This is a genomic window from Lysinibacillus sp. NPDC096382, from assembly GCF_044762845.1.
Classification (GTDB): Bacteria; Bacillota; Bacilli; order Bacillales_A; family Planococcaceae; genus Lysinibacillus.
Genome location: NZ_JBIWFC010000014.1, coordinates 73605 through 129778, shown reverse-complemented (window position 1 = coordinate 129778; position 56174 = coordinate 73605). Strand labels below are relative to the sequence as shown.

68 protein-coding genes, 2 pseudogenes and 2 riboswitches are annotated in these 56174 nt (G+C 36.0%); of the genes and pseudogenes, 52 read left to right on the top strand and 18 right to left on the bottom strand.

Going from position 1 to position 56174, the window contains the following annotated elements:
- The first annotated feature begins 20 nt into the window (after positions 1–20).
- The 8 genes from ACIQZA_RS18280 to ACIQZA_RS18245 all read left to right on the top strand — a co-directional run bounded on the left by ACIQZA_RS18280 (position 21) and on the right by ACIQZA_RS18245 (position 9901).
- Positions 21–1265, top strand: a complete 1245-nt coding sequence (locus tag ACIQZA_RS18280) for a Zn-dependent hydrolase (RefSeq protein ID WP_400939467.1) — start codon at positions 21–23, stop codon at positions 1263–1265.
- A gap of 66 nt (positions 1266–1331) precedes the next feature.
- Complete coding sequence (hydA, locus tag ACIQZA_RS18275) at positions 1332–2735, top strand: dihydropyrimidinase (protein ID WP_400939465.1); 1404 nt, start codon at positions 1332–1334, stop codon at positions 2733–2735.
- A gap of 294 nt (positions 2736–3029) precedes the next feature.
- Positions 3030–4412 carry an NAD(P)-dependent oxidoreductase gene (locus tag ACIQZA_RS18270; protein ID WP_400939463.1) on the top strand — a complete coding sequence of 461 codons (1383 nt, stop codon included), beginning with the start codon at positions 3030–3032 and terminating at the stop codon, positions 4410–4412.
- Positions 4413–4666: 254 nt separating this feature from the next.
- Positions 4667–5929 carry an NAD-dependent dihydropyrimidine dehydrogenase subunit PreA gene (preA, locus tag ACIQZA_RS18265; RefSeq protein ID WP_400939461.1) on the top strand — a complete coding sequence of 421 codons (1263 nt, stop codon included), beginning with the start codon at positions 4667–4669 and terminating at the stop codon, positions 5927–5929.
- A 196-nt stretch (positions 5930–6125) separates the two neighbouring features.
- Positions 6126–7652, top strand: a complete 1527-nt coding sequence (locus ACIQZA_RS18260; protein ID WP_400939460.1) for an NCS1 family transporter — start codon at positions 6126–6128, stop codon at positions 7650–7652.
- Between the two features lie 37 nt (positions 7653–7689).
- Positions 7690–7899, top strand: a complete 210-nt coding sequence (locus tag ACIQZA_RS18255) for a hypothetical protein (RefSeq protein ID WP_132359178.1) — start codon at positions 7690–7692, stop codon at positions 7897–7899.
- Between the two features lie 113 nt (positions 7900–8012).
- A complete protein-coding gene (locus ACIQZA_RS18250) occupies positions 8013–8387 on the top strand; it encodes a hypothetical protein (RefSeq protein ID WP_402883161.1) in 375 nt (124 codons plus the stop codon).
- 149 nt (positions 8388–8536) lie between these two features.
- The gene (locus tag ACIQZA_RS18245) at positions 8537–9901 is read left to right on the top strand and encodes an amino acid permease (RefSeq protein ID WP_427495388.1); all 1365 of its coding nucleotides are present in this window, start codon (positions 8537–8539) and stop codon (positions 9899–9901) included.
- Between the two features lie 184 nt (positions 9902–10085).
- On the opposite strand, the gene pgeF is transcribed toward ACIQZA_RS18245, so the two are convergent.
- Complete coding sequence (gene pgeF / locus ACIQZA_RS18240; protein ID WP_400939455.1) at positions 10086–10850, bottom strand: peptidoglycan editing factor PgeF; 765 nt, start codon at positions 10848–10850, stop codon at positions 10086–10088.
- 166 nt (positions 10851–11016) lie between these two features.
- Between pgeF and ACIQZA_RS18235 the strand changes: the two genes are divergently transcribed.
- Complete coding sequence (locus ACIQZA_RS18235) at positions 11017–11640, top strand: transmembrane-type terpene cyclase (protein ID WP_400939452.1); 624 nt, start codon at positions 11017–11019, stop codon at positions 11638–11640.
- A 165-nt stretch (positions 11641–11805) separates the two neighbouring features.
- Entirely contained in the window at positions 11806–12792 is a 987-nt protein-coding gene (locus ACIQZA_RS18230) for a VanW family protein (RefSeq protein WP_400939450.1), read from the top strand.
- 549 nt (positions 12793–13341) lie between these two features.
- On the opposite strand, the gene ACIQZA_RS18225 is transcribed toward ACIQZA_RS18230, so the two are convergent.
- From ACIQZA_RS18225 to ACIQZA_RS18215, 3 genes are all read right to left on the bottom strand, one after another.
- Positions 13342–13959: an HAD hydrolase-like protein gene (locus tag ACIQZA_RS18225; protein WP_400939448.1), complete on the bottom strand. Its 618-nt coding sequence runs from the start codon at positions 13957–13959 to the stop codon at positions 13342–13344.
- Between the two features lie 314 nt (positions 13960–14273).
- On the bottom strand, positions 14274–15050 hold the full coding sequence (locus tag ACIQZA_RS18220; RefSeq protein ID WP_400939445.1) for a YibE/F family protein: 777 nt from the start codon (positions 15048–15050) through the stop codon (positions 14274–14276).
- Positions 15047–16174, bottom strand: coding sequence for a YibE/F family protein (locus ACIQZA_RS18215; RefSeq protein ID WP_402883165.1), 1128 nt, complete (start codon positions 16172–16174; stop codon positions 15047–15049). The genes ACIQZA_RS18220 and ACIQZA_RS18215 overlap by 4 nt, the downstream gene beginning before the upstream one ends.
- 365 nt (positions 16175–16539) lie before the next feature.
- Here ACIQZA_RS18215 and ACIQZA_RS18210 point away from each other — a divergent pair, with 365 nt between their 5' ends.
- The 8 genes and pseudogenes from ACIQZA_RS18210 to ACIQZA_RS18175 all read left to right on the top strand — a co-directional run bounded on the left by ACIQZA_RS18210 (position 16540) and on the right by ACIQZA_RS18175 (position 23920).
- Positions 16540–17118, top strand: coding sequence for an SDR family NAD(P)-dependent oxidoreductase (locus tag ACIQZA_RS18210; protein WP_400939440.1), 579 nt, complete (start codon positions 16540–16542; stop codon positions 17116–17118).
- Positions 17119–17316: 198 nt separating this feature from the next.
- Positions 17317–17442: riboswitch (FMN riboswitch) on the top strand.
- A gap of 125 nt (positions 17443–17567) precedes the next feature.
- Positions 17568–17693: riboswitch (FMN riboswitch) on the top strand.
- Between the two features lie 141 nt (positions 17694–17834).
- Positions 17835–18473 carry a riboflavin synthase gene (ribE, locus tag ACIQZA_RS18205; protein ID WP_400939438.1) on the top strand — a complete coding sequence of 213 codons (639 nt, stop codon included), beginning with the start codon at positions 17835–17837 and terminating at the stop codon, positions 18471–18473.
- A gap of 135 nt (positions 18474–18608) precedes the next feature.
- Positions 18609–19202, top strand: a pseudogene (ribB, locus tag ACIQZA_RS18200) (3,4-dihydroxy-2-butanone-4-phosphate synthase); the annotation flags it as partial.
- Between the two features lie 51 nt (positions 19203–19253).
- Positions 19254–19721, top strand: coding sequence for a 6,7-dimethyl-8-ribityllumazine synthase (gene ribH, locus ACIQZA_RS18195; protein WP_400939436.1), 468 nt, complete (start codon positions 19254–19256; stop codon positions 19719–19721).
- 183 nt (positions 19722–19904) lie between these two features.
- A complete protein-coding gene (locus ACIQZA_RS18190) occupies positions 19905–21350 on the top strand; it encodes a spore germination protein (RefSeq protein WP_400939434.1) in 1446 nt (481 codons plus the stop codon).
- Between the two features lie 369 nt (positions 21351–21719).
- Entirely contained in the window at positions 21720–21920 is a 201-nt protein-coding gene (locus ACIQZA_RS18185; RefSeq protein ID WP_400939488.1) for a carcinine hydrolase/isopenicillin-N N-acyltransferase family protein, read from the top strand.
- Complete coding sequence (locus ACIQZA_RS18180) at positions 21905–22150, top strand: hypothetical protein (protein ID WP_402883169.1); 246 nt, start codon at positions 21905–21907, stop codon at positions 22148–22150. Before ACIQZA_RS18185 ends, ACIQZA_RS18180 begins: the two co-directional genes overlap by 16 nt.
- Positions 22151–22615: 465 nt before the next feature.
- Positions 22616–23920 carry an ATP-binding protein gene (locus tag ACIQZA_RS18175; RefSeq protein ID WP_400939429.1) on the top strand — a complete coding sequence of 435 codons (1305 nt, stop codon included), beginning with the start codon at positions 22616–22618 and terminating at the stop codon, positions 23918–23920.
- A gap of 102 nt (positions 23921–24022) precedes the next feature.
- Here the strand turns inward: ACIQZA_RS18175 and ACIQZA_RS18170 are convergent, their stop codons facing one another.
- Entirely contained in the window at positions 24023–24160 is a 138-nt protein-coding gene (locus ACIQZA_RS18170; protein ID WP_400939426.1) for a hypothetical protein, read from the bottom strand.
- A gap of 159 nt (positions 24161–24319) precedes the next feature.
- Between ACIQZA_RS18170 and ACIQZA_RS18165 the strand changes: the two genes are divergently transcribed.
- From ACIQZA_RS18165 to ACIQZA_RS18140, 6 genes are all read left to right on the top strand, one after another.
- Positions 24320–24883: a histidine phosphatase family protein gene (locus ACIQZA_RS18165; RefSeq protein ID WP_400939424.1), complete on the top strand. Its 564-nt coding sequence runs from the start codon at positions 24320–24322 to the stop codon at positions 24881–24883.
- A 20-nt stretch (positions 24884–24903) separates the two neighbouring features.
- Positions 24904–25752: a GNAT family N-acetyltransferase gene (locus ACIQZA_RS18160; protein ID WP_400939422.1), complete on the top strand. Its 849-nt coding sequence runs from the start codon at positions 24904–24906 to the stop codon at positions 25750–25752.
- 349 nt (positions 25753–26101) lie between these two features.
- Positions 26102–26323, top strand: a complete 222-nt coding sequence (locus tag ACIQZA_RS18155; RefSeq protein ID WP_142508321.1) for a DUF2829 domain-containing protein — start codon at positions 26102–26104, stop codon at positions 26321–26323.
- 55 nt (positions 26324–26378) lie between these two features.
- Entirely contained in the window at positions 26379–27134 is a 756-nt protein-coding gene (locus ACIQZA_RS18150; RefSeq protein ID WP_400939419.1) for a 3-oxoacyl-ACP reductase, read from the top strand.
- Between the two features lie 152 nt (positions 27135–27286).
- Positions 27287–27796 carry a QueT transporter family protein gene (locus ACIQZA_RS18145; protein WP_400939416.1) on the top strand — a complete coding sequence of 170 codons (510 nt, stop codon included), beginning with the start codon at positions 27287–27289 and terminating at the stop codon, positions 27794–27796.
- 345 nt (positions 27797–28141) lie between these two features.
- Positions 28142–28369 carry a transcriptional regulator SplA domain-containing protein gene (locus ACIQZA_RS18140; protein WP_400939414.1) on the top strand — a complete coding sequence of 76 codons (228 nt, stop codon included), beginning with the start codon at positions 28142–28144 and terminating at the stop codon, positions 28367–28369.
- Between the two features lie 389 nt (positions 28370–28758).
- Here the strand turns inward: ACIQZA_RS18140 and ACIQZA_RS18135 are convergent, their stop codons facing one another.
- Complete coding sequence (locus ACIQZA_RS18135) at positions 28759–28848, bottom strand: NUDIX domain-containing protein (RefSeq protein ID WP_400939411.1); 90 nt, start codon at positions 28846–28848, stop codon at positions 28759–28761.
- 154 nt (positions 28849–29002) lie between these two features.
- On the opposite strand from ACIQZA_RS18135, the gene ACIQZA_RS18130 reads away from it, so the two are divergent.
- Together ACIQZA_RS18130 and ACIQZA_RS18125 are read left to right on the top strand one after the other, a co-directional pair.
- The gene (locus ACIQZA_RS18130) at positions 29003–29938 is read left to right on the top strand and encodes an arginine deiminase family protein (protein ID WP_400939409.1); all 936 of its coding nucleotides are present in this window, start codon (positions 29003–29005) and stop codon (positions 29936–29938) included.
- Positions 29939–29963: 25 nt separating this feature from the next.
- Positions 29964–31289 carry an amino acid permease gene (locus ACIQZA_RS18125; protein ID WP_142508316.1) on the top strand — a complete coding sequence of 442 codons (1326 nt, stop codon included), beginning with the start codon at positions 29964–29966 and terminating at the stop codon, positions 31287–31289.
- On the opposite strand, the gene ACIQZA_RS18120 is transcribed toward ACIQZA_RS18125, so the two are convergent.
- Positions 31286–32050, bottom strand: a complete 765-nt coding sequence (locus tag ACIQZA_RS18120) for a YqcI/YcgG family protein (RefSeq protein WP_142508315.1) — start codon at positions 32048–32050, stop codon at positions 31286–31288. The two genes, ACIQZA_RS18125 and ACIQZA_RS18120, sit on opposite strands and share 4 nt — an antisense overlap.
- 226 nt (positions 32051–32276) lie before the next feature.
- Here ACIQZA_RS18120 and ACIQZA_RS18115 point away from each other — a divergent pair, with 226 nt between their 5' ends.
- The 3 genes from ACIQZA_RS18115 to ACIQZA_RS18105 all read left to right on the top strand — a co-directional run bounded on the left by ACIQZA_RS18115 (position 32277) and on the right by ACIQZA_RS18105 (position 33736).
- Positions 32277–33140, top strand: a complete 864-nt coding sequence (locus ACIQZA_RS18115) for a GNAT family N-acetyltransferase (RefSeq protein ID WP_400939406.1) — start codon at positions 32277–32279, stop codon at positions 33138–33140.
- Positions 33141–33150: 10 nt separating this feature from the next.
- Complete coding sequence (locus tag ACIQZA_RS18110; RefSeq protein WP_400939404.1) at positions 33151–33378, top strand: hypothetical protein; 228 nt, start codon at positions 33151–33153, stop codon at positions 33376–33378.
- A gap of 148 nt (positions 33379–33526) precedes the next feature.
- Entirely contained in the window at positions 33527–33736 is a 210-nt protein-coding gene (locus ACIQZA_RS18105; protein ID WP_400939485.1) for a GNAT family N-acetyltransferase, read from the top strand.
- 47 nt (positions 33737–33783) lie between these two features.
- Here ACIQZA_RS18105 and ACIQZA_RS18100 read toward each other — a convergent pair whose 3' ends face one another.
- Positions 33784–34221 carry a MarR family winged helix-turn-helix transcriptional regulator gene (locus ACIQZA_RS18100; protein WP_142508307.1) on the bottom strand — a complete coding sequence of 146 codons (438 nt, stop codon included), beginning with the start codon at positions 34219–34221 and terminating at the stop codon, positions 33784–33786.
- A 121-nt stretch (positions 34222–34342) separates the two neighbouring features.
- Here ACIQZA_RS18100 and ACIQZA_RS18095 point away from each other — a divergent pair, with 121 nt between their 5' ends.
- Positions 34343–34930 carry an NAD(P)H-dependent oxidoreductase gene (locus ACIQZA_RS18095; RefSeq protein ID WP_142508474.1) on the top strand — a complete coding sequence of 196 codons (588 nt, stop codon included), beginning with the start codon at positions 34343–34345 and terminating at the stop codon, positions 34928–34930.
- Between the two features lie 42 nt (positions 34931–34972).
- On the opposite strand, the gene ACIQZA_RS18090 is transcribed toward ACIQZA_RS18095, so the two are convergent.
- Together ACIQZA_RS18090 and ACIQZA_RS18085 are read right to left on the bottom strand one after the other, a co-directional pair.
- On the bottom strand, positions 34973–36043 hold the full coding sequence (locus tag ACIQZA_RS18090) for a HAMP domain-containing sensor histidine kinase (protein ID WP_400939401.1): 1071 nt from the start codon (positions 36041–36043) through the stop codon (positions 34973–34975).
- A complete protein-coding gene (locus tag ACIQZA_RS18085; RefSeq protein ID WP_483869535.1) occupies positions 36040–36699 on the bottom strand; it encodes a response regulator transcription factor in 660 nt (219 codons plus the stop codon). Before ACIQZA_RS18085 ends, ACIQZA_RS18090 begins: the two co-directional genes overlap by 4 nt.
- Between ACIQZA_RS18085 and ACIQZA_RS18080 the strand changes: the two genes are divergently transcribed.
- From ACIQZA_RS18080 to ACIQZA_RS18025, 12 genes are all read left to right on the top strand, one after another.
- Positions 36616–37347: an XkdQ/YqbQ family protein gene (locus ACIQZA_RS18080; protein WP_483869536.1), complete on the top strand. Its 732-nt coding sequence runs from the start codon at positions 36616–36618 to the stop codon at positions 37345–37347. The genes ACIQZA_RS18085 and ACIQZA_RS18080 overlap by 84 nt on opposite strands.
- A 1-nt stretch (position 37348) precedes the next feature.
- Positions 37349–37612, top strand: coding sequence for a DUF2577 domain-containing protein (locus tag ACIQZA_RS18075; RefSeq protein ID WP_400939479.1), 264 nt, complete (start codon positions 37349–37351; stop codon positions 37610–37612).
- Entirely contained in the window at positions 37609–38013 is a 405-nt protein-coding gene (locus ACIQZA_RS18070) for a DUF2634 domain-containing protein (RefSeq protein ID WP_400939395.1), read from the top strand. The genes ACIQZA_RS18075 and ACIQZA_RS18070 overlap by 4 nt, the downstream gene beginning before the upstream one ends.
- The gene (locus ACIQZA_RS18065; protein WP_402883181.1) at positions 38013–39104 is read left to right on the top strand and encodes a baseplate J/gp47 family protein; all 1092 of its coding nucleotides are present in this window, start codon (positions 38013–38015) and stop codon (positions 39102–39104) included. The genes ACIQZA_RS18070 and ACIQZA_RS18065 overlap by 1 nt, the downstream gene beginning before the upstream one ends.
- The gene (locus ACIQZA_RS18060) at positions 39097–39645 is read left to right on the top strand and encodes a putative phage tail protein (protein WP_402883183.1); all 549 of its coding nucleotides are present in this window, start codon (positions 39097–39099) and stop codon (positions 39643–39645) included. The genes ACIQZA_RS18065 and ACIQZA_RS18060 overlap by 8 nt, the downstream gene beginning before the upstream one ends.
- Positions 39645–40235: a hypothetical protein gene (locus ACIQZA_RS18055; RefSeq protein ID WP_402883184.1), complete on the top strand. Its 591-nt coding sequence runs from the start codon at positions 39645–39647 to the stop codon at positions 40233–40235. The genes ACIQZA_RS18060 and ACIQZA_RS18055 overlap by 1 nt, the downstream gene beginning before the upstream one ends.
- A gap of 18 nt (positions 40236–40253) precedes the next feature.
- A complete protein-coding gene (locus tag ACIQZA_RS18050; protein WP_400939383.1) occupies positions 40254–40520 on the top strand; it encodes a hypothetical protein in 267 nt (88 codons plus the stop codon).
- Between the two features lie 12 nt (positions 40521–40532).
- Entirely contained in the window at positions 40533–40712 is a 180-nt protein-coding gene (locus tag ACIQZA_RS18045; protein WP_400939381.1) for a hypothetical protein, read from the top strand.
- A 93-nt stretch (positions 40713–40805) separates the two neighbouring features.
- Entirely contained in the window at positions 40806–41156 is a 351-nt protein-coding gene (locus tag ACIQZA_RS18040; protein ID WP_400939378.1) for a hypothetical protein, read from the top strand.
- 78 nt (positions 41157–41234) lie between these two features.
- Entirely contained in the window at positions 41235–41522 is a 288-nt protein-coding gene (locus ACIQZA_RS18035) for a hypothetical protein (protein WP_387091448.1), read from the top strand.
- Positions 41512–41772 carry a phage holin gene (locus ACIQZA_RS18030; RefSeq protein ID WP_400939376.1) on the top strand — a complete coding sequence of 87 codons (261 nt, stop codon included), beginning with the start codon at positions 41512–41514 and terminating at the stop codon, positions 41770–41772. The genes ACIQZA_RS18035 and ACIQZA_RS18030 overlap by 11 nt, the downstream gene beginning before the upstream one ends.
- Complete coding sequence (locus ACIQZA_RS18025) at positions 41772–42521, top strand: N-acetylmuramoyl-L-alanine amidase (protein ID WP_402883189.1); 750 nt, start codon at positions 41772–41774, stop codon at positions 42519–42521. The genes ACIQZA_RS18030 and ACIQZA_RS18025 overlap by 1 nt, the downstream gene beginning before the upstream one ends.
- A 45-nt stretch (positions 42522–42566) precedes the next feature.
- On the opposite strand, the gene ACIQZA_RS18020 is transcribed toward ACIQZA_RS18025, so the two are convergent.
- Positions 42567–42818, bottom strand: coding sequence for a hypothetical protein (locus tag ACIQZA_RS18020; RefSeq protein ID WP_400939371.1), 252 nt, complete (start codon positions 42816–42818; stop codon positions 42567–42569).
- A gap of 193 nt (positions 42819–43011) precedes the next feature.
- On the opposite strand from ACIQZA_RS18020, the gene ACIQZA_RS18015 reads away from it, so the two are divergent.
- From ACIQZA_RS18015 to ACIQZA_RS18005, 3 genes are read left to right on the top strand one after another with little or no spacing between them, the layout of a single operon-like run.
- A complete protein-coding gene (locus ACIQZA_RS18015) occupies positions 43012–43350 on the top strand; it encodes a YolD-like family protein (RefSeq protein WP_402883192.1) in 339 nt (112 codons plus the stop codon).
- Positions 43343–43711 (top strand): YhjD family protein, encoded by a 369-nt coding sequence (locus tag ACIQZA_RS18010; protein WP_400939367.1) that lies wholly within the window; start codon positions 43343–43345, stop codon positions 43709–43711. The genes ACIQZA_RS18015 and ACIQZA_RS18010 overlap by 8 nt, the downstream gene beginning before the upstream one ends.
- The gene (locus tag ACIQZA_RS18005) at positions 43692–44000 is read left to right on the top strand and encodes a hypothetical protein (protein WP_400939365.1); all 309 of its coding nucleotides are present in this window, start codon (positions 43692–43694) and stop codon (positions 43998–44000) included. The genes ACIQZA_RS18010 and ACIQZA_RS18005 overlap by 20 nt, the downstream gene beginning before the upstream one ends.
- A gap of 64 nt (positions 44001–44064) precedes the next feature.
- Here ACIQZA_RS18005 and ACIQZA_RS18000 read toward each other — a convergent pair whose 3' ends face one another.
- Positions 44065–44967: a helix-turn-helix domain-containing protein gene (locus tag ACIQZA_RS18000; protein WP_400939362.1), complete on the bottom strand. Its 903-nt coding sequence runs from the start codon at positions 44965–44967 to the stop codon at positions 44065–44067.
- Positions 44968–46009: 1042 nt separating this feature from the next.
- Here ACIQZA_RS18000 and ACIQZA_RS17995 point away from each other — a divergent pair.
- Both ACIQZA_RS17995 and ACIQZA_RS17990 read left to right on the top strand, forming a co-directional pair.
- Positions 46010–46786, top strand: a complete 777-nt coding sequence (locus tag ACIQZA_RS17995) for a Rha family transcriptional regulator (RefSeq protein ID WP_400939360.1) — start codon at positions 46010–46012, stop codon at positions 46784–46786.
- A gap of 152 nt (positions 46787–46938) precedes the next feature.
- A complete protein-coding gene (locus tag ACIQZA_RS17990) occupies positions 46939–47184 on the top strand; it encodes a hypothetical protein (protein ID WP_400939358.1) in 246 nt (81 codons plus the stop codon).
- Between the two features lie 191 nt (positions 47185–47375).
- Here ACIQZA_RS17990 and ACIQZA_RS17985 read toward each other — a convergent pair.
- The 5 genes and pseudogenes from ACIQZA_RS17985 to ACIQZA_RS17965 form a co-directional block, all read right to left on the bottom strand.
- A pseudogene (locus tag ACIQZA_RS17985) lies at positions 47376–47537 on the bottom strand (response regulator); the annotation flags it as partial.
- A gap of 17 nt (positions 47538–47554) precedes the next feature.
- Positions 47555–49309 (bottom strand): ABC transporter ATP-binding protein, encoded by a 1755-nt coding sequence (locus ACIQZA_RS17980; protein WP_400939356.1) that lies wholly within the window; start codon positions 49307–49309, stop codon positions 47555–47557.
- A gap of 282 nt (positions 49310–49591) precedes the next feature.
- Complete coding sequence (locus ACIQZA_RS17975; RefSeq protein ID WP_402883197.1) at positions 49592–49894, bottom strand: zinc ribbon domain-containing protein; 303 nt, start codon at positions 49892–49894, stop codon at positions 49592–49594.
- A 19-nt stretch (positions 49895–49913) separates the two neighbouring features.
- A complete protein-coding gene (locus ACIQZA_RS17970) occupies positions 49914–50321 on the bottom strand; it encodes a zinc ribbon domain-containing protein (RefSeq protein WP_400939352.1) in 408 nt (135 codons plus the stop codon).
- Between the two features lie 11 nt (positions 50322–50332).
- On the bottom strand, positions 50333–50707 hold the full coding sequence (locus tag ACIQZA_RS17965; protein ID WP_142508301.1) for a DUF2085 domain-containing protein: 375 nt from the start codon (positions 50705–50707) through the stop codon (positions 50333–50335).
- Between the two features lie 345 nt (positions 50708–51052).
- On the opposite strand from ACIQZA_RS17965, the gene ACIQZA_RS17960 reads away from it, so the two are divergent.
- From ACIQZA_RS17960 to ACIQZA_RS17945, 4 genes are all read left to right on the top strand, one after another.
- Entirely contained in the window at positions 51053–51628 is a 576-nt protein-coding gene (locus ACIQZA_RS17960; RefSeq protein WP_400939350.1) for a MarR family winged helix-turn-helix transcriptional regulator, read from the top strand.
- Positions 51621–51932, top strand: a complete 312-nt coding sequence (locus ACIQZA_RS17955; protein WP_402883201.1) for a hypothetical protein — start codon at positions 51621–51623, stop codon at positions 51930–51932. Before ACIQZA_RS17960 ends, ACIQZA_RS17955 begins: the two co-directional genes overlap by 8 nt.
- Before the next feature lie 24 nt (positions 51933–51956).
- Positions 51957–53219, top strand: a complete 1263-nt coding sequence (locus ACIQZA_RS17950) for an MFS transporter (protein ID WP_400939344.1) — start codon at positions 51957–51959, stop codon at positions 53217–53219.
- A 307-nt stretch (positions 53220–53526) separates the two neighbouring features.
- Positions 53527–53685: a MerR family DNA-binding transcriptional regulator gene (locus ACIQZA_RS17945; protein ID WP_400939341.1), complete on the top strand. Its 159-nt coding sequence runs from the start codon at positions 53527–53529 to the stop codon at positions 53683–53685.
- Positions 53686–53847: 162 nt separating this feature from the next.
- Here ACIQZA_RS17945 and ACIQZA_RS17940 read toward each other — a convergent pair whose 3' ends face one another.
- Positions 53848–55872 carry a multicopper oxidase family protein gene (locus tag ACIQZA_RS17940; protein ID WP_400939339.1) on the bottom strand — a complete coding sequence of 675 codons (2025 nt, stop codon included), beginning with the start codon at positions 55870–55872 and terminating at the stop codon, positions 53848–53850.
- Positions 55873–55952: 80 nt separating this feature from the next.
- Between ACIQZA_RS17940 and ACIQZA_RS17935 the strand changes: the two genes are divergently transcribed.
- Positions 55953–56174, top strand: a 222-nt coding sequence (locus ACIQZA_RS17935) for a hypothetical protein (protein ID WP_403009933.1), incomplete at its 3' end; no start/stop codon positions are given.

Genomic DNA, 56174 nt, shown 5'->3' with positions numbered 1-56174 from the left:
GTGAAAGAGAGGACTTGCATATGTATAAGTGTAATAGTAGACGATTGCAAGAGTTAATTGAACAATTTAGTCAATTTGGAGCTACTGAAAATGGTGGCGTAACTCGTTTGTCTCTTTCGAATGAGGATGTATTAGCAAGAAACTATTTTTGTGAGTGTTGTGATGAATTAGGGATGGACATCAAAATCGATGATATGGGTAATGTTTATGCCATTTTACCTGGGAAAAAGGATGTTCCTCCAATTGTTATGGGGTCGCATTTAGATTCCGTTGAAAAGGGTGGGAAATTTGATGGTGTATTAGGCGTTTTAACGGCTATTGAGGCCATTAGAACATTAAAAGAAAACGAGATTGAGCTAGATATCCCGATAATGATTGTGAATTTCACGAATGAAGAAGGTGCTCGTTTTGATCCAGCCATGATGAGTTCTGGAGTTATTTCAGCGAAATTTGATAAAGAAAAAATGCTGCAATCTATCGACAAAAACGGCACTAGTTTCAAAGAAGCACTGCAAGCAAGTGGCTATGAAGGAGATCCAGAAAATCGCTTAAAGGAAGCACTTGCTTATATTGAATTGCATATCGAACAAGGACCTGTTCTAGAGGCAAAGCAGTTGGAAATTGGCGTTGTTGAAGGTGTATTAGGTATGGTGTGCTATGAGATTACGGTTACAGGGCAGTCCAATCATGCTGGAACGACACCGATGACAATGCGTCAAGATCCGATGATCGTAACTTCAAAAATCATTTCGTATTTACATGAAGAGCTCGGAAAAATCGATGAACAGTTAGTGTTTACATTTGGACGAATGAATGTTTCACCAAATATTCATACCGTGATACCGAACAATGTGACATTTACGATAGATTCACGTCATCAAAAACCAGAGGTCATGCAAAAGGTAGAGGCCATACTGAATAATCTTCCTACAGAGGATATGGGCTGTAGCATTAAGCCAGTTAAGCTATGGGGTAGAGATACAGTCTATTTTGATACTCATATTTGTAATGAAGTGGAAAGGGCTTGTCAGAGCTTTGGTTATACTGCTCACCGAATGTTTAGCGGGGCAGGACATGATGCGCAATACATTGCAAGCATTGTTCCATCAGCGATGATTTTCGTACCAAGTATTAATGGTAAGAGTCATTGCGAGGAAGAGGAAACAACATTTGAGGATTGTGCGAAAGGAGCAGATGTATTACTAGAAACAGTGTTGATGCTACAAACAAAGTTCAGTATGGGGGAATCTTACACGTTACATTAAAGTAGATTTTCCTAACATTGTCATGATTGAGCTTTCTCCATTATTTTACGAAGGGTGAGGGGCAGAATGAAAAAAATTATTAAAGGTGGACGAGTGGCGACAGCTGCAGATGTTTTTGAGGCAGATATTTTAATTGAAAACGGAAAAATTGTTCAAATTGGCAAAAATCTATCTGACATTGGGGCAGAAGTTATTGATGCTACTGGTAAATATGTGATGCCAGGAGGAATTGATCCTCACACACATTTAGATATGCCATTTAACAATACTGTGACTGATGATGATTGGAAATCTGGTACCATTGCAGCGGCTTTCGGTGGGACTACTACTATTTTGGATTTCTGCTTAACGGCTGGCGAGGATAAACTTTCAGCTGCAGTTGAAAAGTGGCATGACAAGGCGAAGGGGAAATCAGCCATAGACTATGGATTCCACTTAATGATTGGTGATTTAACCACTGAAACAGAAGCCGAATTGCCGCAGATCTTAGAGCAAGAGGGTATTACTTCTGTCAAGGTATTTATGGCTTATGCGAAAGAATTTCAAGCCTCGGATCGCACCCTTTTTAAAGCTTTTAAAATAGCGAAAAACCTCGGTGCTGTTGTTATGGTGCACTGTGAAAATGGTTCTGTTATTGATGAGCTTGTAGAAGAGGCGCGACGTGCAGGTCATAAGGAGCCGATTTATCATGCGCTCACTCGTCCAGCTGAATTAGAAGGCGAAGCGACAAAACGTGCGATTGAGTTAGCCCATATTGCTGGCGCTACCCTTTATGTTGTGCACGTAACTTGTAAAGAGGCAGTAGATGAGATCATTGCTGCGCGTGAAAAAGGCTATGACGTTTATGGTGAAACATGTCCACCATATTTAACTTTGGATCAATCTGCTTTAGCACAACCAGGTTTTGAGGGTGCAAAATATGTTTGGTCCCCACCACTTCGACCGAAATACCATCAGGATCATTTATGGAATGCTCTAAAAGCAAAACAACTACAAACAATTGGCTCTGACCAATGTTCATTTAGTTTTAAGGGTAAAAAGCAGTTAGGAATAAATGATTTTTCTAAAATTCCTAATGGTGGGCCTTTTATTGAAGATCGCTTTAGTATTTTATATTCAGAAGGTGTGGCAAAAGGAAAAATTTCTATCAATGAGTTTGTCGATATGATTTCCACAAGTGCAGCAAAAATATTTGGTTTATTCCCACAAAAAGGGACGATTGCAATCGGTTCTGATGCCGATATCGTTATTTTTGATCCAGAGGCAAAACGAGAAATTTCTGCGAAAACACATCATATGAACGTAGATTATAACCCATATGAGGGATGGGAAGTAACGGGTGAACCAGTAAGCGTACTAGTACGTGGCGAATATGTCATTAAAAGTAAAGAATTTGTTGGTGTACTAGGTAGCGGGCAATATATAAAACGTGCATTAAAAACAACGGCTGCAGAAGCACTAAACATTTAGCATTATCCTGCCACAAGATATTTGCAACAGCAAAGAAGGTAGGACTGCCCTGAAAAGCCCGATTCGTTCAACTAATAATCAGTGGGGATGAATAAAAACCCCACTGGTTAAAGTTTCACTTTATGACCGATTGCTTTGGATGGAGAACAGAGCAATCGGTCTCGTAATATCTTCATTAGCTGCAGAAGACTATCTATCTCTCTAGGTGGTGCTCTTTTTCAATGGTTCTAGCAGCGACAACTACGCCAAAGGGTAATAAAAAGGAAAAAATGAACACATGAGGGGGATGTGGAAATGGCTCCGAATCAAGAAAATACAATGTCCCAACAGTTAACACGTAATTTTATGGAATTGACTAGCAGGATGACAAAGAATGAAGCAATAGAGGAATCCAATCGTTGTCTATATTGCTACGATGCACCATGTATTAAAGCTTGTCCAACGAGTATTCAAATTCCAAATTTCATAAAAAAAATAGCTTCTGGTAATATGAAGGGCTCTGCTACGACTATATTAGAAGCAAATCCAATTGGTGCAAGTTGTGCAAGGGTTTGTCCAACGGAGGAACTATGTGAAGGGGCGTGTGTGTTAAATTCCTCAACAAAGCCAATTAAAATCGGAGAGCTGCAGCGCTATGCAACAGATTGGGCAATGTCAACGAGTGTTCAGCTATTTAAGCAAGGGCAAAGCAATGGACAGAAGGTAGCGATTATTGGTGCAGGTCCTGCTGGTTTATCGGCTGCGCGTGAACTCAGTCGAATTGGTTATCAGGTCACTATTTATGAAGCTGAAGCGAAAGCTGGTGGCTTAGGGAGCTTTGGTATAGTGTCGTTCCGTTTACCAAATGAAGTCGTTGATTGGGAAATTGAACAAATCGAAAAGCTTGGTGTGGAAATCAAAACGAACACAACTGTCGGTGTAGATATTGCTGCTGAAGAAATTTTGGAGCAATATGACAGTGTTATTTTAGCAGTGGGTATGGGAGCTGTGCCGAATCTGGGCATTGAAGGAGAAGATTTAGACGGTGTACATGATGCGATAGAGTTTGTCAGAAAGACAAAAATGGGACCGCTTACAAAGGATATTGTTGGGAAGCGGGTGGCTGTCATTGGTGCGGGAAATACCGCGATTGACGGTGCTACATGTGCAGTGCGCTTAGGTGCTGACAATGTTCAAATTCTTTATAGAAGAACACAAAAGGAAATGACGGCGTACAAATTTGAATATGAATTTGCCAAGCAGGATAATGTGGAGTTTAAGTGGTTAACAGCACCGAAAAAAATTATTGGTAATGAGTCAGGTGAGGTCGTAGGCATTGAATGTGTAAAAATGAGGCTCGGTGAAGCGGGTGCTGATGGTCGTCAAAGACCTGAGGAGATTAAGGGGTCCAATTTTATTATTGAAGTGGATGCAGTTATTAAGGCAATTGGGCAAACGCGTTTCGTGTCATTGATTGAAGCTTTTGGCTTACAGCATACAAATGATGTTGTCGATATTGATGAAACGACAATGCAAACTTCGAATGACAAAGTATTTGCGTGTGGAGATGTCGTTTTCGGAAATGGTCAGGGTGAGGCGATGGTTGTAACCGCTGTACAGCAAGGGAAAAACGCAGCAAAAAAGATCCATGAACGTTTAACTTCTTTCAGCAAAGTGTCTATTGTACCGAAAGCGTAGCGACAGGTACAGATGAGTTGCAGAACCTCCCATCTCAATAGGTGGTGAGGTGAATGCAAGTTAAAGTTGCTTTTCAGCAGTTGTCCAAACATCCGCTGAAATAGAGGAACTCAGTCTAAGAACGCCACGTGCTGCTGACGCTACGCTTTCGCGCAAAAAACATCTGCGGCCTAAGCACAAAGCCGATTCTAGACGCAATTGTGCCGAGGCATAATTGATGAAACCAAGTGAGATTGCATAAAGGAGGAACAACTATGGCAGACTTACGTATTGACTTAGCGGGCATCAAATCGCCGAATCCATTTTGGCTTGCGTCGGCACCGCCAACGAATTCAGGCTATCAAGTACAACGTGCATTTGAAGCGGGGTGGGGTGGTGCTGTATGGAAGACATTGGGGGATCCGATTTTAAATGTTTCTTCACGCTTTGCAGCTGTTAGCTTTAACGGACAAAGAGTAGCTGGCTTCAATAATATTGAACTGATTACGGATCGTCCGTTAGAGGTGAATTTACAAGAAATTTATGAGACGAAAAAAAGGTTTCCACATCACGCAATTATCGCGTCCTTAATGGTGGAGCCAAAGCAAGAAAAATGGCATGAGATTGTTAAACGAGTAGAAGATGTGGGTGTTGATGGTCTTGAGCTTAACTTTGGCTGTCCACATGGGATGGCAGAACGAGGAATGGGGTCTGCCTCTGGTCAAGTACCTGAATTAGTGGAAAAGCAAACGTACTGGGTGAAAGAGGCAGCGAAAACTCCAGTAATTGTGAAATTAACACCGAACATTACCGATATTACGGTAACGGCAGAAGCGGCCACAAGAGGTGGAGCAGATGCTATTAGTATGATAAATACAATTAACAGCTTAGCCGGTGTCGACTTAGATACTTGGAATACAGTGCCTCATGTAGCAGGAAAGGGTGCACATGGTGGCTATTGTGGTCCTGCAGTTAAACCAATTGCACTCAATATGGTAGCAGATTGTGCTCGTAATCCATTAATTAATGTTCCTATTTCAGGCATTGGTGGTATTTCCAACTGGCAAGATGCTGCCGAGTTTATATTAATGGGCGCTACGGGCGTGCAAGTTTGTACAGCGGCGATGCATCATGGCTTTAGTATTGTTGAGGATATGGTCGATGGACTCAATAACTATTTAGACGATAAAGGCATGGCCTCTGTTATGGATTTAGTAGGTCGCTCAGTTTCCAGATATTCTAATTGGGGTGACTTGAATTTAAATTATAAAATCGTGGCGGAAATTAATAATGATGTTTGCATTAACTGTAACAAGTGCCATATTGCATGTGAGGATACATCGCATCAATGTATCGACTTATATTCAGAAGCTGGCCGCCCAATGCTGAAAGTCCGGGAGGAGGATTGTGTAGGCTGTAATTTATGCTCAATCGTTTGTCCTGTAGATGATGCCATCACAATGGTTGAACGCAAATCTACAGTTACATCAATGACTTGGAATGAACGTCAATCTTTAATTAGCAGCCTATCTAAGTAAAAAGTCTAAAATCAATTTCGCCTTGGCTTAATTGCGTTGTAGGCTTAATCTTCATTCGTCGCACTACCTTCTAAGGTGGGAGTATTTGGTCGAAGGAAGATAAACTGAAATTCCAACTTCCTTTAGCAATTTCGTTGAAGGAAGGAATAACCTCATGTAAGTTGTCACGGAAATTTTTATAAAAAGGAGAGATTATATGGAACGTGATGGGAATTATTTAAAATCCCCAGATTTACTTCCAGTGACACATCAACAAAGAAATATTGGAACATTTGGTTTTGCAGTAATTTGGATAGGGATGGCAATTGTATTAGCGGCTTTTGCAATCGGTGGAACGGCCATCATAAGCTTACCATTGCCAATGGTAATTTTAGCAACGTTGATTGGCTCTTGTCTAATTGGTGTATTTATGACGTTAATTGGAGATATAGGCATTGAACATGGCTTATCATTCCCAGTTTATATGCGTGCTCCGTTCGGTACATTTGGCACACATATTCCGTCACTTGTAAGGGGTGTAACAGCCGCCTGTTGGTTCGGTCTGAATACTTATTTTGGAGCATTAGCGATAAACGGCATTTTAAATTTACTATTTAGTGTTGATAATTGGTTTGTCTGTTTCATTGTCTTTGCAGCACTTCAGTTATTTAATACATCACTAGGTATTAAATCTATTGAACGCTTTGCAGATTTAGCAGCACCAGTTATCATTTTAATTTCCTGCTGGATGTATTATACATTGGCAGATAATGCAGTAGCTCAAGGGAAAAATATTTGGACGTGGGTGGAAGCGCCAACAACAGGATTCTCAGCCTTCACGGCATTTATGGTAGTGATTATGGCGAATATGGGATTTTGGTCGACGCTAGCAGCCGATATGCCTTCACTGTCACGCTTCTTTAAAGCACCAAAAAATGAACGCAGCTGGTTCAAACGCAATAAAACACAGCTGGTCGGCTCATTAATCGTCATGCCGATTACAAATACTTTCATAGTGACAATTGGTGCTGTGTGCTATATGGCTGTTGCCTCTGCTGATCCGATCAATGCACTACAGCAAAGTGCAAGTGGCTTTATTTTAGGAATCTTATTGTTAATGATTGTATTAGCACAATGGTCGACTAACACCTCTGCAAATGTTATCCCGGCTGCAACAATTTTCTCGAATATCGGTGGGCCAAAAGTGCCGTTTTGGGTAGGGGTTGTTATTGCAGGAATCATTGGTATTCTAGCACAACCATGGAGTTTATTTAATGTGTTAGTCAATGCACTTTTAATTATCGGAGGAATTTTAACTGCGATTGTTGGTATTTTATTTGCCGATTATTATTTAATCCGTAAACGTCGTGTGCATGTAAAAGCACTTTATGACTTAGATGGTCAGTTTAAATATTTGAAGGGCTTTAACTTAGCTGGTTTAATCGCTTGGATTATCGGTGGTGCAGTGGCAAATATATTTTCCACTTATTCTTCATTAGTAGGGTTCTTTGTAGGGGCACTTGTATATTATGTATTAGCGAAGTATTGGTGGTTCAAAAAATACCCTCAAGCTGAGCTAGAGGATCCAAGTGATGCAAAATATTTAGGAATTACAGTCGGTCACAATTTGGATGAACTATTTGGACAGCAGCAAACGCCTGCTCCAACTGTTGTTCCAGAAGAGAATGATGTCGTTGAACAACCAGATCCGCTGCTAGAAATCGAAGGTCTGAATAAAAATTAACCACCCAAGATATTCACAAAAAAGGTGAGGTGATTGCATGTCAGAACATCAACAAAGCACAGAGGAAATAAAAAAAGTAGATCAGTATTTAGATAGTGGCTATAAAATCAAATATGTTTATGAAAATCTAAGTGGAATGTTTGTAGAATTTGCCCGTCAAGAAGAGGTTATTCTGATGCAAATTCTAACAGCAGATGCCCGCAAATACTTCTCAGCAAAGCTCCAAGAACAGACGTTGTTACAATAACAAAAAAACTCTATTCCATTCACGCCTTTCATGATGGGATAGAGTTTTTTTACGTATGTTTTTACTCAAAGCTGGTTGGTTTATAGCTATAACCAGTTGAAAGTATTTCTCACATGGTGGATAGAACCGTCAAAGTAATGGATAGAACAGCCAAGGCGACGGAAAGAACCGCCAAAGCGAAGGAAAGAACAAGCAAAGCGGAAAGAAGAGCTGAAGTGACGGATGGAAAAGCCAAAGTGACGGAAAGAACCGCCAAAACGACGGATGGAAAAGTTGAAGCGACGGAAAGAACCGCCAAAGTGACTGATCGAAAAGTCAAAGTGACGGAAAGAACAGCCAAGGCGACGAAAAGAACGGCCAAGACGACGGAAAGAACAGCCAAGGCGAAGGAAAGAACAGCCCAAGCAACGGAAAGACCCAGCAGAAGTCGTAACCGTCAAAATCGTGGAAAGAACAGCCTAAGTCATCCGAAAGAACCGTCAAGGTGATGGATAGAACACCAAAATGCTTAAAATCCTTGCTTTATTATTGCTATAATCATGTTTTTCCTAAAAATACAATTGTGTTTTTCAATAGAATTGATTATTATTATAAGATAATTCATCGTAGAAAGAACTTTAGAAAGAGGCGTAATTTAGTGGCAAATAAAGAATTAAAAAGGGGATTAGATGCACGTCATATCCAAATGATTGCTCTTGGAGGAACTATTGGCGTGGGCTTGTTTATGGGGTCTGCTAACGCCATTCAATGGACAGGGCCTTCTGTGCTCCTTGCATATGGTATAGCGGGTATTTTTATTTTTTTCATTATGCGAGCAATGGGAGAAATGCTTTATATGGAGCCAAGTACTGGTTCCTTTGCAACGTTTGGCTATAAATATATACACCCATTAGCCGGTTATGTAACGGCGTGGAGTAACTGGTTTCAGTGGGTTATTGTTGGGATGTCAGAGATTATAGCAGTAGGAACGTATATGCAATATTGGTATCCTGATTTACCAGCATGGATTCCAGGTTTAATTGCAATGGTGATTTTAGGTGTAGCCAACTTTATTTCTGTTAAAACATTTGGAGAATTTGAGTTTTGGTTTGCCATGATTAAAATTGTGACGATTGTTTTAATGATTGTTGCAGGCTTTGGTCTTATTTTCTTTGGGATTGGTAACGAAGGTGTGGCACTTGGATTATCGAACCTTTGGAATCACGGAGGCTTCTTTACAGGCGGCTGGACAGGCTTCTTCTTTGCGTTATCATTAGTAGTTGCAGCCTATCAGGGCGTTGAGCTTATTGGGATTACAGCAGGAGAAGCGAAAAATCCTCAAAAAACGATTACGAATGCAATTCAAAGTATTATTTGGCGTATTTTAATATTTTATATCGGTGCAATCTTTGTCATTGTAACAGTTTATCCGTGGGATGAATTAGGTACGATCGGTAGCCCGTTTGTTGCAACATTTGCAAAGGTTGGAATTACCGCTGCGGCAGGAATTATTAATTTTGTTGTCATTACAGCGGCAATGTCAGGTTGTAATAGTGGCATTTATAGTGCGGGACGTATGTTGTATACGCTTGCTATGAATGGACAGGCACCTAAATTTTTTGCGAAGCTTTCTAGTAATGGTGTTCCTATTTTCGGCACAGTAGGCGTGCTAGTTGGTTTGGTCATCGGTGTTATTCTGAGCTATATAGCGCCAAAGAACTTATTTGTATATGTATACAGTGCAAGTGTATTACCGGGGATGATTCCTTGGTTTGTTATTTTAATAAGTCAAATACGATTTAGAAAAATAAAAGGTGAACAACTGTCAAAGCACCCATTCAAAACGCCATTTGCACCATTTACAAACTATATAACGATTGCGTTTTTAGTAATGGTGCTAATCGGTATGTGGTTTAATGAGGATACTAGAGTTTCTCTTATCGTAGGAATTATTTTTTTAGCTCTTGTTATCATTAGCTATTATGTTTTTAGAATTGGCAAAGAACGTCCAGTTAATAAATAAATGAAATGTTAAAAGGGTGTATTTCTACTATGAGATACATCCTTTTTGCTTTTGTGCACCCGTTTCGCTTTGCATATCACTCTAATTTTTAGTGATAAAATGAAACGACTTTTCTTGACCATTTTGTTTTTCACTACTGCAAAAGGGACAATCCATTAATAAATAATTGGAGTGTCCCTTTTAACTATTGTACTTTACGCATAATGAAGCTTAAATGTCTGCCAGTTTGTTTATCTTGACGGTAGGAAAAACCATCTGGGCTAAGGAATGTGCATGTTGTATCAATTAAAATCTGCTCAGTAGGAATACCTGCAAGCTCACATTGTTTTTTGACAGTTTGCTGATTATCGATATGATATTTATTTGTTTGTGCATTGTAGTACATAAAGTCCTCGGCATAGCCTAGGTTGTGGAATTTTTCATAAACATCTGCATCCACCTCAAATTTCTGCTGACTAAGTGCCATACCGATTTGGACGTGAAAATGTTGTGGATGACATTGCTCATGCTCTATCAAATGTTGGAAAAGCTTTGATGTGACTTCCTTGACGGTGCCTTGCCAGCCTGAATGAACTACGCCAATAAGGCCATTAACTTTATTATAAAAAATAACAGGTACGCAATCTGCTGTAAAACTACATAAAAGTAAATTCGGCTCTAATGTATAAAGTGCATCGGTATTACTAATGGCAGTGTCCATTTGCTCAGCGCCTCGTCCTTTATCAGAAATCGTGACTTTATGGAAATTAGCACTATGTGTTTGTTGCGTGCAAATAAAATTATTTAAGTCACAATTTAAAGTAGCTGCTAATTGTTTTCGATTTTTTAGCACATCTGCTTCATTCACACATGTATGGAGCGCCATATTGTTATGTTCCGGCTCGATGTCATCCTTTAAGGTAGTGCCTGCAATAAATTGGTCGTTATCATAATAAATTTTAGTTTTCATATTATCACCTCGTCTTACTATATATGATTGGTTAATGAATGTATAGGCGCTTACTCTTTAGAATATTTGAGCCATAAGTATTTTCTACAATTCCTATGACATAAACAATAGATTTCTTCACATATAGTATCGAAGAATGAGAATTAGAAGGAAGGAGTTTGTAGATATGACGCAAGAAAAATTCATACTGATCTTCCAATTAGGCATGTGGCTATTTTGGATTATTACATATATATTAATCATCAAACAAGGTATACAGGATAAAAGATATGGGATGCCCATGGCCGCAATTTGTGCCAATATTTCATGGGAATTTATTTTTTCATTTATGTATCCACTAAATGACTTGCAAAGGATCCTTACTTTTCTGTGGTTTCTTTTGGATATTTTCATTATGACGCAATTTTTACTTTATGGTTATAAGGAGTATAAAAAAATTATTCCGAGAAAGGTATTTTATTCATCTTTTTTCATAACACTCGTAGTAAGCTTTTTCACGATTTTAGCGCTGATGCATGAATTCAAAGATATGGCAGGCATATATGCAGCATTTTTCCAAAATCTGATGATGTCAGGGCTTTTTATCGCCTTATTCATACAGAGAGGGAACTTAAGTGGACAATCAATGGGCATAGCTGTTTGTAAAATGATCGGTACTGTGTTTGCGGCAGTTTGCTTTTATTTGTATTTTAGAACACCTTTGATTACAATTATTTCGCTTGCAATCTTTATTTATGATTGGATTTATATAGTATTGATCTATAGGTTTAAAGTGAAATATGCTAAATGAAAAAAATGATTCCGTGCCATACATCTATAAAAAATAGCGCTCTACAATTCAACTTTGTAGAGTGTTTTCATTTTATAAACAAATAAAAATGATGAAATGAAACACACTATCAGCAATACACGAATAAGATGTCTCTGTAGTATATCGATAGGGTAGGTGTTTTATTTGAAAAAGAAGTGGATAACCACATTATGTATTATTTGTACAGTTGGGCTAATTGGCTGTCAGGGGAAAATTGCGGATGAGAAAAAACAAGAACAACAAATTCAAGCGTCAGAGCAAAAAGCGGATGATGTAAAAAAGCCTGTTACCTTACAACAAGCAGAGCCAGCCGTGGTTGAAATCGAAGATCCTGCAACAAAAGCCATCATCCAAACAATTGCACCGAAAGAAATGGACTACGAACGAGATCGACAATCGTATACAGAACAAATTAAACAATTAGCAAAAGATTTGGCGCGAGGAAATGAAAAAACTACCGGCTATGATAAGCGGATGATACTCGATAAGCTAGATGATCAAGGAAAAGTAATTAAAGGTAGTCCTTTAATTGTTTTAAAAGAAAGTGACTTAGTAGAGAGAATATTAGAAGCCTCAGCAACTGGTGGTAAAGTGGAGTTGCCCTTATCTGTTACAGAAAGCGGCTATAATTTTGAAGACATTCCGTATTTAGAAGACGTAGCTGTTGGATCCTATACAACTTACTTCAATACTCATGATGTAGGAAGAAATAAAAATATTGAACTTTCTGCGAAGGCCATTAATAATGTTATCGTTGGAAGTGGAGATTATTTCTCCTTTAATACAGTTGTTGGACCTAGGGATGAAGTAAATGGTTATCAGCCTGCACCAGAAATCATCAACAAAAAGGTTGTGATGGGCATTGGGGGAGGCATCTGTCAAACGTCCTCAACCTTATTTAACGCGGTTGACCAAATACCGGTGAAATTTGTAGAACGTCACCACCATTCTTTGGATGTCGGGTATGTTCCAAAAGGAAGAGACGCTACAGTTTCCTATGGTGGTTTAGACTTTAGATTTCAAAATACAACGAACGTACCATTTTTAATTAAAGCTAGCTATAGTAAAAATTCTCTTACAATTGAGATCAGAACAGCAAAAAAATATGTCGCCAACTTGAAAAAGCCATAGTATTTTTCATAGACACTTACAATGTGTCTTTTTTTAGTTGGAACTGCAGAAAAGTTAGTGCATATTAAAGAAATATCGCTGACATTTCTTCATACATAAGTATTTAGTGTTGTCGCTTCGCTTTCGCACAGACTTGCTGCAGTTTCGTATTATCCATTTAATTAGAGTGAAAGATTGAAAATGCATTTTAAATGGAGTGGTTGATTGGAGTGAAGACTGGGCTACCCTTGGGGATTAGCGATAGGGGAACGAAGGCTAAAATATCACGTCCTATGATAACGCCTTCGTGACCAACTTCGGTGCCGCTACCGCTTCGCTTTCGCGTAAAAAACATCTGTTGGCATGGGACCTTAGAGCGAACATTGCGAGTAAAGCGGCTCATCGGACGTCCCTCGGAAAGTGCCTAGTCCGAACAGTAATTACCCCCTCGCTTTGCCGAAAAGCCATACTACTTTATTTAATAGGACACCTTCATTTCAGCGGCACAAAACTTTTTTAACTATAAAAATAGGATCATAGCCATTTTTTAATCGCTATGATCCTATTCGTTTAGATGATATTTAAAATCTCTTGTGGTGTAGCTACTTTGTACTCGGGATCTTCTTGGCATACAACTTCAATAGCGTCATATCCCCAACCAACCCAAATAATAGGCACGCCCACTTTTTTGCAGGCTATAATATCTCTTTGCTCATCACCAATGTATAAAACTTCAGAAGGGGTAATGCCTGAGTCCTTTAAAAATTTTTTTATCACTTTATCTTTTCCGAAAATACGGTTTGAACAAAGTACATTTGACACACAATGAATGCCGTTCATTTTTAGAAATTCTAAAATATTCTCTTGTGAATTAGAGGAAATAATAAGGATTTTATAGCCTCTTTTATCAATTTCCAAAAGGACTTCTTTAATGCCATCATAGAGATGAACATCATGTAATGACTGACGATATAAGCGATAAAACTGTGGTAAAATCATGGGCAATTTATACATTGGGAAGTCGAATAATTTACTGCGCTCCGCTATAGATAATTTTTTTAATGATTCGATTTCCTTTAACTCTATTCCTTTAAATTTATATTTTTGTGCAATCGTATTCCAAGCTGATGTAAACACTGCTGTAGAATCTGCCAGTGTTCCATCAAAATCAAAGATAATATATTTCATTACAAATTTTCTCCTTTATAATCTAGTTGTAAAGACGTTTTTTTCTTGAAAATGTTACTGCCTATTCAAAAAATAATGACATGATTATACAGGATATGAAACAGCGTATTGTAAATTACCATTGATGAATAATTTTTTTACTAAAGTGTAAATGTTTTTTTGATGAAAGGGAGTAAGGTATCTCCTTGGTAAATATTGTACCGAAAAATGCGTTGAAATCAATAACGAAATCATCTTTAAAATTACTATGTAATTGAATGGATAAAAAAGTACCTGTCATCCGTTGGTATTGAGCTGGGTGACAGGTACAACAATTATGAAACATCTTGTGTTGTATCTCGTTTTTTTGTTAAATAATATGCATTTACCGAGGAAGTAATAGGAATGATGAGTGCGATTCCAATGCCTGCGCAGAATATCATAATAAGTTCAGTGACAAATACTTTAGAATTAATGATTTCACCAATTGAATAAGATAAATCTTTAAACCATATGAGCAAGCTTAAATAACCACCAAAGAAAGCGAAAAATAATGTATTTGTATCTGTACCTAAAATGTCCCTTCCAATGCTTAAACCTGATGTAAATAATTTTTTTCTGCTAATGAAAGGATTATGATGAAGAATCTCATGCATGGAAGTAGCAATGGAAATAGCAACATCCAAAATTGCCCCAATCGTACTCATAATAATAACGGAAGCGCCAATTTGCACAAAATTGACGCCAATATAAAGGGAAAATATGCCGATTTCCTCGGAGGATTCTTCCCCGAATCCACGAATCATTGATTGCTCCGTTACAAAAACAATGAATAGTAATAAAATTACAATCGTAATCATTGTAGATATGAATGCAGTTACCGTTTTACTGCTCATTTCATTAATAAAAAATAAGCTAATCCAGCTAATGACGGTACAGGCAATGAGCGTTAATAAAATCGGACTATTTTTCTGACTGGTCATTAAAAAGATAGTTATAAAGAGCACTCCAAAGTTTAAAAATAAAGATAGAAAAGATCGTACACCTTTTTTCCCACCAATAACAATCATTAAAATGAATAAAATGGCAGTTAACCATACTAATACATTCATTGTTTTGCCCTCTTTCGATTAATGAAAAAAATAGAAGTGTATAAACTGATCGGAATCGTTAAGACAACACCGATTCCACCTGCTAGGGCCCTAGCTAATTCTAATGAAAGGTTCATGGAAAGTGTTTGCCCTAATGGATAAGAGTTTTTCAAATATAAAATCAACATAGGGATTGAGCCACAAATATAAACAAAAAACAAAATACTTGTAATCGTTCCCATAATGTCTTTCCCGATATCAATTCCTGAGGTTTTCAGTGCTTGGTCAGATATATCTTGGTTTTGCTCGAATAAAGCAAACATTGAAGAAGCCATTGTGATGGAGACGTCCATTACAGCTCCTAGTGCTCCAATAAATAACCCAGCCATAAAAATCACTCGATATGGGCGCGTTAAAAATTGCATTTCTTCATATCGAAGTCCGTTCTCGTTTGTGATCCACAGAACTAAAGCGCTAATCAATAGCGAAATAAATGTTCCGATAAGTGTTGCAACAATCCCTGCATATGTTTTCTCATTCAAGCCGTTAATGAGAATTAAAGAAATGACCGTAAATAAAAGAACACATACCCCGCTAATAAATATCAAATTTATATTGGAATATATATATAAATCTAAAGCGTAGGATAATACAAGAGAATTTACAATTAAACTGATGATTGAAAATAACCCTTGTTTTTTACCAACAATCAGCAAAGCAACAATAAAAATCCACGCCACTATCAAGACAAACTGATCACGTTTTACGTCTAAAATAGCCCCAGTTAAATCTCCATTTTTGTTTGTATTTGCTTTAATAGAAACAAATAATTTATTTCCAACATGGTACTCTTGATCAAAGGCTCCAGATGCTGAATACTCATTGGTAAAATGAATAAGCTTACCTTTTTTTTCACCATTTTTTAATACAGCTGTAATTTGCTGAATATATAAATGATCTTCATTTTCATACATATCGGTAACAGGGTTTGATTCTTTTAATTCCGTTTTTATAACTTCTGCAATTGGACGGTCATAAAATGCTTCATTGTGATAAACGAAAAAAACAGAAGCGATAAAGCAAATTGCGATAAAAGTATAAAATATACCTTTGTTAAAGGATTTTTTTTTCAAGATGTTTTGCAATAAAAAAACCTCCAATGTGAGAAGGGAATCTAATCATATTCGTTGCGTTCATTGTTAACGTTGACAAGAACAATGACTCACAATATCACTATTATTTTTTAATGTCAAGCAGATAAAAAAATGCCATTATACAGTAACGTGCTAAATGACAAGAGGTTCCTTAATTATAGAGTTGCTTCTAATATGGCTTTTATTATTCTAAGTTAGTTATTGCTTAATTAAACTACTGTTATTTATTAATGTAAGTTTAGTAATGCAAGGGTGAAAATCAATGAATATTTCTTATAGAGAAATATTATGTCGGAAAGTTGCCATTATTACAGAAGAGATTGGGGTGTGTTCCTATTGAAGGGATATTCGTTCTAGTGGATGTTTCTAAAGTAGAGGATGTTCACAATTACGTACAGCAAGCTATAAACACGTATGGCCGTATCGATGTATTATTCAATAACGCTGGCATCATTCAAAAGTTTGCACCATTTACAACGGTTGAATTAGAAGAATACGATCGTTATATGGATATCAATGTAAAAGGTATTTTCCTAGGTATGAAATATGTCATTCCAGTAATGGAAAAACAGGGCAAAGGGGCAATTATAAATACTGCTTCATCTGCAGGTATTCGTCTAGAGCACAGTATTGCTGTATACTCCGCGAGTAAACATGCAGGTATTGGTTTAACGAAAGGTGCAGCAATCGAGTATGCAAATAAAGGTGTTCGTGTTAATGCTGTGTGTCCAGGTGGTATCGTTACACCATTATTCCATAGTGTTGGTGAAACGCTTGAAAAAACAGGATACGTACCAGAAGAAATGGCACGTGTACGCATGGGACGCCATGGTGAACCAGAAGAAGTAGCAGAAGTGGTCCTATTCTTAGCTTCAGATAAAGCAAGCTTCATGGCTGGTACTGTTGTCTCTGTTGATGGTAGTTTAACTGTATAATTTATTGCCTTTTTAAACAGTTACGCCTTTGGTCTTTTATAATGACCAAAGGCGATGGCTGTATTATCTTCATTTCAAGAGAAAACCCAACGTCAGTACAAATTTACGAAAGCGAAATTAGTTAGAGAAAAATTTTTTATTAAGAATTATCTGGATAATAAAATAAAATAGTGTTATCGTAAGAAATAGCTAAATAAAAATATCCTTCAGGGTAGGGTGAAATTCCCAATCGGCGGTGATGAAGAAATTCAAAGTCCGTGAGCGCAAGCTGATTTGGTGCAAATCCAAAACCGACAGTTATAGTCTGGATGGGAGAAGGGTAAAAGTGTGAGCTTTTTAAATTCGCTTGAGTTTATAAGGTTTGTTTGAGTATGCTTTTATGTTAACTACTTCCCATTTTATAGTCGGGAAGTAGTTTTTGTTTTATTTGGCTAAAAAATTGAATAGCAGTAGTTCTTCGGGGTAGGGTGAAATTCCCAATCGGCGGTGATGAAGAAATTCAAAGTCCGTGAGCGCAAGCTGATTTGGTGCAAATCCAAAACCGACAGTGACAGTCTGGATGGGAGAAGAACGATGAGATGACAGCCTATGGAAAAAAATTATATCCATGAGGTTTATTTGTTGACGTCTTATGTAGATAAACTCCCAAACCCCTTTTATTTAAGGGGTTTTTTGTTTGAACGGAAATTATTAAATGAATGAAAGTAGGTGAAAAAATGTTTACAGGAATTGTTGAGGATATTGGTACCGTAAAAACCATGCAAAGCGATCGTCAAAGTATGAAAATTACCGTTATTTCAAAGAAAATGGTAGAGGACGTAAAGCTCGGAGACAGTATAGCGGTCAATGGTGTTTGTTTAACAGTGATATATTTTAATGAACAAGAGCTAACGATGGATGTAATGCCTGAAACAGTGAGCGCAACAAATTTACAGCAGCTCGCAGTTGGAGATCCGGTAAATTTAGAGCGCGCTATGTCAGCTAATGGACGTTTCGGTGGTCATTTTGTATCCGGACATGTAGACGGGGTAGGGAAAATAGTGCGTAAGCGACCATTAGCAAATGCAGTCTATATTGATATTGAACTATCGAAGGGGTTAACGAGCTACTGTATGCCAAAGGGCTCCATCACAATTGACGGAACGAGTCTAACACTTTTTCATGTCGAGAAAAACGGTATCACAGTATCACTGATACCTCACACATACAAGGAAACTATTTTAGGTATGAAAAAAATTGGTGATCTCGTCAATATAGAAACCGATTTAGTTGGAAAATACATTTTGCATCAACTTAAGCGTGGACAGGAACCACCAACCATCTCAAGAGACTTCTTAGCAAAAAACGGATTTTGACTTCTTTCAGCAATTATTTTTGTAGCGACAGGTACAGAAGTCCAAACATCTGCTTTAAAGAAGTTAAAGATTCCTGACGCAATTATGCCGAGGCATAATGGATATAATACATTTTACGAACTGGAGGTGGCGATATTGCTACATTCAATTGATGAAGCAATAGAGGATTTAAAACAAGGGAAGATGATCATTGTAGTAGATGACGAGGACCGAGAAAACGAAGGGGACTTACTCGCACTTGCGGAATTTATGACCCCAGAAACAATTAACTTTATGGCGACTTATGGAAGAGGTCTTATTTGTACGCCGATTTCACAGGATCTTGCACAAAAATTAGCATTAAAGCCTATGGTTAGTATTAATACAGATAATCATCAAACGGCATTTACCGTTAGTATAGATCATGTAGATACAACGACTGGAATTAGTGCCTTTGAACGGGCAATGACTATACAAAAAATGCTAGAACCACAAGCGAAAGCTGCGGATTTTCGTAGACCCGGTCATGTATTCCCGTTAATTGCAAAGGAAAATGGTGTATTAGAGCGTAGAGGACATACAGAAGCTACAATTGATTTGGCCAAGCTATGTCATAGTATTCCTGCGGGCATTATTTGTGAAATTATGGGGGACAATGGCAAAATGCTACGCTTTAATGACCTTGTTAAATATGCAGCGCTACATCATTTAAAAATGATTTCCATAGAAGCATTGGCCACTTATCGTCGTCAACAAATAATGGAAGAAAATAAAATGTCTATATAAAAGGAGAAAAGAACAATGGGTAAAACATTTGAAGCACAATTAATTGGTACGGATTTAAAAATAGCAGTAGTAGTTGGTCGTTTCAACGAATTTATTACAAGCAAATTATTAGACGGTGCATTAGATGGTTTAAAGCGTCATGGTGTGGATGAGAATTCTATCGATGTAGCATGGGTTCCTGGTGCATTTGAAGTTCCATTCATTGCAAAACAGTTAGCCGAAACAAAGAAATATGATGCAATAATTGGATTAGGTACAGTAATCCGTGGCTCAACAACACATTATGATTATGTATGTAATGAATCAGCAAAAGGAATTGCTAATGTATCACTAACTACAAATGTACCTGTTATTTTTGGCATTGTTACTACAGAAAGTATTGAACAAGCGATTGAGCGCGCAGGGACTAAATCAGGAAATAAAGGCTATGATGCAGCAATGTCTGCTATTGAAATGGCAAATTTAAAGAAGATGATTGGATAAGTTTTTCTAATAATAGTATGAAAATTTCGTAGGTGAATTATTCTGAAAAAGCATTAGAACATTAAAGTTTTCTTGAATATTTTTTTAGACCATGGGGAAAATAGCCGTAAGTGTATTTGTGTTATTACTCATAAATGTACTAATTAGGAGCTGGCTCAGTAGGAGATGAGGGATATTTCTTCAATGCAACAAGAATTAAATTTGAAATCTTTGAAGTCACTATTTCAACGCTCTGCTGATGTAATATTCCAAGAATATTTATTTCAGCAACATAAAGTACATTTGATAAAATGTGAAGGGATGATGGATGAGCGGTTACTCCAGACTGTTATTGTACAACGAGTACAATCATTATTTACTGGAAAATCGGAGGAATTGTTAGAGGAACATATACAAAATAATTTACACATTCCCCATCTTCAAAGAATAACAAGTAAAGATGATGCGATGACTAGAGTCTATAAAGGGCATGTTTTACTATATTTTGAAAATCTGAATTTGTTGTATTCGAGTTATATCGCAAAAAAACCAAATCGGGAGCCTAAAGAAACAACTCTTGAATTAGTTGTCAGAGGTCCGAGAGATGATTTTATTGAGGATGTTTTTATTAATATTGCTTTAATACGAAAACGATTACCTACCAATTCATTAAATGTAGAAACATTTGAACTTGGTAAACGCTCCAAAACAACTGTAGCTGTACTTTATTTTGAAGATGTCGTCAATCAAAAGATGCTTGAGAAATTGAAATTACAGCTGCAGCAAATTGATACGGATATTGTATTTAGTGGGGATTTATTAATGGAAAGAATTGAACAAAGTACTAAAATTATACCAAGACATGATTATACTGGACGCCCTGATTATGCTGTGCAAGCTTTAAGTAGAGGGCGCATTATCATCATAGTTGATGGTGTATCATATGCCGTTATTACACCTACAAATTCAATGTTACTCTTTAAATCCGGTGAGGATAATGAGTATCCGATTATTATAAGTTCTATGGAGCGTATACTACGAATAATAGCTATTTTAATAAGTGTACTTTTACCAGGTTTTTGGCTTGCACTTACAACCTACCATCAAGAGCAATTGCCATTCATTCTATTGGCAACAGTTGTTGAGTCAAGAACGGGTCTCCCATTTCCAACAATTCTTGAAACATTAATGATGCTTTTTATGTTTGAATTATTTCGAGAAGCAAATATACATTTACCCAATGTTATTAGTGGTTCCATAAGTGTTGTTGGGGGGTTAATTATAGGAGATGCAGCCATTAAATCGGGTGTTACGAGCCCCTCCATGATTGTAGTTATCGCTACTTCCAGTATTGCAGCCTATACACTTATCAATCAGTCTATCGTAACAGCAATGAGTATTCTCAGGATTATCATCATTTTAGCATCTGCCTTTTTTGGGTTATTTGGATTCTTCATTTCGGTGTTCTTCATACTTCTTTATACTGCGAATATACGAGTATTAGGTGTTCCATTCTTAAATATGGGCGCAGATTTAGATTGGCAGGAGATAAAAAGATCTTTATTTCGCTTATCTCCAGCAGGTTATCGTACGCGACCTAAATTTTTAAATGTACAGGATAAGACAAAGACATCGAGTAGGAAAAAATAAATATTTAAAATGTAGAGATCGGGCTTTTATAGGCCTGATCTTTTTATGTCTTATTTCACTTGACCTTTTATTAGGTAAGGAGAGAAAAGTAATGAGATCTTATGAAGAATTAATCGTAGAAGTTATAAATCTAAGGGGCAAATTGGGCTTTCGGCAAGGTAAAGAACTACTGTCAACTTGTCATCCACTACAGTATGAATCTCTGAACAAATGGCAATACAACTACTACGATTTCATTCCCCTAGTCTTTTGCAAAAAATGGAAGGTGGATTAGCTCAAACGCCGAATTCAGTCATTGATATGTATAGTGGCTATAATATTACCTTTCCAGAAATGGGCTGTACATCTTTGGTATAAGACGGAAATTATATTAGAGACTATGATTTTAGACCAACATTATATGATGGAAGACTTGTATTTTCTCATCCAATAAATGGATATGCAAGTGTTGGATTTAGCCAACAAATTATCGGTAGACTTGATGGGATGAATGAGTGTGGGTTAGTTGTTGGTCTACATTTTGTCAACAATGAGTACCGTGGTGGGGGGCTTTATTGCTTCAACGATTGATCCGAATATTATTAGAACAATGTAAAAATATTGAAGAAGCACTTATTGTTACAATTCAAGCAACGAGTATGAAAGAGAAAAATAAGAAAAATATTCAGGGTCTGTCAATCTTAGGAGAGGACGCAGAACTGTTTACAATTTCTTTTAAAGATTATTTGGACGAAGCGCTATCGCTTCCTAAAAGGTTAAAAGGTTGGATTGATCTAAACAACAAAGATGGAATGGACTAAGTAAAATATAATAAAGGGGGCATGATAAAAGTTTGTTCTGCTTTTTAGTTTACTTTCTAGGGAAGGATTATTAAACTAATGGTTGCGACTAGAAGGGTGTTTCGCTCGAAAAATAAAAATTGTTTTAGAATTTTATCAGTTCCTGACAGACTTCTCCAACATCAATATGGGAAGGAGATAGCCCAAAAGTAAGTGGCGATAATTGGGTTGGGAATAGTCAAAACTTGCTTGGGATGATAAGATAGAACGAATATTGTTATTTAGAGAGGCGAAAAATCCGGAATCTTATGTATTTACAAAAAGTCGATTCCTGACGTCATTATGCAGAGGTATAATTGAACAACTATAAAAAAGAAGTTTACTTGATGTTAACTTCGGCTAACGATTTTTGTATTTGATGCGAAAGCCAAGCCCAACTAAATTAAGGCATTATTCATGTCTATAGATGAGGAAGTACCAGTTTGTATGAAAACACGAAAAATAAAACTAATTTTACTACTATCAACTATCTTATTAATATTGTTTACAAGTTTAAACATCTTTACATCCTACATAAAAATGAAAAAGACAGTTGAAGAGTCAATAGCTAACCAAAGTCTCGAAGCGGCTAGTTCTATTGCATCTTCAATTGATGTAGAAGCGTACAAACAATTTTTAGATAACCCTGTGAAAAACAATTATTATTGGCAATTAAGAAATTACTTAAATGATGCAAGAGTAAAAATAGGTGCCTTATTTGTTTATACATTAGAGATTGAGAATCCAAAGGTATCCAAAGCAATGATTATGGGTTTACCACCTGAATTTAAAGGCTTTGATATCGGAATGTACTGTACAGTACCCGAGATGCAAGTGCAAAGAGCTTATAAAGGAGAAACATTTGTAACAGAAGTAATTTCAGATCCTGTATACGGGTCTTACTTAACTGTTGGTGCACCGGTCAAAGATAAAGCAGGGAAGAATATTGCATACATAGGCATTGATATTAGTGCAGACACATTAAATGGCATCAAGGGAAAAGTGATCAAAGACAATCTTTTTATCTTTATTTTTAATGGTTTACTCATTTTAATCGTTATCTGCTCTGTTTTCTTCTTACAGAGATGGTATCAAAAAGAAGTAGCGGAGGAAGTTGGAGCGACAGAAGATACATATCAAGCAGAAATTAAAACTTTAATCACTTCCGTGTCCTCTTTAAGACATGATTTCACAAATCATATACAAGTGTTACATGGATTTCTGCAATTAGACAAACCTGATCAGGCCAAACAATATTTATCTTCACTATCCAAAGAGGTTCAGGCTATTAAGTCACTCAAATTAAATATTGATCATCCTGGCTTGGCGATATTATTACAAACGAAAAAACTAACTGCACAAAATCATAATATTGATATGGTTTTTTCAGTCTCACAGGATGCATTTAATAAAATTAAAACAACGGATTTAATCAAAATCTTGTCGAATTTAATAGATAATGCGATTGATGCGGCAAATGAATTACCGGAAGAGCAACGAAAAATTACAATTTGCTGTAAAGCTGATGATAAGCAATATGAATTTAAGGTTACAAATACCGGACCAAATATTGTAGAGGCAGGGCAAATATTCAAGCAAGGATTTTCCACTAAAAAGACAAAAAGTGGAAAAATAAGAGGGCAAGGCTTGTTTATTGTGAATGAAATTGTTAATAAGTACGACGGTCAAATTTCTATCGATTCATCAAAACATTTAGAGACAACAGCAATAATTACCATTCCAATAAAGTAAATTTCTAAACTTCATAAAATTTTTAAAATCAAGCGTTAAAGTAATGCAAATAAAGCCGTCGGATTGGACGGCTTTATTTGCAATTATTATACGCCCGCATTTCTAAGCAACGCTCTCTAAATAGTTTTTATATTCCTCACTCATCTTTGATAAAAATTCAGTAGTTGCTTTTATCGATTCTACTCCTTCTAGCCGTGTTCCTAACTCATCTGCCATCCGTTTTAAAAATATAAGCTTCAAACTTAGCATAATCCTCGAACTGCTCCAAGCTCTTTGTTGACTAAATTAGCTGCTCTACTGGTGAAGTAACTCGCGCTTTTTTAACTTTCATTTTTACATTTTTTAAGCGATTCATTTCATATATTATTAATAATCAAAATGGTACTCTATTAGGAGGAGATGAAATATTTGGATAAATCAATCCTTTCTTTATTGAAAAAGGGTGGATTCGTTTTGTATGCGAGGCATGGCCAAGCAACTGTCGGGGTAGATCAGACAAATTTAAATTTTCAAGATTGCTATACGCAAAGAAATTTGTCTGAAGTTGGGCGAAGGGAGGCAATTTACTTTGGACAAATGCTTCGCTATTATCAAATCCCGATCAGTTCACCGATTGTCGCAAGTCCTTTTTGTCGTACAATTGAAACGGCACAGCTCGCATTTCCATATGCCTATATCCAAATTGATCCAATCGGGTATGAAATTTATAAATTGGGTGGAAACATACCTATCGTTGAAAAAACAAATATATTATCAAATCTGCAATCGATGTTAGAAAGAAAGCCACCACAGGGTACGAATCAAGTGATCGTTGCCCACAGCTTTCCTGAAGGTGTTGGGTTAGGGAATATTTCTAATATGGGAATGGTTATTGTTAGGCCAAAAGGTCCTGGAAATGGGTATGAAATAATAAAAAAATTAACTTTAGAAGATTTACCACTTTTAGGTAGTGGCTCTAATTAAGCTAGGGATGGGAGAAAAGCATGGAAATAAAAACAGTTTCACAGTGCACTTTAGCGGAAGTTTTAAAAGCTTGGAATAAAGGCTTTGAGGGATATTTTGTTCAAATAGAAATGAATGAAGAGATGTTTTTAAATCGACTCGTTAAAGAAGGATTATCGCCAGAGCTTTCAATTGTCGCATTTGATCGAAATAATCCTGTAGGTATTGTATTAAATGGCTTTAGAGAAATGGATGGTAAGAAAATCGCTTGGAATGGTGGAACAGGTATCTCTCCCGACTATCGCGGTCAAGGTGTTTCTCGTGTTTTAATGGAAGAAACAAACGCCATCTATGAAAGAGAGAATGTGGAAGTTGCAACGCTTGAAGCTATAAAAGAGAATAAAGTAGCAATTGCGTTATATGAGAAGCATGGCTATACAATTACAAATAAATTGCTATTTTTAAGTGGCGAATATGAAGCAAAAGTAGAGGAACAAGCCGCAATTCATGTGGAAACTATTCGGCCAGAGCAGCTTCCTTATTTATTTTTTTATCAGGAAGATGTTCCTTGGCAATGTAGCTGGCAAAGTAATAAACAAGGTGAAGCTAAAGTTTTTTTCAACGAGAATAATGAAGCGATTGGTTATATGTTATATAAAATAGTATGGTATATGGATGGAGCAATCGATCACATAGTGCTTTATCAATTAGTGTTATTGGAAAAAGGCAAGGTAGAACATATACCGCACTTTATCGCAAGCATTACAAATCACAAAGTAAATTTAGCTACAGTTAACTTTTTAGCAAGCAATCCAGCGGCAAGCTATTTGATGGAAAATGGGCTAGAGGTAAAGACAGAACAAGTGCAAATGAAGAAGAAAATGGATTGATATAAGGTGAGTAGAGAAAATTACGGAAGGCTTGAAATATCAAAGTTTAGCTCTAAGTTGATGAATTTAAATTAAACTCGAATTGTTTCAAGTAGTTATAGCCTATGGTGAATATCACAGAATCGGAATGGAGTTCTTATATAAGGTGTTGCCAAAAATCATTGCGTCTATGCACTAACGGCTAACTGACCTACTTCACGCTGGCCTAAGCGCAAAGCCGATTCCGGACGCTTTGTTGATCTGTTGCGGACAGCTACAATTATGCCGAGGCAAAATTGATTAGGTTGTCAACATTTGAGATTTCCAGTATACTAATCCGATAAAGAAAGTAAATAAAGGATGAATTTAAATGACGTTTGAAGAGATATTACCACGCTTAAAAGCGGGAGAAAAAGTAATTCGTAAAGGATGGGGCGGTGCTGAATTATATGTAAAGCTTGTTGGACAAAGCGAACATGATGGCGAGGCTTTGAATCCTTATTTTTTAATTAATGTACGTGGTGAGGGCTATACAATGTTCACACCAACAGTCTGTGATTTATTAGCGGAAGATTGGGTAATTGTCAATTAATCGAAAGAGCCATCTCAAATGAGGTGGTTTCTTTGTTTTTTGAGGAGAGATATGTATGAAGTTTGAAGAATATCACGGTAAAACGGTATTTGTAACGGGGGCTGCTTCAGGTATTGGTCAAGCCCAAGCTATTGCATTTTTAGAAAATGGGGCGAGTGTATTCGGGTTTGATTTAGATGAGCAAGGGTTAGAAAGTCTACATCATCAATATCCTGAACAATTTGCCTATAAAGTAGGCAGTGTATGCAATAAGGACGATGTAGAGCAAGCATTTGAAGCGGCGCTTTCAATATTTAAACATGTAGATATTTTATTAAATACCGCAGGCGTATTAGATGGCTTTGCTAAAACGCTTGATACAGATGAGGCGCTTTGGGATAAAATTATGAATACCAATGTAAAAGGTACTTATTTTGTGACAAATACGATATTACCCCATATGGTTAAACGAAAATCAGGCACAATCGTTAATATGGCATCTATCGCTGGGCTTGTTGCTGGCGGTGGGGGCGCAGCGTATACAGCATCTAAACATGCAATTGTCGGCTATACGAAGCAGTTAGACTTAGATTATTGCCGTGAAGGAATTCGTGCCAATGCCATTGCACCTGGAGCCATTCAAACACCGATGAACAAAGCAGATTTTGAAGGTGATGGTACGATCGCAAAATGGGTCGCCGATGAAACGCCTGCTGGACGCTGGGCCCAACCAAGTGAAGTGGCGAGTTTAACACTTTATTTGGCTAGTCCATCAGCTGATTATATACACGGTGCAATTATACCGATTGATGGCGGTTGGCTTACTAAATAGTATTGTTCAATCGTAAATTGTTCTGCTATAATACGCAAGTAAGCAAAATTCAGCTTGCACTGCGGCACTTCAGATAGGGCGAAAAGCTCTCTTCCTTTGGCCGTAGTTATTACTAAAATAGCGGATATGCTATTTTACAAAGGAGAATAAAATTGCATACATCTATTGTAAAAGATTCCAGCCGTGCTTCTGTAACCGAACTTACAAAGACGGCACTTGTTGCAGCTTTATATGTGGCTGTAACAGTTTTATTGTCAGTCATTAGTTTTGGGGCAGTTCAACTACGTTTGTCGGAAATGTTTAACTACCTAGCCCTATATAACAAGCGCTATGTATTAGCCGTGACTCTAGGAGTAGTACTCGCAAATTTCATGTCACCAACGTGGGTATTAGATGTACCTATTGGTGGAATTGCGACATTTCTAGTTTTAATTCTTTGCCGCAGAGTAACGAAAAATATAACAAATGATATAATGAAAATGGTTATTACTGCATTGGTTTTTGCTGTATCAATGTTCACCGTTGCAGGACAATTAACAATTCTCAATGATTTTCCTTTTTGGGCGACCTGGTTTACTGTAGGAGTTGGGGAGTTGCTATCCATGACTGTTGGTGGTATGACTATTTATTTATTAAATAAAAAAATTGATTTGACGAAATAAATTGAAGAGTAATGCAAGTCATCATTAAAAGGTGACTTGCTTTTTTGATGTTAAGAGAGAAACTGGCTTTACGATCAGCCGGCGGAGCGCCTGAATATTTGGAGAAGCCTTAAATTGTACCACCCTTAATAAATCCTTTGCCGCATTCTTCTGCTGTAACAAATAATTCCGTCACAAGGAGAGAGCCATCCCCATCTGGCACAAAGCTTCATTTTGGAACGGAGGCGTTCCATAATGTCGGTTCTTTTATACAGGTGAATATTTGCAATTAAATAATTTTTAAACTTAATGATAATTAATATCTTCTTACACCAAACTAGTGGAAAGGCATAGGAAGGTGATGGAATGAAGCAACAGCAATATCGTGTAGGGGATATAGTTTTCGTTTTTTATCAATATCCATCTATTCAGCAAGTAGTAAACATACAGGAAGCTGCAGTAGTGAACAATCCAGATAATCCAAAGGAGCTAGCGCTATTTCTCTTTGAGACATATTACCCGCTAACAAATGATATGTTAATATTTACGAGTGAAATGGATGCTGAGCAAGCTTATCACCAATATTTTCATTGATGGAGGTAGAACAAGAGAAGCCACTTGTAGAAATTGATTTACCTTCCCTCAACGAGATGAAATAATTTTTCAAACACTTTATGAGAGAAAACAAATACTTGATTAATAAGTTTTCTCTCTAAAGCTTAATTAACTTTGGTATAGATGGTTCAATATATCTGCTATCTAACCGGAATCGGAAAGTAGCGCTTTGTGCAAGCGCAAAGCCGATTCCAAACGCAATTATGCTGAGGCATAATTGATTAGTGAGTAATATTGCATTGTCTCTGATTCTTTATAATCAATAATTAAAGCGCCTTTAACATTTATTGTATAGTAGACTGCCGTAACTGGGTAAAATTCATCCCCATTCGATACTTTAAGATAATAATCTGGTCCTGAAAAAATACCTATAATAACTTTAGGTCCTTTATAACTAAACCTGTTTCTTCTAAAACTTCTCTTTTTACGGTATCTTCAAAGCTTTCCCCTAATTCCATCAAAACCGCCTGGAAGCCCCCAACCATTTTTGTATTTGTTATTGTCCTTATATATAAATTGTCTAAAAAACAAAAAATCCTACTTTAATTTGTATAATCTCAATCTTGGTGGTAACGCTAACAAAGATAGTCATGAAGAAAGGGGGAATACATTATGGACTCATTTCAACCGAATTGTTGGTCGGAGCATGAAGAACTTAAGGTTGTTATGCTTTGTGCACCTTCAAAATTAGATGTACCAGATTTAACAATAGCAGAAAATGTAGGATGGGATGCTGCTGTTAATCATGTAAAAGCAATGGAGAATTTCATGGGATTTAAGACAACATTAGAAAATGCAGGTGTCCAGGTTATTGATTATTCGAAAGAGCTATCAACTGATGTAAAAACAGTAAGTGAGCAGCTTATTAATAGATACTTTGTTCGCGATCTAGCCTGTGTGATAGGGAATAGCATTTTCCATGGAGCGGCGGGTAGTTCGCTAAGGCGTCCGGAGTATCCACATGCACACTCATTATTAGAAAAGTGGTTTCCAGAAAAAAATTTAAAAGTTAAACAACCTTCTACTGCTTTAGAATGTGGAGACGTGCTCATTTTAAATAAGGATGCCGTACTTATTAATATTGGAATGAGAACAACGTTAGAGGCTGTGGAAAGTATCAAGGATCGTATTTTCCAAGAAGGATTTTCGGAAATTGCCATCATTGATTTGCCAAGACGCTCCGATACACTTCATTTAGATATGAGTTGCAATGTGACGAACGCTAATTTGCTAATAGCTAAAAACTTTATGCGTTATTTTCCTGTACACGTGTTCACAGCTCAAACAAATCGTTTTGAAATGACCGAGCAATTTTTAAATCACCATGGCTTTGATGTTTACTGGCTTGAAAAATATAAGACAATCCCTGATATCAATTTTATTAATCTTAATCCCGAAACACTGTTAATTAGTAAGCAAGCAACGAAGCAGCACTGGACGAAGCATCCACTATTACAAAAGAAAAATTTGATAGAAATTGATGTCACAGAGCTTGAAAAAGGCGGTGGTGGCATTCGTTGCATGACATTGCCATTGTTAAGAAAGTAGCCAAAAGGCAGGAGGGTTGATCAAAATGACATCTAAAACAAGTAAAGGGAGGTTGTCTTGGTGGCAGCTTTCGCTTCTCGGTATAGGTTGTACACTAGGAACAGGTTTTTTTCTTGGGACAAGTATGGCCATTCATAAGAGTGGTCCTGCTGTTGTGATTCCTTTTTTGTTAGCGGCCATTGCTACGTATATTGTCTATGATGGCCTTGTTAAGATGTCAGTTGATAATCCAGATAAGGGATCATTCCGTACTTATGCAAAGCAAGCTTTTGGCAATTGGGCAGGATTTAGTAATGGCTGGATTTACTTGATTTCTGAGATGCTCATTATGGGTAGCCAATTGACGGCGCTTGGTATTTTCACAAAGCTATGGTTTCCGGCGCTTCCATTATGGGTTGCTGCGTCTATTTATGCTGCACTTGGATTAGCCGTTATTCTAACGGGTATGAAGGGCTTTGAAAAATTTCAAAATATTTTTGGTGCGTTAAAGGCAGCGGCGGTTGTGATGTTTATTATAGTAGCGGCTGTCTTAATAATAAAAGGATTTAATTCGGAATCAACGACACTCGATGCATTGCATGCAAATTATGGAGAATTTTTCTCGCAAGGTGTGAAAGGACTATGGCTTGGGCTGCTATATGCCTTTTATGCATTTGGTGGAATTGAAGTTATGGGTTTAATGGTCATTGATTTAAAAAATCCTAAAGAAGCACCGAAAGCTGGAAAAGTCATGATTATTGCTATAACCGTCATTTTTATAATGGCTATTATGCTTGCCTTGGCGCTTGTATCTTGGAAGGACTTTAATATTGAGGAAAGCCCATTTATTACAGCGCTTAATGGTTTTCACATTCCTTTTTTTGCAGACATTTTTAATGGCGTGTTAATTATTGCAGGTTTTTCAACAATGGTAGCCTCGTTATATGCGGTTATTACGATTCTCATTACTTTGGCAGAGGATCATGATGCGCCAACGGCTTTGGCGAAAAAAGGGAAGATGAAGATTCCATTTCCTGCATTTCTCTTTTTAGCTAGTGGTTTAATCATCACTATTGTTATTGGCTTTCTTATGCCAGAAAAGATTTTTGAATATTTGGTTACAGCAGCAGGCTTAATGCTAATTTATAACTGGCTCTTTATCTTAGTGACATATAGAAAGCTAATGGAGCTGTCGAAGTGGGAGCATGTGAAGAATGGCATCGGGATGTTGCTCATTGTAGTGACGGTGTCTGGGACGTTAGGGGAAAAAACAAGCAGACTCGGTTTTTTCGTAAGCCTGCTTTTTATCATCATCATAGGAATTGCGACTTGCATTGTCATGAAAAGGCAAAAACACGGTAAGCATGTTTAATGCTCTTTGTTCTGAAGAGAATGTTGCATTCGTAAAAAAGGACATTTCGATGCACTACTATTATCATCACTTAAAAAATACTGCTTCCATTCATAACTACCTTCTTGCCCATACCATTTTAAATCAGAATGAGCTGGAATAGCGTCGTATTCGTTAATGCGTTGACGAATAAGCTTCTTTAACTTGCGACCAAAGACAGTAGAGTCGTTCATTTCCTCAAATATCCAGCGTGGCTGAAATGCCATTAATAAAGTAGAAAAATTACGACTCTTGCGCAATTTATGTGCGGGCGTTGCACAAGACACAAAATAAGGCTCACCGTTAAAACAAAATTCCCATTCATGATGCGCTGGATCAGTTGGAATTTCCTTTGGCCAATCGATATCATCGAATTTCGTCAAATTGTTTAAAACAGACCAAAATAAATTTCTATAATCTGCAACATCGAAATTTTTATGCATATCATTAGGGGTTTTGAAGAAAATGGTATGTGTTGTATATTTACCAAACGTTTTAGCGTACTTATCGTATTCTTTTAAGCATCGTGCTAACGTCTTTATCGATTGCTCCTCTCGTGGATCTCCGATAAAACTATAGCGTAGCTCGTTCGATAAAAAGCCTTTTCTAGCTGGAATACAGGGAAACGTATTTGCTTCATCTGCAACCATGGCAGCGAAGTCGGTATATGCTGACTGTTGCCATAATGGAAGTGTTTCAAAATGATCTTCAATCCACTTCTTGTCTAACACTGCTACTTCCACTTATGTCTCCTCCTTCTATACATCTTTATACTATTAAAAAAAGTGTAAATAGGTGACGATGTACAGGCATTTACGTTTTCTGAATTGGAAAAACAAGGGGAATCCCCACTAAATAGTTCGGATTTTATTTATAGAAAAAATGATTAATGATACGATAAGTTCTGACAATTAAAAATTACATATAGCTCGATCATTAAGGTTAGATGAAACGAAGGGATGAGGGCAAATGAATTCAGTTAATATAAAATTAACAAATCGTATGTTAAGAATCTTCAAGAATGCGGAAAAAGAAGCAGCCTCTTCACAACATAAAGTGTTACAGCCTATTCATTTTTTACTTGCTTGTTTAAAAGAAAAAGAGGGGGTCCTTGGCGAAATAGTATTAAAATGTACTATAGATGAAGCCTCTATAAGAAATTTGATGAATGAACTTGATCTAAAATCAGACAAGGAAGTTACGAGCCATACTTTATTTAACGTTCCTATAACAAATGAGGTTTTAACAGTATTGGAACAAACGACTTTTTATATGCAAAACTATAACCAGGTTTATATAAATGAAGGTCACTTACTTAAAGCGTTAATAAAGGCGAATATGCTGGAGGAATTCGTTTCAGAAGAAGACAAAAAAATGATTTTAAAGCTTGGTACGACTTCGCGAGATATGGTTGCACATCTTCACAATTACCAATTCCCAGTTTCGATTTCTAGTAATATTCGTAGAGTCAATCGCGATGATAAAAAGAAGCTAATTCATTTTGTAGAAAGTCATTTTTCGCAAGAGTGGTCAGAAACGATTAACAGTGCATTTTTAAGTACTACGCCTCCCATCTATGTAGCTTTTGATAATAATGGAGATCTTATTGGATTTGCTGGATTTGACGTTTATCAAAATAAAAAATGTTATTTTGGCCCGATGGGTGTAGCTAAAGCTAATCGAGTGAAGGGGATAGGATATTCCCTCCTCCATCATTGTTTAAAAGAAATGCACGAAATTGGTTATGATTATGCAATTATCGGAGGAGCAGGTCCAATCGAATTTTATGAAAAAGCTTGTCAAGCTGTCGTCATTCCTGCTACCTACAGTTAAGGAGAAAGTTATGAATATAGTTCAAGCAAACACTATTTCACCAGCTATTAGAAAACTACTTTCTTTTGCAACTTCGGATAAAAAAGTTCAACAAGAGTATGAAAAATATATCCTTTTATCGAATAGGACATTATATAGTTTTGGAGTTAGGGGTAAAATAGTCGGTTGTATTGGGATAGAACAAATCAGTTTATCTTCATTCAGCAGAAGAATTCCACCTCTGAAGATGGCGAGATGAATAAAGTGTGGTTCTTTTCAGCCAAACACTTATTGAATGAAGATAAAGCCTCCGGCGGATGTCACGGATTTTTAAAGGAATGAATTGTGCGGACACAATTCAAAATCCGGACGCAATTACGCCTTGGCGTAATTGATCAAAGTGTGAAATTAAGCATATTGCTGTATTAGCTGATCAAAGAGGAAAAGGCATTGGCAGTAAAATGATTCATTTTATAGCAAGTAAGTACCCATCAATTGTGGCAGAAACAGATTATGAGGCCGTAGATTTTTATAGACGCTATAGTTTTTTCATAACTAGCCTAGGAGAGAAATACCCGGGTGTGGAACGCTTTCTATGCCAATATAATAAACAGTAAAAAGAACCTGCAATGCTTGTCTTAATGAAAAGCATGCAGGTTTTCATTTATGATTTTGGGTTAAAGACCTTTTCATCAAGAACGTTTAATGCATGATGAATGTCCTCTATATCTTCTTTAGATGCATGTTGGATAAGTTGTTGAAAGCGCTCTTCTATACAGGCGAATGCTTCTCCCATTATTTTTTCTCCATCCTCTGTAAGGCAAACATAGTGCTTTCTTCGATCTTCAGTATCGCTAATTTTTTTAATAAACTTTCTTTCCTGTAATTTTCGTAATTCACGGCTTGTATTAGGTAAGGACATATGCTGGCAATCACTAATTTCAGTAGGTGTAACTGGCTGACTTACTTTAATATATTCTAGAATTTTATATTGAACTGGTGTAATATGATCGATTTTAACGTTTTGAGTTAGTTCGTGCGTTACTTGGTGTACCGCTGTTGTAAAAGCTACGAACTGATTAAATAATTGTTTTTTGTCCAAATGGGTTCACCTCTTACTGACAAGATAACAAAAAACTTATCTCAAAACAATTATCATTTGACAACTAAAGTTAAACGGTTTATTATTTTGTTATCAAATGATAAGTAATGGAGGATTTATGATGAATACATTAATTATTTATACATATCCCAATCATAAAAGTTTGAATTATGCTTTTTTACAGGAGGCTATTAAGGGTTGTCATGACAATCCGCTCGTAAATGAGATTCAAGTATTAGATTTATACGAGGAGCAATTTAACCCAATTTTAGTATTTCATGAACATAAACGCCGTCGTGATATGTTTCGTGATCCGAAGCTAGAGAAATATCGTGAACAAATTAAGTGGGCTGATAAAATCGTTTTTGTTTATCCGATATGGTGGGGAAGACCACCAGCAATGCTTTTAGGGTATATTGATCAATTATTTGCGGCCAATTTTGCCTATAAAGATAAAAAGGGACTACTTCCTGAGGGGCTTCTAAAAGGAAAATCAGTGGTGTGTATTTCGACAATGAAAGGGCCAACAAAATATCCACTATTATGGCTCAATAATGCGCATAAAATATTAATGAAAAGAGCGTTATTTAATTTTGTTGGTATTAAACAAGTGAAGTTTTTTGAATTTGGCAATATGGAAAGTAAGAAGGGGAGACAAAGCAGAAAACTTGAAAAAGTTTATCAATATTTTAGAAAAGTAGCTTACTAGTTCTTCAGCCTAATAGACTCGTGCAGACGAAGAACGAATCTCCTATTCGTTTGCACGAGTCTCATTGATTTCTAATGGCAGTGTTACAAAAAACGTTGTAAATTCAGCTGGTATACTTTCAACAGTAATTGTTCCGTTATGCATATCGATGATTTTCTTTACTATAGATAGTCCTAAGCCACTTCCGCCATTCTCAGTAGTTCTTGATTGGTCTGCCTTATAAAATCTTTCGAATACATGCTTTTGTTGTTCTACTGTTAAACCGATACCGTTATCATGAACGTTGATAGTCATTGTATCCTTTTGTTTTGTCATAGATATCGTAATAGTGCCAGCAACTGGTGTGAATTTAATGCTGTTGCTTAGTAAATTCATCCATACTTGATTCATTAAATCTTCATCAGCCATTACCGAAATGTTTTCTAATTGCATATCCATGTCGATATTTTTTACTAGCCAATTTGGTTCCAGCGCTAGTACGACATTACGCAATTGCTTATCGAGTCGGTAATGCCTTGGCTCGAAGGGATGGTGTTGTGATTCTAACGACGTCAGCTTTAGTAAATTGTCACTAATTTTTGATAGTCGATTACTTTCCATCTCAATGATTGCTAAATAACGCTGTCGTTTATCCTCAGGGAGGTCAATGTTTTTCAATGCTTTAGCAAAGCCATTAATAGATGTTAGAGGCGACTGAATTTCATGAGATACATTCGAGATAAATTCTTGACGCATTCTTTCCATTTCACCTAATTCGACTGCCATATGGTTGATGCCATGTATTAATTGACCAAATTGATCTTCATCTGTTTTCAGATCTAATTTAACAGTAAAATCACCTTTAGCAATCCGGCTTAATGCATCTACAATCGTATTCCAATAGTTCCGTTGTCTTTTTAGCCCTATTAAAAAGGTGATGATGACTGAACAAGCAAAGAGAACAAAAACACCAACTACGGTCCATAATTGTAGCCAGAAACCTTGTGGATGTTTGCCTAACCAATCATAAAGCCAGGACGTTATGTGGTAGGAAATAAAAGCAAATACGATGCTAATGGTAAGAAGAAGCATTAAAATTAAAAAAAGCTTTAAAAAATTTTTTAGTCTTCTCATAAAACAAGTTCCAATCGATAGCCTAGGCCACGAATTGTACGAATAACAAATCCACTTGTTTCTTGAGGGAAACGTTGACGAAGTCTTTTAATGTGAACATCGACTGTCCGTTCATCACCTTCATAGTCATATCCCAAAATTTCTTCGATTAGTTGTTCGCGTGAAAAAGTTTTTCCAGCATAGCTTGCTAACGTAAATAACAGTTCAAATTCCTTTAAACGAAGTGTTAAAGATTTACCGTTATACAAGACTTCATGTGTATTACGATTTAACTTAATATTGCCAGCCTCCACAAGTTGAGATAGGGAAATATGGTATCTTTTAAGTATCGATTTCACACGGACGATCAACTCTGCTGGCTCAAATGGTTTAACAAGATAATCATCTGTTCCAAGATGAAAACCCTTGACTTTTTGCGAGGTTTCTCCCTTTGCGGTTAACATTAAGATTGGTAGATTGTCATTAAATGAACGTATTTCTTCGCATAATTCCCAGCCATCCATATTAGGCATCATGATGGCCATAAGATATTTTTTGGCTTTGTTTTTACCAAGAAACGTAATAATAATCGTATTATCAGTGTTACTTGCTATGATCAACTTCGATATTTTAAAAACAAAGACACCTATGTATACGCCAATAAAACAGCTGCTCAAGTACTCCAAATGATTGCAGAGGACTTTAGATTAAAGACAGGTATTGTCGCTAATACAAAGCATGTGATTGCTTCTAGAGTAGAGGATAATCAAGAGTTGTTTACTATCATGGAAAATGCCTTGTCAGATACAACTCTAAATACAGGTGATTTATATGTACTGTATGACGACTATGGCTCATTAAATCTACGTAATATCAAGATGCTTAAATCAGATTTGCTAATCGATGAAGATTCTGGCGAATCTTTCGAGTACACAACATCCATCGACGAAAACACATATAACAAAATCAAATTAGTTCGCGAAAATAAGGAGACCAAAAAACGCGAAATTTATATAGCTCAAGATAGTTCCAAAATTAATGAATGGGGCGTCCTGCAACTGACAGAAAAACTCGATGAAAATGGGAATGGTAAGGCTAAAGCTGATGGAATGTTGAAGCTTTATAATCAAAAGTCTCGAAAGTTACACATAAATAAAGTGTTTGGTGACCCAACAATACGAGGCGGTAGTCAGGTAGCTGTTCAAATGTACTTAGGTGATTTAACTGTCGCTAATTTTATGATGGTCGAGACAGTGAAACATACTTTTAATGATTCAGACCATCGAATGGATTTGAATTTGATTGGCGGTGATTTCATTGCGTGATATGACTGATTTTTTAAAGCTTGTTAAAAGGGTTGCGATAGCTGCTGTAAACTCACAAAAACTTACTGATATTGTTTATGGCACTGTCGTTAGTACAAGTCCTTTGAAGGTTCAAATTGATCAAAAATTAATTTTGGAAGAAGTACATTTAAAGTTGACTAACGTTGTTAAAGATTATGGATTAATACAAGGCGACAAAGTAACAATGATTCGTGCTCATGGGGGGCAACAATACGTCATCATGGATAAAGAGGTGGTTGAATGATTCCACGAGTCGAAAATGATGGACTGACACTCGATTTCGAGGAAGTTATTGAGCCATCAAAAAACTATAAATTAATACCTAATAAGAATCGCTGTGTTGGCTATGTTGATGAAATAGAAGCCATGAAACAAGCGATTTTTTTAATGCTTTCAGTTGAACGATACGATCACATTATCTACTCATGGAATTTTGGTGCTGAGTTTAAAGATTTATTTGGTAAGCCAGTTTCTTTTGTAGCAAGCGAGGCAAAGCGAAGAATTAGAGATGCATTGATACAAGATGATCGTATAAATGAGGTTGATTCTTTCGTTGTCACCACCCACAAAAATAAAGTACACATTCAATACACAGCTCACACTATTTATGGTGAAATCACAGCGGAGAAAGAGGTGGAATACTAATGACCGAACCACTTAACTTAGATACAACCTACGAGGATTTAATGGCGCAAAAACTAGCTGGTGTTGACAATTCTCTTGATAAACGGGAAGTTACATCAATGATTTATAACGCAACAGCTGCCAATAGTGCGGAAACCATACAAATGTTAACTACTGTTAAGAACTTCATTGACATGGTATTTGCTGATACTTCACCAAGAGAGTATTTAATAAGACGTGCTGCCGAACGTGGCTTAAAGCCTCACGAAGCAACACGAGCCAAACGTAAGGGGATATTTAATATTGATGTACCTATTGGAAGTCGATTCAGTTTAGATGATCTAAATTACGAAGTTGTTGAGCGTATTTCACAAGGACAGTTCATACTACAGTGTGAAACAGCTGGTAATGTCGGAAATTTATTTTCTGGTCAATTGATACCGATTGAATATACCGACGGCTTACAAACCGCTGTATTAAACGATGTTTTAGTACCATGGGATGACGAAGAAGATACAGAGGATTTTCGTACACGTTATTTCAATAGTTTTGAATCAATAGCTTTCGGAGGTAATAGAGCTGATTATAAGGAGAAAATCGGTTCTTTACCAGGTGTCGGCGGAGTACGCGTTTATAGGGCTTGGGATGGTGGTGGTACGGTTAAGTTAGTCATTATCAACTCTCAGTATGAAAAGCCATCTCAAACATTACTCGACGAAGTACAGTTAACTGTTGATCCATTGGACCATCAAGGAGAAGGGTTCGGCACAGCTCCAATTGATCATATAGTAACAGTTTTTGGTGTGAACGAACCAACAATTGATGTAGCTCTAAATATCACTTATCAATCTGGATGGACATGGGATGATATTAAAGAGCAAGTACAAAAGGTTATAGACGACTACTTTAAAGAGCTTGCCGAAGAATGGGCCAAGGCAAACAGTTATGATGAAGATCATGCTGGGGTTGTAGTACGTGTATCACAAATAGAATATCGACTGTTAGGTGTTACAGGTGTGCTAGACATTGCTGATACAAAGTTGAATGGTGTGCAATCGAATATAGCACTTGGTCCTGAATCAATACCCAAGCGAGGTGTTGTGAGTGGCTAGAGATGTTGATATTATTGGCTATTTACCACCAATCTTACACGAGATTAAAGAGATAATAGCAATCACAAATGTTGAAAATCCTGTACTTGAGAGTCTGTGGCAACAAATCGAAGATACATTAAATAATCAATTTGTAGTAACTGCAAATGAGCAAGGCGCAGAGAGATATGAAAAAATGTTGAAGCTAAAAGTACCAGCGACAGACACCATCGAAACACGAAGATTTAGGATTCTAACTCGATATCAAGAACAGGCTCCTTACTCTTTTAGAGTGCTTAAACAATTACTAGATAGCCTCTTAGGAGTAGGACAATATGAGTTGAAACGTGATGTAGCAGCAAAAACGCTAAGTGTAAAAATCGAATTGACTGTTAAGGGCATGTTTGATGCAGTTGTAGTCATGCTAGAACGCATAACACCTCAGAACATGGTTTTAACTGTCCAATTACGATACAACCAACATAGTACTTTAGTGCGTTTTACACATGCTCAGTTAGCAGCATTTACACATGAACAATTAAGAGAGGTCGTGATGCCATAATGCCAAAAAGCACACCTAACTACAACTTAGAAAAACCGAATCAAGATGATTTCTACAATGTTGATGTACAAAACAAAAACATGGACAAAATTGATACTACTCTAAAAGTCTTGGACAACAAAATAGCAGATGGCGTTACTCATGAAGATTTAAACGCTATCGATGTCAAGCTTGACGACATCAACTCAAAATCAGACCAAATTAAACAAAATACAGAAACAATTAAAACTACTACCAATTCAACAAAAATAGTGGTAGACAACACCAAAACAACTGTTGATAGTACAAAAACTAAAGTTGATGCAATTGATACACGAACAAGTACAATGAATACTAATATTAATACTTTACTTAATGGTCGTGTAGTAAAATCTGTACAAAGAGGGACGACCTTGATGCCTCAAGGAGGAAATAGTGTAACTATTAACTTTAGTTCCGTAGACATCGGTAAATGTTCTGTAGATTTCAAAGGTACTGAAGTTATTTATGTATCTAGTTTTACTTCGACATCAATGAAATTATCCGTTTCTAATGAAGGTACTATGTACGCTCCTACTTATTTATCATGGGAAGTTACAGAGTACTATTAATAAAAAGGAAGTGAGAGAATGCATACTTACGCGCAGTTAAATGAAAACAATGTCGTTATAGGTGTCAGCCAATTAAGTTCCAAAGATGATAGAAATGATATGGTGCTAATTAATGATTTAGAAGTTAAGTTAGGAAGTATTTATAACAGCGGAACAGGCGAATTTACAGCGCCTATCATCCCGGAACCAAATCCAATAGAACCACAGCCATCACTAGAAGAAATGCAAGCACAAACGCTATTGAATACAGAAGTATTAATTGCAATGAAAAATATCGGAGTGTAGGGAGGAACAAACATGAAAATTGTTTATCGTGCTGCAGAGTTATTAATCATTAGTCCAGGATGTAACTACGATGTGATGGCAACAAATTTAAGTTTACTTATGTTAAATAAGCAGGTTAGCCAAGACGAGTATACAAAGTTATGTACCTTGATGGATGAACAGCAAAAAGAAACAGACGAAACGCAGGCATAAGCCTAGCGTTATTTTTATGGAAAAATAGTTTATAAAGTAGAAACTTTCCCAATTCTCCATTCGTATTAAGAGATATAAGATGGAGGGATTAAAATGGGTAAAAATAAAATTATTAAATTATTTACAATAGGATTATGTGTTATAGCTCTATATGTTGCATATGTATTGCCGCAGGCAGAGTGGAAAAATACTTTGATTACATTAGCACAAATAAATATTGCGATTGCAGTTGGAGTAGCTGCCCTATCGGTAGGGGATATTAAAAAAGTAAAAACTATAAATCTGTTAAAGCAATTAACTGTGCATATATCAGTCCTAAGCTTATTGACATTTTTAGTAGCTAATGCGCAATTTCCTGCAATTGTAAATGGTATCTATTTTGTTTCGAATGTTTTAGTAATTTGTATACTGTTAACAGTAGTATTATGGCCTGATGAAAAATAATTAATCTCAAACGCTTGGGAAAATGAAGGATGCGTCTTTATGACGTGTCCTTTTTATATTGGTGAAAGTAGGTGTTCTATGAGTATAGAAATGTCCTTATTGTTTGGCGCTATCGGTACAGTGTTAGGAGTGCTGGGTGCAATAATTACAATGAAAAAAGATAGTAAAAATCAAGGTGCATCGGAAGCCAGTATTACATCTAAAGTCGATTACATAGCGCGAGGTGTCGATGATATTAAACTTGATTTTAAAGACCAGGCACGAAAGATTGAATCGCAAAACGAGCGATTAATACGTGTTGAGGAATCAGCAAAACAAGCGCATAAACGAATTGATAAAGTGGAGGGAAACAGTCATGAAGATTAATTGGAAAGTACGTATTCGTCATAAACAGTTTTGGGTGTCATTAATTGCATTACTTATTGTGCTTGCTAATCAAATAGCAGGCATTTTTAATGTTGATATTACGATTTACAACGATCAAGTTACAGCCATTTCGGAGACGATTCTAAGTATTTTAGGCTTGCTTGGTATTATCATCGACCCAACAACAAAAGGCGTTTCAGATAGCCAACTAGCAATGGATTATAACAAACCAAAGGACGGTGGACAATAATGGTTGTAACTCGTAAAAAATTAGTTACGGATCTACAAGCAAACAAGGTTACTTATGGAAAAGGAAACACTAAAAAATTTATCGTTGTTCATGAAACGGATAATACTAGATCCGGAGCTGACGCAGACGCAGACGCACACGCACGTTTACAATACAACGGTAATAGCCGTTCAGCTTCCTGGCACTATACTGTGGACGATAAAGAAGCTGTACAATCTTTTGAACATGCTTGGAGATGTTGGGCCGCAGGAAGCACGACAGGTAATAACCAAGGTATACAAGTAGAGGTTTGCGTAAACAGTGACGGTAACTATCCAAAGGCAATGCAAAATGCTGCAGAGTTAGTTGCTAAAATCATGAAGGATGAAAACATTCCAATTAGTAATGTAGTTCAGCACAACCATTTTAGCGGTAAAAATTGCCCTCGAAATATGCGTGAAGGTAAAATTAGTTGGTCACAATTTATTTCTATGGTTAAAAATGCGAGTAGCAATGTGCAACAACCTGCACCTATTGCAGACAATAATAAATACCGCGTACTTACTGGAACATACGCTACAAAACAAGCTGCAGAAAATACACAAGATGTACTTAAACACCGTTTTGGTTGGGTGGCTTACATCGATCCGGTCGGGTCAAAATGGCGTGTTAAAACAGGTACATTTACTGGAATGGCCGCAGCACAAGCAGGAGCAAATAAAATTAAAACAGCTAAATTAGCACAAGTAACAAATATAGTAGCTGAATAATATTAAAGACCAAGATAGCTAAATGCCATCTTGGTCAATGTTCATTTATAAGTATGGCAATAATGAAAATAAAACAATGAACACTAGCAGAATACATGCGAATATAAAAATTTTAGTGATAAATGGATCTGAAATAAATGGATCTGAATCATTTTTATTTTGTACTTGTTTTTTGGTATATTCCTCGTACTCTTCCTCCTTAATCGTATTACAATATGCACATATTTCAATCTCAGCCCCATCTCTTTGTACTTTCTTAAATGGATTTATGGCTAAACAATTAGGGCAATTACTCAATTATATTCTCCTCACTAATCTTATCTTCTAATTACCATTTTAGGAAATTAAGCATGAATTGTATATATAAAATTAGGCAATAGTAACTGAAATCACGTTACTTATAATTTATTCCTGTGATTTTCACTTGCTAAAAACAGAACATTAGTTCTATAATATATACAAACAAACGTTCTTAGTGAGGGGCGATATTATGTTAAACGATCGTGGGAATATGAAGTGGACGGCGATGATGTTGCCTGAGCATTTGATGAAAATCAAGGAATGGAAACAGGAGCAGTATTATGATAAAAAGCGTGAACTGACTGAATGGGAAATGGAAGAGATTGAACAAATAGTGCAGCTAGCATATAAACTGCATGAAGAAGTCAAGATAACTTTTTGGAGCGACAATAAATTACATGATGTTGTAGGAAAGATTACTGCAATTAATGCATTTCATAAGGAATTACTCTTGGATATAGATATCTCAATCAAACGTATTACATTTGATCAGATACAAAAAGCATCAATGGTAAATATAGATGATTAATTCAGAGCAACGACAGCTTGTGCACAAATTTTTATTGTTAGACTTAGCTGTCAAATCGCTATTGGTTGATTATCTAAAGACAGAACAATTTAAGTTAAAGAATGTATTTCTCCCATTGATGGATGTGCTGTTAAAAGATTTACGCAATGAATGTTTTGATTTGAAAAGACAACTTGCTCAACAAAAAATACGAATTGTTGGATGGACTAAGATAGATGAAAACTTTAGTGATGTGCAGATTGCTACAGCAGGAAACGATGTGGAACTAAGGTACGCTAAACAAGCTTTAAAAACACAAGTGGAAAATTTGATATTTAACTACTTAAAGGAGAAAAATGATAATGCCAATTCTAAGAACTAGTTCTGTTCAAATATTATTTGGAAATGGAGATGTAGGTGTTCGCTTAGTTGGAAATAAGAAGCAAAAAACGGGGGCAATTCAATTTACCAGAATTGATCCTGTACCCATTGGAACAAAAATAAAAACAGATGAAATGTTAAATTTAACTGATGCACCTGTTACGCTTGGTTTTAATAAAGTAGAGAGTTTGGATGTAGTAATTAATCAATTATTAAAATTACGATATATAATGTCTGGAGAAGGCGAGTACGAATGGACAACTAGTGGAAGTATTATAGATAAAGATTAAACTTAAAAAAGTCACTCATTTTTAGAATGAATGACTTTTTATTTCGTTGCACAAATCAAGTCAACTATTTTCTGGACTCTGTTTTTTTGGAAGAATTCTCTTTTTCCTGAATAATGTTAGCTACTTTTTTTCTAAATTCAATTACACCATCATCCCATTGTTTTTGAGCAAGTTCTTTATAGTTAAAACCTAGACTTTCAAATAGATCAACCTGTGGGTTATAAATAACATATTGGAGTTCACCTATTATTTTTACTTCGCTTTTATTAACTATGGACATGTTCGTTAACTTAGAAAGATTAGGCATTAAGAAATAAAAATCCTTAAGAAGATTAGATTCCGGTATATTTTGAAGAAGTTCTTCTTGTGGTGTACCTTTTAATCCTTTAATTATTCCCAAAACTAATTTTTGGTCCAAAAAATTTCTTAAGTAATATTTATCCTCACTTTTTAAATGAATCAAATAAATACTGGTTGCTTTAGGCTCTTTTTTTGGGTTGATTCCTTCACAATATAACAAGTCATCTTCTTTTAATCGTCCTGGTGAATAATCGATATCAGTATTTTCAAAGAAAAAGAATTCGTTTTCTTCATAGTCAATCTGGTTATTATATAAATCAGCATTAAATAGAGAATTATATCCTAACCCAGCAATGTTAGGAATGAAATATGGATACTCTTCTTGGGGGGTATTTTTCTCGACATCTTCTTGTTTTTCAAAATATGAATTGTCTAATTCAACAGATCTAAGAAAATCAGAAGCATTATCATAATTACCATCCAACGTATCTAAATAAATGTTATATAAATCACATACACGTTTTAAAATTTCTAAAGAAGGATTTGTTTTATTCTTTTCGTAATTATTGTACATTTGTGGTGAGACTTCCATTTTTTCGGACGTATACTTTTGCGTCCAACCCTTACTCTCTCTTAGGACTTTCATTTTATCCCCAAAAGTTTTCATCTTCTTCACTTCCCAAAATTATAAGATTGTAAATCAATAATATCAAATCATAATTGATAACACAAATGGAATAATAATATTTTATAATTGAAATCAAATTATATTTTATTTATAATCAAATTAAATTTGATAAATGATTAAATTGACACCTATACAAGATGTAGAAAATTTCTCTAGGGCTGGTGGACTTTAAGTTGAGGATTTTAAATGATGAAAAAAATCTCTTGACATGATTATTTGGAGGTTTTCCAATTTTTAAAGCATATTTGATCATTACATTGAACAAATATAAACATTTTTAAACAAATATAAACAAATTAAATATATTATCTCATCAAAAATGGAAATTATTCATTTTGATATTATGTATGAGTAGACTACTTAGAAAATCAAAAAGATTAAGATAGTATGAATAGATTGGAAAAATACACTTGAAACCAGGCATATATCGCAGTAAGATGTATATAAGTAAAAAACATTGAAACTGCATATCTAAAAAGGGAACACCCCATTTGAGCCTGGTTATCAAGAGATAACCCTTCATTTGGGGTGTTTTGTTTTATTAATTTAAGAAAAATTTGAATTTATGCTAGTAATCAGTTTGTTATTTATGTTAATGTGTAATTGTAAATAGATTCAATTAAGTTTTGATTACAATTAATTAAATAACAAAGGCTTGAGGAAAACCCTCATAGCTAATGTTCTCAGTTGGAAGCACCAACGAGAGCGTCTGATTATTATTCACTAATAATCAACGTTTTCGTGGTGCTTTTTTGATTGTAGCTCTATAAAACACATTTATTTCTTCTATATGTGATTTTGTCACTAAAAATTCCCTCTGTATAATTAAGGGAGAATATCTTTTTTAAATAAAAATAAATTAAATTATATGTATCATTTAATAGTTTAATGGATATAAAAATAACGAAAGGGGGTGATAAATATAATACAGACGTTTGTTATATAGAGGAACACGATATTGAAATGTTGTTAAAACTGAAGTGAAAGATTATTAACGCCTAAAAAACAGGAGGAACACGATATGAATCAATTAAATGTAGTTTCGTTTAATGGTCAGCTAGTAACGGATAGTCGAGATGTAGCAGAAATGGTTGGGAAACGCCATACGGATTTATTAAGAAGCATCGATAATTATAGTGAAATTTTACTCAACGCAAAAATGCGTTCAGCGGATTTTTTTATTGAAAACACCTATAAAGATTCTTCTGGAAAAGAAAATAAGTGTTACCTACTCACACGCAAAGGCTGTGACATGGTAGCAAACAAAATGACTGGTGAAAAGGGTATTTTATTCACAGCAACATATGTTATTCGGTTTGAAGAAATGGAACAAATACTAAGCCAAGCTTCATCATCAAGTAATGTGGTGGATTTTGAAAAGCAGCTAATCGGTGTGAAGTATGCTATTGAAATCCTACGTACGGACGAATCTTCTAAAGTGCGGATGCTAACAGCTGTACACGAACAACATGGTGTGCCAACGAATCATTTGCCTGTTTATGTAGAAAATGAGGAGTTGAAGAAACCAATTTCAGATTTACTTAAGGAACATAATGTAGGTATAAGTGCAATTAAAGCTAACAATATCTTAATAGCCGCAGGCATTCTGGAAATTAAACATCGTCCATCATCAAAAGGTGGAACAAAAGCATTTAAGTCGATTACAGAAAAGGGACAGTATTACGGATCAAACGCAATTAGTCCTCGAAATCCAAAAGAAACACAGCCCTTGTATTATCCATCAAAGTTTAGTGAGCTTATTCCTTTATTATTAGGTCAAGTGAAAGAGGTTTCATAAATGTTTCAAGAAAATAAAAAAATCACAATCTAAGCGCCAACTTAGATCGTGATACAATTCGAGTGACATCCACCCAAAACAATATAAGCTTAATTATACCCTAAAAAGGGTACATTTAAAAGTGGATGTCCTCATTTTTGAGGGGGCAAATAATGGAAACGACAACAAAAGAATTACTGGATGTATTAATAAAATTTTCGGAAATTTTTAATATACCACCGCCTAATTCAAACGATATCGGAAGTTGGTGGTACCAAGTTGTAAACGATATAGAAATAGAGTTTCTTTATCTATTGCATGACAATAATGTACTGGGACGTCATGATAATGAAGAATTGAAATTTATGAACAATCTTCTATCCAGTCGAATCACTGAATTAGAGATATTGGTTAACTAAAAAATTACATAAATACAAGAAAATCACTCGTTTGAATAATGAGTGATTTTTTAGTTTAAATGATGCCAAAACGATGCCCAAACTAATAGAAAAGAACGTAGATTGATAGAAATTAAGAAAGTTACATCATGTTTTCAGTTGGTGTAATACACCAAAAATAAAGCAGTAAATGCTGATAGATTAACATACTATATGATATCCATTATAATCATATCCACCTTTTCAGATTCCAATTTGGACAGTGCATCGACACCGTCCGTAGCTTCAATTACCTCTAAGCCTTCATTTAGTAAAAATACTTTAACTAATTCCCGAATATGCGCATCATCATCTACTACTAATAGTTTTGTCATGCTAACAAATCCCTTCGTTATTCCTCTTTAATACGTAATTGTTGCTTGGCAAACTCCCGATACATATCATGAGTCCTAAATAGCGTATCGTGTGTGCCACTGCCCGTAATATGTCCTTTCTCCACAAAAAGTATTTGATCTGCATCTACTACTGTCGAAAGGCGGTGTGCAATGACAAGCGTTGTTCTACCTTGCATTAAATTATCCAAAGCTTTTTGAACATAGATTTCCGATTTACTATCTAGACTAGATGTTGCTTCATCTAGCATTAATATTTGAGGGTCACGCAAAAGTGCTCTTGCGATAGAGATTCGTTGTCGTTGACCACCAGAAAGCTTAATGCCTCGTTCTCCTACCTCTGTATCAAATTGCTCTGGTAATTCATTGATAAATTGATCGGCATAGGCCATTTTAGCAACTCTATTAAGTTCTTCATCCTGTACTTCTCTGTCAATGCCATAGCAAATATTTTCACGAATTGTACCAGACAGCAGTGCACTCTCCTGAGCAACGTAGCCGATTTGGCTTCTCCAAGAATGTAGGGAGTACTTGTTGATAGGGGTTTCTCCAAGTGTAATACGTCCGTTAGTAGGCTGATAATATCTTTCTAACAGAGAAAATGTTGTTGTTTTTCCTCCGCCACTAGGTCCTACGATGGCCGTCACTTGACCTGGTTCAATGGTAAAATTAATATTCGATAAAATTAGGTCTTCTCCATAAGCAAAGTCAACATTTTTTACATAAATCGGTTGATCCACTTTTTCTAATGTGTTTCCTTCGAAAATATTTTCTTCCTCATGCTCAAGTAATGCACTAATTCGCTCAGTAGCACCCATTGCTTTTTGTAGCTGTGTAAAGAACATTGTTAATTGGGTCATCGGCATGATGATTTGGATTAAATATAAAATAAATGCCACCATGTCGCCTGCTGTAAGCTCTCCTGAAGAAACTCGTATACCGCCATAACCAATAATGGCCACAAGGACTGACATTAATACAAACGAAATGAGAGGCGAAATAAGCGCATGGATTTTAGACTCTTTTAAGCCAAACGTAAAAAGGTTTGTAATGCCTTTCTTGCCACGCTCATATTCAATATTCTCGGCATTTGAAGCTTTTACTAATCGCGTTTCAGGTAAAACTTGATTGAGCACAGCCGTAAATTTTGCTGTCTCATCTTGCATCCCTTTTGAAATGACAAACATTCGTCTTCCTAATAGCATTAAAATAACCATAGCAAGCGGAACAGCAATCAGCATGACTAAGGTCATTTTCCAGTCTAAGATTAATAGAATGATGATTGATCCAATAATAGATAGTACGCCTGATAAACAGTTCGCAAGATGTTCCGTAATGAGATCCTTAACAACAGCTGTGTCATTCGTAACACGGCTTAATGTTTCACCTGTATCGTTCTCATCATAATAAGGAATTGGTAAATGAAGTAGCTTTCTCCAAAGCTGATCTCGTAATTTCGCAACAACATGATGTCCGACACGATTTAAATAATAAATGGAAAGTCCACCCGCAATGGCCTGCGCGATAAAAGCAATCCCTAACAAAAGTATTTGCCAATAATTAAGGGATGCTAATGAAAAGCCATCGACTAATTTTTTTGTAAATAGCGGAACGATAAAGCCTACGCCCGTAGTTGCTAAACTCATTATTAATGCAATAATTAAAAGCCATATTGGTGGTTCAGCCTGTTTGACTAAGCGAATAAAGCGCCGCCAATCCTTCAGTTTTGTCGTATCTTTTGATACCTCCTGCACAGTAAATCCTCCTTTGATTTCATCAACAATAAAATATGAATCTTTTATATGACTAACTATAACATGTCAATATGAACTGAATATGAAATGAGGAGGTAATGAGGATAGGTAAGAGTACGATCAATTGAATAATTTTAATTAAAGGAGTAAATATGAAAAGAGGCTGGACATAAGTGAATTTTTAGGATGGAAAAAATACATCAGAAAAGCGCGAGGAATCAATGTTTTAAAATTGATGTCTCGCGCTTTTTAAGATGTCGACTAGCTAATTCCTAGTCTTTTTTAATAATTATACTCGTCGATAGAACCAAGCACAAACCCTAGTATTCCAAATAAAACCATTAATACTACATATAAACCTATTGCAATCAACGCCCATATTAAAGCAGATTTAGCTGCTTTAGGCTTATCACCTTTCCATACAAAATACATAATAATCCCTAAAAGCGGTGTACAACAAAAGGAAAGGATATTAATAGCTATATTTGGTTTATCCTCTTCGGATGTATTATGTACACGAACACCACATTTTGGACAAATTTCTGCTTGTGCTGCAATTTCTTCACTACAGTGTGGACAAAACATTAAAGTATACCTCCTAAAATTAAAAGAATTCCCATTTTCCTACTGCTTTTCCTTCATATATTTTTTTCCCGATTAAATAAGCATCAATTAAAATGGGTATACCAACCATAATGAATCCAATAGGAAAAGGAATGAAAATAATAAATATTATAGATATAAATAAGCAAAGAAATCCCTTACCCATTTGATTATTAATGATTTGGCCTACACCAGGTATTAGAAATGTAAGTAATGTAGGAACTAGTGGATGAGTACCCTTTGAAGAATTTTTTAAAATAATACCGCATGAAGTACACATTTCTTGTAAAGCATTTAATTCATTCCCACAATTATGGCAGTAATTATGCACTTTGAATTTTCTAACACCACAATTTGAGCAAATTTCTGCGTGTTCTGATAGATTGGATGCACAATATGTACAAAACATTTTCAGTCTCCTTAGTTAAAAATTAATGAACCAATATATTCTCCTTTTTTATAGAGATACATAGTTAGTTTCCAAAATAAGAGAGCGGCGTGTAAAATCATAAAAACAATGCCTATTCCCCCGAGTATTCCCGTTACTAATCGCCGATTATTAGTACTAAGCCATTTATTAAATAATTGTCCCGTTCCGTCTATAATCATAGGAATTGTTAAAATAAGAGCATAAAAAAAGGGTAAAATTTTAAAAAATGCCAATATAATGCCAATTATATATCCTATACAAATTCCTGTGCAACGTGCGCAAATTGGAAATTGAACACCTCTATAAAAAAAAGATCGACTTGGTAATCTATGGCAAAGGAATAAAAGTTGAAAATATCGATTCACGAAATCACCTATTTAATCAAGTTTTTCAATAAAAGGAAACAACGAATATAATATACTATAAAAAGGAATATGGGTAGTACCTTTAATGATAAAAATTACTTTTCATATAATTTAGGGATTAAGTAATAGGTATTTGTTCCTGTGCGGGATTTTTCTAGCATTTTTTTAAGAGGAATGTTTAAAATAAGTTCCTTTTTTTGGAGGGATATCATATAATATTATAAACCGACAGTCGGTCTATTGGATGTTTGATTTATTCAAAAAATAATAGTCACCATGTTGACGTTAATAATGCTATTGTGTATTGTTTAGTAAACATGGTGACTAAATAGCGAGGTGCTACATATGGATTTACAGCTTTTATTGAAGGAATTACATTTTATGCAGCAAAGTTATGCGACATTGTTTTCAGTTGTCAATAAAGTTCAAATCAAAGGAGATGAGTATTTAGAGGTATTAACTTCGAGACAGCATATGGCTCTTATTGCCATTGCGCATTTACCAGTAGAAAATACAACACTCGTAAATATCGCCAAAAAACTTGGTACAACTAAGCAGACTGCGAATAAGTTAATAACGAGTCTTGTGAAAAAAGGATATGTCCAAACGGTACCAAGTAAATTAGATAAAAGGTCGATCAATGTCGAGATTACCTCAGAGGGAAAAACAGCTTTAATTGCTTGTTCGGAGAAGTCTACTTACTTTTTAGCAGATATCTTTAAAGACTTTACAACAGAGGAAATTGAAACATTATGGAAGCTATTACAAAAACTCTATCGCTTTGACGGTGAAGAACTAGATGGATATGAAGAAACGGTAAATATGGAGATCGAGGAGCCAAAACAGATTTCGGACTTCCAAGAGAGAGTTTTTACTGAGTTATTAAAAAAACGATATGGAGATGAAGAACGCCGTGACTAAAGGAGCTATAACTTTTTTTTATCCTCAAAAAGCAAAAGATACTAAGCAGAAGTTAAAGGAAAAAGTTTATTTTATGAAACGTAAAATAAAGAAATTTACGTATGAGGTTAAGGGAAAATTTTATCGGAATTCAAAAATTAATCGTTCTGGAAATTATGTATCCATTATCGTGGGGTTCTTATTGCTAATAATGTCTTGGAGTGTGCAAATAGAGTGGCTCATTTGGTTAAGTACTATAAGTATTTTTAGTAATATCTTTCTTCTTACAATACAAAAATATTCTACCCTTTCAAAAGGGGCATGAATGGTAAAGGAAGGGGTCTAATGAATGGAATCACAGATTAAAAGAAAAGGCTTTTCAAAAGATTTTAATCTTATGGTGATTGGGCAAATTATTTCTATATTAGGATCTGCGCTTTTAAGGTTTGCTTTATCACTTTATGTACTAGATATTACAGGACGTGCAGATCTTTTTGCAGTACTATTTGCGATATCGAGTGTCCCAATTTTACTAGCACCGCTAGGAGGAGCAATTGCTGACAGGTTTAATCGGCGCAATTTAATGGTGATTTTTGATTTTACGAGTAGCATAATAGTTTTTATTTTCTTTGCAATGCTAGCTTATGGTAATAGTTCCATTTGGGTTATTGGTGTTGTGATGGTGCTTCTTTCCTTTGTTAGTGCTATGTATGCACCTGCAGTGATGGCCAGTATTCCAGTACTTGTAGAAGAGGAAAAACTAGAGCAAGCAAATGGAATAGTCAATGGTATTCAATCATTGTCTAATGTAGCTGCTCCTGTATTAGGAGGAATACTTTACGGTTTGATTGGCTTAAAAGTGCTTGTCATAGTGAGTGGTGTGTTCTTTTTCCTTTCTGCCATATTAGAGATGTTTATTCATATACCATTTATGCAACGAGAACAGGATAGACATATTATTCCGACGCTTGTAAATGATTTGAAAGAAGGCTTTAGTTATGTAGTGAAGAAATCTTTTATCTTCAAATGTATGATTTTAGCTGCATTATTAAATTTATTATTAACACCGCTGTTTGTCGTAGGTGTACCGATTATTCTGCGTGTTACAATGCAAAGTAGTGATACATTGTATGGAATAGGGATGGGATTAATCGATTTTGCTACAATTTTAGGAGCTTTATCAATGGGGTACTTTGCGAAAAAAATGGGTATCAATAATTTATACTTTTGGGTGTTTATCACAGCTTTATTGATTGTTCCAATGGCTCTAGCAGTTACGCCACTCATTCTTAATATAGGATATTATCCGTCTTATACTTTATTTGTCGGTAGTGCGCTTGTTATAGCTATGATTCTGACCGTTATTTCAATATATGTTATTACACTTGTACAAAAAGAAACGCCTAATGAAAACTTAGGGAAGGTCTTGGCTATCATCATCGCCGTTTCACAATGTATGGCACCGATTGGGCAAATATTGTATGGCTTTTTATTTGAAGCATTTAGAATTAAAGTCTACGTTCCTATTTTAATGATTAGTATTGCCATGGTAGTGATGGCAATTGCAACAAAGAGAATTTTACGCTTTGAAAAGAGCGAGGTAGCAGAATAATTCATAAGAAATCTATTGCACAATGCTTTACTCGAGCATTCTAAGCAACAGTAAATACTGACAATCATTTTCAAACGATTAACCTTTAAGTCCCTTAATGCACAGCAAAAGGGGCTCTTTTTTGTCTTAGGAAAATATTATTGACCGATTAAAGGATCTTTAGGTGATGTTTTGCTTAGGTGTACCTATTTTTAGCTGATGGTAGCGGAAATCAGCGTATTGGATAACAAATGGTTAATTAAAACCCTTAATAATGGATCATCACCAAAACGTGTGGTTGATTTCCGTTCCGACTGGGCGCTTTGATATGACGATTCAAGAATTTTCAGAAAGAAATGGTATAGCCAAAAGTACATTACGCTTTTATGAAACAAAAAATTTACTGTTACCGGAGGAAAGAAGTTCAAATGGCTATCGAGTTTATGCGGATAGTCAGAACATTGTTTATCGTACCTATTCTTTATAGTCTAATTAACAATTAAAATCATAGAGAGGAGGGACGTAAGTATATTTTCAAAAAAGATTTTCCTCACATCAGAAAAGCGCGAGAAATCATGTTTCTAAAATTGATATCTCGCGCATTTTAAGAGTTTGCTCAGTTTTTTCCAAGCCTTTTATATTGGTAACATTAGTACCATCTTCTCCGACGCCTCGCAGGTATTCTTTGTCGAGATTGAAACTCGTCAGACGGGAAGATTGGTTGGGGAATGCTTTCAATATCAGAACGAATAATTTGATGTTGCGGAAGTTCTATTTTTGAAAACGTGATATTTTGAGTATTGTTCAAAAGTGGTGAAGATAGCTGATTATATTCCACATTGTCTTCTAAATAAGCTGTTTCAGTAGAGTGAGTATTGTTTTGCGTACTAGTTAAGAGAGGAATAGTTTGCGGAGTATATTCTATTTCGTCTTCTAAATATGTTGTTTGCAAAGAGGCTTGAGAGTATTCTACAATTTCTTCAACTGGCGTGATGTGTGGAGAAGTGTTCAAGAATGGTACAGTGTGCTCATTATTGCCCGTAACAATAGTAGAGTCGTCATGATGCCGTTCTTGTGCATGCTCTATTTCATGCTGGATTTCAGCATGTGGCTCTTGCACAGGGTGAAAATCCTTCATGACAAGTATTGGTCGCATCATGTCATGATCTTCATGTTCTAGGAAATGACAATGCCACATATAATGGCCGACATGATCTTTCCAATGCATAATAATTTTCGTAACCTTCCCAGCTTCCGCTTTTACAGTATCCTTCCAACCTTGCTCATAGTTATGCGGTTTTTCAGGGGGACCTGTAAATTCCAGTCTACCTTCATTTCGATATAGCTCCATATCGAAAGGGCGTCGTTCTAGTATTTTAAATTGAATTAAATGTAGATGGATAGGGTGGTCAAACTGCGTGGCATTTATAAAATTCCAAATCTCTATACTATCAAGTGCAGGCTTTTCGGTAGTAGGATCATGATACATACGATTATTTAATAATAACATTGGTCGACCAAAATCGTCTGTCGTAGCAGTTAATGGTAAATGTCTCTCGATATGTGCATCGTGTGAATGTAAATCCGTAGATACTGCGAGTCTTTCTGGTATTTCACTAGTATCCTCACACTTTAGAGGAAGACACACGTTAAACTGCATGATTACACATGTATGTTCATCAATGAAATCTTCATCAGAATTGACTAACATTATTTCCTGACCTTCAAATGATGAAAAATCGACTATAACATCTGTTCGTTCTGCCGGCAATAATTCGACAGATTGAATTTCTTGAGGCGCAGTTAAAAAGCCTCCGTCTGTTCCGATTTGTATCATAGGATCACCGTTTGAAAGGCTAATGACATAACCTCTTCTATTGGAACCATTGAGAAAACGAAATCTATATTTACGAGGTTCGACATTTAAATATGGCCAGACCTTCCCGTTTACAACGATAGTATTACCAACAAAGCCAGGTGTAATTGATGGATGAACGGGAACTGGGAATGGTGGTTCATCAGGATAGAAAAGTGAGCCGTCTTCATTAAATGATTTATCTTGTATTAAGATGGGATACTCATAGTCACCACAAGGTAGGTTAGAACGCTCCTCAAGCGAATCTCGAAGTAAATAAAAACCGGCTAATCCAGCATACACATTTAAACGAGTTAGCGCCATTGCATGATCATGGTACCACAGAGTTGCGCCGGGTTGATGATTAGTATATTCATGTATGTCTTTATTGAACTTTGGACCTGTTTGTGCATAATCTCTTGTATACCATGCATCGGGATGTCCGTCACTCTCCCAATCTACATTTGCGCCATGTAAATGTGTAACAGTTCTTACTTCCGTTGAATCGTTTGCCGCATGAAGTGAAAAATCAACGGGTAAAAAGTGATTTAGGGGCAATTGATTTTTATATCTAACATAAATGCTTTTGTCTTTTGTAGCCTCAATTGTCGGTCCGGGATAAAGTCCGTTATAGCCCCATATGATTGATTTGGGGAAATCTTTATGGAAAGAATGCTCTGCTTGCATCATTTTAAGTTCATAATAGTTTTTTCTCTGTTGGCCTTTATAGTATTTAGGTTTAGCGGTAACCGGTTTTGGCAGCTCATCCACAAATTTTGGTATTGTCTCTGGATCTGTAGGATTAACTTCTTTAGTCAAAACATCACGTCCCTTTTCAATTCTTAAAATTGCTCATTACCTCATCATATGGGTAAAAACAATAGGCAACTAGGACAATAATGGAGATAATTGTACTTATAAAAAAACATTTAATTTATTTCAGCAAATATCTTATGTGCCGAAAGCGTAGCGACAGGACAGAAGTCTCCACCTCGATAGGTGGTGAGATGATTGCGAATTTAAGTTGCTTTTCAGTGGGTACCCCAACATTTGCTGAAATAGAAGAACGCCACGTCCTGTGGCAATTTATCTGTGCGAAAGCGAAGCGACAGCAACAAATG

Bases quoted from the DNA above. Each gene is read 5' to 3' on its own strand.
- ACIQZA_RS18150 (WP_400939419.1), top strand. From the start codon at position 26,379: ATGAAGTTTGAAGAATATCACGGTAAAACGGTATTTGTAACGGGGGCT.
- ACIQZA_RS17975 (WP_402883197.1), bottom strand. From the start codon at position 49,894: ATGTTTTGTCCACACTGTAGTGAAGAAATTGCAGCACAAGCAGAAATT.
- ACIQZA_RS18050 (WP_400939383.1), top strand. From the start codon at position 40,254: ATGCATACTTACGCGCAGTTAAATGAAAACAATGTCGTTATAGGTGTC.
- ACIQZA_RS17960 (WP_400939350.1), top strand. From the start codon at position 51,053: ATGGATTTACAGCTTTTATTGAAGGAATTACATTTTATGCAGCAAAGT.
- ACIQZA_RS18165 (WP_400939424.1), top strand. From the start codon at position 24,320: ATGAAATATTTGGATAAATCAATCCTTTCTTTATTGAAAAAGGGTGGA.
- ACIQZA_RS18175 (WP_400939429.1), top strand. From the start codon at position 22,616: ATGAAAACACGAAAAATAAAACTAATTTTACTACTATCAACTATCTTA.
- ACIQZA_RS18095 (WP_142508474.1), top strand. From the start codon at position 34,343: ATGAATACATTAATTATTTATACATATCCCAATCATAAAAGTTTGAAT.
- ACIQZA_RS17990 (WP_400939358.1), top strand. From the start codon at position 46,939: ATGGAAACGACAACAAAAGAATTACTGGATGTATTAATAAAATTTTCG.
- pgeF (WP_400939455.1), bottom strand. From the start codon at position 10,850: ATGAAAACTAAAATTTATTATGATAACGACCAATTTATTGCAGGCACT.
- ACIQZA_RS17945 (WP_400939341.1), top strand. From the start codon at position 53,527: ATGACGATTCAAGAATTTTCAGAAAGAAATGGTATAGCCAAAAGTACA.
- ACIQZA_RS18025 (WP_402883189.1), top strand. From the start codon at position 41,772: ATGGTTGTAACTCGTAAAAAATTAGTTACGGATCTACAAGCAAACAAG.
- ribE (WP_400939438.1), top strand. From the start codon at position 17,835: ATGTTTACAGGAATTGTTGAGGATATTGGTACCGTAAAAACCATGCAA.
- ACIQZA_RS18115 (WP_400939406.1), top strand. From the start codon at position 32,277: ATGAATTCAGTTAATATAAAATTAACAAATCGTATGTTAAGAATCTTC.
- ACIQZA_RS18220 (WP_400939445.1), bottom strand. From the start codon at position 15,050: ATGAATGTATTAGTATGGTTAACTGCCATTTTATTCATTTTAATGATT.
- ACIQZA_RS18030 (WP_400939376.1), top strand. From the start codon at position 41,512: ATGAAGATTAATTGGAAAGTACGTATTCGTCATAAACAGTTTTGGGTG.
- ACIQZA_RS18010 (WP_400939367.1), top strand. From the start codon at position 43,343: ATGATTAATTCAGAGCAACGACAGCTTGTGCACAAATTTTTATTGTTA.
- ACIQZA_RS18015 (WP_402883192.1), top strand. From the start codon at position 43,012: ATGTTAAACGATCGTGGGAATATGAAGTGGACGGCGATGATGTTGCCT.
- ACIQZA_RS18250 (WP_402883161.1), top strand. From the start codon at position 8,013: ATGGTGGATAGAACCGTCAAAGTAATGGATAGAACAGCCAAGGCGACG.
- ACIQZA_RS18045 (WP_400939381.1), top strand. From the start codon at position 40,533: ATGAAAATTGTTTATCGTGCTGCAGAGTTATTAATCATTAGTCCAGGA.
- ACIQZA_RS18125 (WP_142508316.1), top strand. From the start codon at position 29,964: ATGACATCTAAAACAAGTAAAGGGAGGTTGTCTTGGTGGCAGCTTTCG.
- ACIQZA_RS18040 (WP_400939378.1), top strand. From the start codon at position 40,806: ATGGGTAAAAATAAAATTATTAAATTATTTACAATAGGATTATGTGTT.
- ACIQZA_RS18065 (WP_402883181.1), top strand. From the start codon at position 38,013: ATGACCGAACCACTTAACTTAGATACAACCTACGAGGATTTAATGGCG.
- ACIQZA_RS18160 (WP_400939422.1), top strand. From the start codon at position 24,904: ATGGAAATAAAAACAGTTTCACAGTGCACTTTAGCGGAAGTTTTAAAA.
- ACIQZA_RS18075 (WP_400939479.1), top strand. From the start codon at position 37,349: ATGACTGATTTTTTAAAGCTTGTTAAAAGGGTTGCGATAGCTGCTGTA.
- ACIQZA_RS18035 (WP_387091448.1), top strand. From the start codon at position 41,235: ATGAGTATAGAAATGTCCTTATTGTTTGGCGCTATCGGTACAGTGTTA.
- ACIQZA_RS18260 (WP_400939460.1), top strand. From the start codon at position 6,126: ATGGAACGTGATGGGAATTATTTAAAATCCCCAGATTTACTTCCAGTG.
- ribH (WP_400939436.1), top strand. From the start codon at position 19,254: ATGGGTAAAACATTTGAAGCACAATTAATTGGTACGGATTTAAAAATA.
- ACIQZA_RS18225 (WP_400939448.1), bottom strand. From the start codon at position 13,959: ATGAAATATATTATCTTTGATTTTGATGGAACACTGGCAGATTCTACA.
- ACIQZA_RS18190 (WP_400939434.1), top strand. From the start codon at position 19,905: ATGCAACAAGAATTAAATTTGAAATCTTTGAAGTCACTATTTCAACGC.
- ACIQZA_RS18130 (WP_400939409.1), top strand. From the start codon at position 29,003: ATGGACTCATTTCAACCGAATTGTTGGTCGGAGCATGAAGAACTTAAG.
- ACIQZA_RS18070 (WP_400939395.1), top strand. From the start codon at position 37,609: ATGATTCCACGAGTCGAAAATGATGGACTGACACTCGATTTCGAGGAA.
- ACIQZA_RS18140 (WP_400939414.1), top strand. From the start codon at position 28,142: ATGAAGCAACAGCAATATCGTGTAGGGGATATAGTTTTCGTTTTTTAT.
- ACIQZA_RS17995 (WP_400939360.1), top strand. From the start codon at position 46,010: ATGAATCAATTAAATGTAGTTTCGTTTAATGGTCAGCTAGTAACGGAT.
- ACIQZA_RS18135 (WP_400939411.1), bottom strand. From the start codon at position 28,848: ATGGAATTAGGGGAAAGCTTTGAAGATACCGTAAAAAGAGAAGTTTTA.
- ACIQZA_RS18055 (WP_402883184.1), top strand. From the start codon at position 39,645: ATGCCAAAAAGCACACCTAACTACAACTTAGAAAAACCGAATCAAGAT.
- ACIQZA_RS18270 (WP_400939463.1), top strand. From the start codon at position 3,030: ATGGCTCCGAATCAAGAAAATACAATGTCCCAACAGTTAACACGTAAT.
- ACIQZA_RS18000 (WP_400939362.1), bottom strand. From the start codon at position 44,967: ATGAAAACTTTTGGGGATAAAATGAAAGTCCTAAGAGAGAGTAAGGGT.
- ACIQZA_RS18090 (WP_400939401.1), bottom strand. From the start codon at position 36,043: ATGAGAAGACTAAAAAATTTTTTAAAGCTTTTTTTAATTTTAATGCTT.
- ACIQZA_RS18110 (WP_400939404.1), top strand. From the start codon at position 33,151: ATGAATATAGTTCAAGCAAACACTATTTCACCAGCTATTAGAAAACTA.
- preA (WP_400939461.1), top strand. From the start codon at position 4,667: ATGGCAGACTTACGTATTGACTTAGCGGGCATCAAATCGCCGAATCCA.
- ACIQZA_RS17950 (WP_400939344.1), top strand. From the start codon at position 51,957: ATGGAATCACAGATTAAAAGAAAAGGCTTTTCAAAAGATTTTAATCTT.
- ACIQZA_RS18005 (WP_400939365.1), top strand. From the start codon at position 43,692: ATGCCAATTCTAAGAACTAGTTCTGTTCAAATATTATTTGGAAATGGA.
- ACIQZA_RS18280 (WP_400939467.1), top strand. From the start codon at position 21: ATGTATAAGTGTAATAGTAGACGATTGCAAGAGTTAATTGAACAATTT.
- hydA (WP_400939465.1), top strand. From the start codon at position 1,332: ATGAAAAAAATTATTAAAGGTGGACGAGTGGCGACAGCTGCAGATGTT.
- ACIQZA_RS17970 (WP_400939352.1), bottom strand. From the start codon at position 50,321: ATGTTTTGTACATATTGTGCATCCAATCTATCAGAACACGCAGAAATT.
- ACIQZA_RS18235 (WP_400939452.1), top strand. From the start codon at position 11,017: ATGACGCAAGAAAAATTCATACTGATCTTCCAATTAGGCATGTGGCTA.
- ACIQZA_RS18155 (WP_142508321.1), top strand. From the start codon at position 26,102: ATGACGTTTGAAGAGATATTACCACGCTTAAAAGCGGGAGAAAAAGTA.
- ACIQZA_RS18255 (WP_132359178.1), top strand. From the start codon at position 7,690: ATGTCAGAACATCAACAAAGCACAGAGGAAATAAAAAAAGTAGATCAG.